Genomic DNA, 57671 nt, shown 5'->3' on the forward strand with positions numbered 1-57671 from the left:
CGGTTCACGCCTGATAAAAAAAACGCGCCTCGGCGCGTTTTTTTCGGTCGCGGTCGTCGGGCGCCGTCAATGCGTCGCGCGGCCCGTCAACCTGCGCAGCAGTTCCAGCACCCCGCTCATCTCCGCCTCGAATTCGATCATCGACACGTCGCCGCCGTCGAGAAAGCGCGGCAGCAGGTAGCGCGTGTCGGGCTTGTCCAGGCGGACCAGGCCAGGCAGGCAGGTAGTGGCGGTGGCCACGCCGGCCGCGCGCATCACTTGCGGCGCCTGGGCGTCGAAGGCGCCGCTGGGGTAGCAGTAATGGGTGGGACGCGGCAGGCCGGCGGCCTCGATCTTCTCGCGGCACTTCTCGATGTTGGCGCGGTTGCGTTCCGGTTCTCCCGGTACGTATTCGTGCAGGTGGCCGTGCAGTTCGATCGCGCAGCCGCCGGCGGCGGCGGCCCGCAATTCGTCGGCCGTCATATAGCTGAAGCGGCGCGAAGCCAGATCCAGGGCGGAAGCCGGCACGCCGAGCGCCGCGGCGAAGCGCTCCAGGCTCGGTGCCACCTCCTGCGCTGCCTGCGCCAGCAGCCAGCTTTCGGCCAGCGCGCACAGGCGGTGGCGCTGTTCGCGCTCGGCCAGGCGCCACTGGCCATCCATGCCGGCGCCGAAGCCGGCCAGCGTGGCCTCGACCGGACCGGCCTTCCACAGGATGTAGCGCACGCTCACCGGGATGATGGGCGCGCCCGCCTCATACGCTTCCGTATGCAGGTAGAGTACCGGGCGGTAGCCGTATTCGGCCATCGCCGGCAGCAGGTCGTGCCAGGACGAGTACCAGCCGTCGTCGAGCGTGATCGCGACCGGGATGCCGTTCTTTGGCGCGGCACCGGGCGTGACGACTTCGTCGAGCGTGGCCGGGACAAAACCGGTGCGGCGCAGCCAGTCGAGGCGTTCGGTCAGCTGCTCGCGGGTGCAGAACAGCTTCGGGTTGTAGCGGCGCTCGTCGCCCAGGTTGCCCCCGTGGTAACACAGGATGCGCGGCTGCCTCCGGGTGGCGGCGCGCACCGGGCGAAGATGCCGGCGAATTTCGCGGCACGCAGTACGGCTTGTTTGATCGTCATATCAGTCTTGATGGTCCTTGCCGTGGCGGCGCGCCCAGGCGATCTGCGCGGCGCGCGGCCAGACCAGCGCCCAGGACGCTGGACGGTATTGGCCGGCTGCGTGCAGCGCGCGCCGCTTTTCCGAGGTGGCGGTGGCATTCCTGGCCGCCTGCTCGTCGTGCGAGACGAATAGTGCGCGCGCCCCGCCCTCTTCGGGCACGGTGCGCAGGTAGGCCAGGTGCGGACTGATGATCTCGACCACGGGATCGTAGAACCAGCTGCCGGCGATCATGCCCAGGGCTTCGGGGTGCAGTTCGTAGAGGTCGGCGCAGCAGCGGTAGCACTCGTTGCGGCCCTCTTCGTTGAATTCGTCCTGATACAGGCGGTTCACGTGGATCTCGAAATACGGCTTGAAGCCGCCGGCACGGGCGAACAGCAAGGCGCGTCCGGGCAGTCCCAGCCAGCCGCCCTTCCACAGCATCGAGCGCCCCATGCCGGAGCGCGGGTCGATCACGCTCGAGGCGCCGGCATACAGGCGCAGCGTGGCCAGCCCGAACTCCTTCAGAAAGACGTCGCCGTCGAGCCGGCAGAACGGGAGAAAAGCTTCGTCATGGCTGGCGATGCGGCCCAGCTGGCGCAGCTGGTGCGCGCGTACCCGTGGCGGCAACTGCGCCAAGCGCGGGCCGGTCAGGGTGTCGCGTACGGCCAGCAGCATGGCGGCCAGCAGCAGGCGCGCGGCGGCCTGCTCGCCATGCTCGGCCAGCACCGCCCCGTACAGGGCGCGCGCCCGCGGCCGGAATCGCCTTGAAGCCGCCCGTGGCCGGTGGGTCGGCGAAGGGCGTGAGAAAAGCACGCACGCGCTGAGGCGCGTCAGGCAGGTGCACGGCGCACAGCGCGAGCGCGCGTTGCAGCTGGTCCGACAGGCGGGAGGCGAAAGAAGGATGTTGTTGCGCTAGCATGGTGTTTACATTGGGTGGCCGCAGCCGGTTGCGTTCCGGAGGGCGCAGGCGGGGCGCAAAATGCATCATCGCGCCGGCAACCGCCACGGGTGCAGTGTGTTCCTTTGTTTATTTTCCTGCAACATTTAATTTAACGCAAATTTCGCCGGCTCCCTCGCACGATTGGCGAGGATGCGCACACGCGCCTGCTCAGACGAGTACTTCGGGCGCGTCCGGGTGACTGAGAAAACCCTGCGGGCTGGCCGAACGGCCATAGGCACCGGATTGGAACACGACCACCAGGTCGCCCACCTGCGCCGGCGGCAAGTCCATGCGCTCGGCCAGCAGGTCGAGCGGGGTGCACAGGGGTCCCACCACCGACACCGTTTCCCGGTCGACGGGCGCGCGCATGCGGTTGCCGATCGCGACCGGGTAATTCTTGCGGATCACCTGGCCGAAGTTGCCGGAAGCGGCCAGGTGGTGGTGCAGGCCGCCGTCGGTGACGACGAGAAGACCTGGCCGCGCGAGACCTTGCGGTCGACCACGCGCGCGACATACACGCCGGCTTCGCCGACCAGGTAGCGACCGAGTTCGATCGACACCTGCGCCTGCGGCAGCGCGGCATGCACGCGCGGCAGCGCTTGCGCGAGCGCGTCGCCGATCGGCGCCAGGTCGAGCGCGCTCTCGCCCGGAAAATAGGGAATGCCGAAGCCGCCGCCGATGTTCAGGATGCGCACCGGATCGCGCGCCTCCCCCGCCAGGCGTTCGGCCAGCAGGAAGGTCTGGGCTTGCGCCTCGACGATGGCTTCGGCCTTTAAACTTTGCGAACCGCTGAAGATGTGGAAACCCAGCACGGTCAGTCCCAGGCTGGCGGCCAGCGCCAGCATGCGCGGGACTTCTTCGGCATCGATGCCGAACTGCTTGGCGCCGCCCCCCATGCGCATGCCCGACCCCTTCAGTTCAAAGTCGGGATTGATGCGCAGGACCAGCAGCGGCGCGATGCCCAGTTGCTCGCCGATGGCGGCCAGCGCGCGGATCTCGCGTTCCGATTCGGCGTGCACGACGGCGCCGGCGGCGACCGCGCGCGTGAGCTCCGCATCCGACTTGCCGGGGCCGGCAAAGCTGATGCGCACGGGGTCGATACCGGTGTCGAGCGCCACTTTCAGTTCGCCGCTTGATGCGACATCGATGCCGTCGACCAGGCCGGCCATGTGCTGCACCAGCGCCGGCATCGGATTGGCCTTCATCGAAAAATGCAGTTCGACGGCCGGCGGCAGGTGCGCGCGCACGTGGGCCACGCGCTCGCTCAGCAGGCGGCGATCATAGGCATAGAAGGGCGTGCTGCCGACGCGCTGCGCCAGCCGGGTCAAGGGCATGCCGCCCACCTGCAGGCAGTCGTCGACGACCGGGAACAGGGTCTGGGCGGCGTGGACCGGTTTGGCGTTCATGGCTTACTTTCCAACTTGTTCGAACAGGGTGATAAAGGGCTGGCGCAGCAGCTTGCGGTCGATCTTGCCGTTCGGGTTGCGCGGCAGGACGCCATCCTCTACGGCAATGTGGGCCGGCACCATCCAGGCCGGCAAGCGGCGCTGGCATTCCTTCAGCAGGGCCGGCGTGCCCAGGCCCGCTTCCTTCGGCACGGCCAGCAGCACGATGGCCTGGCCCAGCTGCGGATGCGGCACGCCAAAGGCCACCGCTTCGCTCACCAGCCCGGTCGCATGCACGACCTCTTCGACTTCGAGCGGGCTGACGCGATAGCCGGAAACCTTGATCATGTCGTCGTTGCGGCCGATGAAATACAGGTAGCCCTCTTCGTCCATGCGCACCGTGTCGCCGGACCAGACGGCCATCTCGGTCAGCGGCAGCGCCGGATCCTGGCCGGGGCTGGCTTGAAGCGCTCGGCCGTCTTGGCCGGGTCGTTCCAGTAGCCGAGGGCGACCAGCGCGCCGCGGTGCACGAGTTCTCCCGGTTCGTTCGGCGCGCAGGGCGTGCCGTCGGGACGCACGACCATCACTTGCGCGTTCGGGATGGCGCGGCCCATCGAATCCGGACGGCGGTCCAGTTCGGACGGCGGCAGGTAAGTGGAGCGGAAGGCCTCCGTTAAACCATACATCAGGAACAGCTCGGCGCGCGGCAACACAGCGCGCAGGGCGGCTACCGTACTGGTGGGCATCGCACCGCCGGAATTGGTCAGATAGCGCAGCGAGCAGTCGGCCGGCCAGGGCAGGCTTGCCAGCTGCAGCCACAGGGGCGGTACCGCGGCCAGGCCGGTGATGCGCTCGTCGGCCACCGCTTTGACGATGTCCTTCGCGAACAGGTGGTTGATCAGCACCGCGGTGGCGCCCGCCAGGAAGGCGCAGGTGAGCTGGCTCAGGCCGTAATCGAAACTGAGCGGCAGCACCGCCAGGATGCGCTCCCGCGCCGTGATGCCGAGGTAACTGGACACGCTGTTCGCGCCCGCCACCATGTTCCGGTGCGACAGCACCACGCCTTTCGGCTTGCCGGTGCTGCCCGAGGTGTACAAGATCGCGGCCATGTCGGCGTCGATCGGGCGCCGCGCGCGCAGCTCGCCATCCATCAGCGTGCGCTGGGCCGCTTCCCGGGCGCGCGCCCCGTTGATGTCCGCGCCGCCGGTGACGAATACGCTGCGCAGGTCCGGGCAGGCGTCCAGGGCGGCGCCCAGCTGCGCCAGGCGCTCCGGGGAAGTGAGCAGCACGCGCACATTGCAGTCGGCCAGGATATGGGCGACCTGCTCGGGTTTCAGCTGCGGATTGACGGGCACGAACACGGCGCCGGCGGCGGCCGCGCCGAACATGGCGGCGACATTCTCGACGCGCTTTTCCGGAACACGGCAACGCGCTCGCGCGGCTGCACACCGGCGTCGACCAGGGCCCCGGCGGCCTGCATCACCGCGCCGGCGAGCGCCGCATAGTCGAGGCGCTGGGCGCCATGCACCAGCGCCTCGGCGGCTGGCGTGCGGCGTGCGGAATCGAAGAGGAAGTCGTGGATCAGGTCAGCCATAGTCAAGTCGTTCACGGTAGCGGCGGAGCGTAGCCAGAATCGGCGCCACGCAGCCCGCAATCTTAACAGCTTGCAGCATCCTGGCGCGCTGCAGCACGGTCACGAACATTTGGTTTTCGACATGTCTCGTGGCAAATTATTCAACGCCGGGTTTATACTGGTTCCATGCTTGCGAATCCGCTTCCCGTACGGCCCGTCATTCCCCTGGCACCCATCCTCTCCGCGTCCTCGTTCCGGCGCGCTGGCGGTGCGCGGGCAGCGACCGTGCTCGATGCGGGAGAATACCGCCTGGTGACGAGCGGGCGGGTGGCGATCGGCCTGGCCCTGCGCGAAATCGGCGTCAAGGAAGGCGAGACCGTGCTGGTGCCCGCCTACCACAGCCCCTCGATGATCCCGCCCGTGCTCTGGCGCGGCGCCCAGCCCGTGTTCTACCGGGTGGGCGCGGACGGCGCAGCCGACCTGGCCGACCTGGCGGCGAAGATCACGGCGAATACGCGCGCGCTGATGGTCACCCATTACTTCGGGTTCCCCCGGAGATGGCGCCGATCCGCGCGCTCTGCGACGCGCGCGGCATCGCCCTGATCGAGGACTGCGCCCACTGCTTCATCGGCGAAGCGGGCGGCCGTCCGGTCGGCGCCTGGGGCGATTATGCGATTGCCAGCAGCATGAAATTCCTGCCGATCTATGAGGGCGGCGCCACGGTATCGGCGCACCATCGCCTCGACGGCGTCGCGCTGCGCTCGGCCGGTGCCGGCTTTGAAGCGAAAGTCGCGCTCACCTCGCTCGAAAAGGTTTTGCGTATGGCCGCCTGCCGGCCGTGCGCGCGACCTGTGGCTGCCGCTGCGCGCCAAAGGCGCTCTCTGGAGCCTCGTGAAACGCCGCCGCGGGACGGCAGCTGCGCCCGCGCTGGCGCCCGACTCGTCGGATAGCAGCTTCAATTTCGACCCGCGCTGGCTCGACAAGCGCTCCTCGCTGTTTGCGCGCGCCATGCTGCGGCTGGCGTCCCCCACGCGCATCCGCGCACTGCGCCGCCGCCATTACGCACAGCTCGACGACGCGGTGCGCGGCCTGCCTGGCGTGCGGCCCCTGCACCCGCGCCTGCCCGAGGGTGCCTGCCCTTGGGTGTTCCCGCTGCTGGTTGACGACCCGGAAGCCCTGTTCGCGCGCCTGAAGGCGCTGGGCGTGCCGCTGACCCGCTTTGGCCAGCCGCAGTGGGCCGGCGTGGACGCCACTACCTGCGCCAACAGCGCGATGCTGGCGCGCCCGGTGCTGGCGCTGCCCTGCCACCAGGAGCTGCGCCCCGGTGAAATCGACTGGCTGGCGGCGCGCCTGCGCGAGGCGGTCCTCGCATGAGCTGGACCCTGTACCCGGCGCGCGACTTCCCACGCCATATCGAGACCTGGACGGGTCTGCACGCCACCCTCGGCCCGCGCCACGCGACGGTGCTGCTGTCGGCGCCATTCGTCGCGCCCTTGGTCGCCCAGTTCGGGCGCGAAGGCGACCTGCTGGCCTGCTGGCGCCAGGGGCGGCACGGTTCGGGCGATGGCGATCGTGCGCCCTGGCCGGCGCGGCGCCTGGGCCACCTTCCAGCCGGCGCAGGCGCCCATCGGCCTGTGGCTGCAACAGGAGGGGCTCGATACCGAACGGCTGGCGCGCGCCCTGCTTGGCGCCCTGCCCGGCTTTCCGCTGATCCTGGCGCTGACGCAAATGGACCCGTATCTCGCGCCGCGGCCCGCCGATGGCCCCTGCACCCGCACGCTCGACTACATCGACACCGCGCGCGTGACTGTACGGGGCAGCTTCGACGATTACTGGAATGCGCGTGGCAAGAACCTGCGCGGCAACCTGAAGAAGCAGCGCGCACGGCTGGAACGCGAAGGCGTCGCCACCCGCATGGAGGTCGAGCGCCAGCCGGGCGCCATGGCGCAGATGGTAGCGGACTACGCGCGCCTGGAAAGCGCCGGCTGGAAAGGCGCCGAAGGCACGGCGGTGCGGGCCGACAATGCGCAGGGGCGCTACTATCACGCCATGCTGGAAAACCTGGCCGCCCAGGGCAAGGCCGGCGTCTACCGCTATTATTTCGACGAGCAGCTGGTGGCCATGGATTTGTGCGTCGAGGATGGCGAAAGCATCGTCGTGCTCAAGACGGCCTACGACGAGAGCGTGCCCTCGAACCTGTCGCCGACCCTGCTCATGCGCGAGGAAGCGACGCGCGCCCTGTTTAACGAAGGGCGCCTCGAGCGCATCGAGTTCTACGGCCGCGTGATGGAATGGCATACGCGCTGGACGGAGGAGGTACGTACTATGTACCATGTCAATTATTACCGCTGGCCGGGGCTGGGCCGTCTGCACACCCTGCTCGATGCGCGCAACCGCCCGGCCCAACAACCGACGACGAGCCTATGAAGTACCTTGAAGAAGTCAAGAATATCCTGATCGACGTGCTGAACCTGGGCGAATCAAGCCAGGCGCTCGACGCCGATTCGCCGCTGCTGGGCAGCCTGCCCGAACTCGATTCGATGGCCGTGGTCACCCTGATCGGCGCACTGGAAGAGCATTTCGGCATCGCCGTCGACGACGACGACATCAGCGCCAGCACCTTCGCCACCCTCGGCAGCCTGGCCGCGTTCGTTGCCGAGCGCGCCGACTAGGTGAACCAGCCCGTGAACGAGCCCGCCCGCGCGCCTGCCGACGCTTTTTTCCTCGACACGCAGGGCGGCCGGCGCTTCTGCCTGTACCACGCGCCCATCGGCGAATGCCGCGGCGCGCTGGTGTACGTGCATCCGTTCGCCGAGGAGATGAACCGGTCGCGGCGCATGGCGGCATTGCAGGCGCGCGCCCTGGCCGCACGCGGCATCGGCGTCCTGCAGCTCGACCTGCACGGCTGCGGCGACAGCGTTGGTGACTTCGGCGACGCCACCGGGATGGCTGGCTGCGCGACATCGCATTCGCGCGCGCCTGGATCGAAGAAAGCTGGGCCGCACGGCTGGCCTGTGGGGACTGCGCCTGGGCGCTCTGCTGGCGGTTTGCCACGCCCAGCGCGCGGCCGTTCCGCCGGAACGTTTGCTGCTGTGGCAACCGGTGACGAACGGCTCGGGCTACCTGAACCAGTTCCTGCGCCTGCGCCTGGCGGGCGAACTGCTGCAGGGCGGCAGCGACAGCGGCGGCACCGAAGCCCTGCGCGAAGCGCTGGCCGCCGGCGAGTCGATCGAGATCGCCGGCTACCTGCTCCATCCCGACCTGGCACGCGGCATCGACGCGGCCGATGCGCGCGCTCGGCCCACGCTGCCCCATCCAGTGGTTCGAAGTCGTGGCAAGCGAAGGCCGTGCGCTGCCGCCGGCGGTGCAGCGCGTGGCCGACACCTGGCGCCTGCAAGGCAGCCGGGTCGAGGTCGGCCAGGTGGCGGGGCCGCAGTTCTGGGCCGCGCCGGAAACCGTCGACTGCCCCGCCCTGCTGGCAGCGACCAGCCTCTGTTTCGAAAGCCGTGCCGATGCCTGACGAACGTGCCCTCGTTTTCCCCTGCCGCGGCGCCTGGTTGTACGGCGTCCTGAGCCTGCCCGCGCAGCCGGCGGCCGCGCCCGCGCGCGGCGTGCTGGTCGTCGTCGGCGGCCCGCAGTACCGCGCCGGCAGCCATCGCCAGTTCACCCTGCTCGCGCGCGACCTGGCCGATGCCGGCATTCCGGCGCTGCGCTTCGACTACCGCGGCATGGGCGACAGCGAGGGCGACTTGCAAACCTTCGAGCACGTCGAAGACGACCTGCGCGCGGCGATCGACCGCTTCTTCCTCGAAGTGCCCGGGATGCGCGAAGTGGTGCTGTGGGGCCTGTGCGATGGCGCCTCGGCGGCGGCCATGTACGCACCACAGGATGCGCGCGTGTCGGGCCTCGTGCTGCTGAACCCACGGGTACGCACCGAGGCGGGCGCCGCGCGCGCCACCATCAAGCATTACTACCGGGCGCGCCTGTTCGACGCGCGGCTGTGGAAAAGATCGCCAGCGGCGGCTTCGATGCGAAAGCCTCGCTGCGCGGGCTGTGGCAGGACGCGCGCAAGGCCTTGACGGCAAAGCCTGCCACCGATGCTGCGGCCCACGGGGCCGACGCACCGCTGCCGGCGCGCATGGAAGCGGCACTGACCCGCTTCGGCGGACGGGTACTCGTCGTGCTGAGCGGCGCCGACCTGACAGCGCAGGAATTCGCCGACCTCTCGAACCGTTTCGGGTCCTGGCAGCGCCTGATGGCGGCGCCGCGCATCACGCGCCAGAAGATCGACAAGGCCGACCACACCTTCTCGCGCCGGCCCTGGCAGGACCAGGTGTCTGGCTGGACGCGCGACTGGCTGCGCTCCTGGTAAGCCAGCTTCGTACGCCACCACATGATGTCCGACTGCCACGAAGAAGACGAGAGCGACTACCTGGACGACAAATTCGGCTACGTCTGCACCCAGGCTTGCGGCCGGGCCGGCGTGCCGCGCCGCCTCGATGCGTTCTACCCGTGCTGGCGGGCCGCCATTCACTGCACACCAACGGACTGGAGCACCACATGAAACGCGTCACCGGCATCGGCGGTATCTTCTTCCACGCGCAAGACCCGGCTGCCCTGCGCGCCTGGTATGCGCGCCACCTCGGCATCGAGGTCCTGGCCTGGGGCGGCGCCGCCCTTCCACCCAGCGCCGGCCATACGATCTGGTCGATCAATGCCGCCGAGGATGGCGGCTTCGCACCAGGCCGCGCGTCCTTCATGATCAACTACCGCGTCGACGACCTCGACGCGCTGCTGGCGGCGCTGCGCAGCGAAGGCTGCCAGGTGCTCGACGAGACCAGCGACTCGGAATACGGCAAGTTCGGCTGGGTCATCGATCCCGAAGGCAACAAGGTCGAACTCTGGGAGCCGCCGGCGGGGCAGTAAGCAGCGAAGGCCCCTTCACCGCGCTCGAATGAACCCGGTTCCTGCCAGTTGGCGGCCGCACGCCGCCAACTGGCGCAGACCACGCCAACCAGAACATCCGCCCCTTGGGGTGAGCCTTATTCGGCGCGCAGGCAGGCGCGGAAATCGTCGAAGGCGCCATGGCTTGCCTCTGCGCCGCGCAGGCCGCCGCACAGGTCGGTGCTGCCTGGCGCCGCCGCACGGCGCGGCGCACCGGCGTGCCAGCGCAGGTCGAGCCGGCCTGGCGCGAAGAACAGATCGCGCTGCGGGTGGCGCCCGACGTACAGCCAGGCGATCGCGCTAGCGAGGTTGTCGCCAGGGTGGACGCTGCCGCCGTCGTCGCTGCGGATCGGACCGTCGACCAGGTTGCCATCGACGGTGGCGCTGCTGGTCGGGAAGCGCACCTGCACCCCGGCCGTGTCGAGCAGGGTGTTGTCCACTATCCGCGTGTTCGCTGCGCTGTTGAGGTAGATGCCGACATCGGAACAGCCGGCCACCAGGTTGGCGCGCAGGGTGCCGCCGTCATGCTCGGTGATGCAGCGCCCGTCGCGGCAATAGCGCTTGCCGGTGCCGCCGCCGCCAAACGAGATGCCGACCCGCTGCCCCGGCTGGTCGGCCAGGCGCGCTTCGCACAGCACCACGTTGCGCTCGATGAGGGTGCGTTCGGCGCCGCCCTTGGCGAACACGCCATAGCTGATGCGGTCGCCGCCGGCCTTGACAAAGTCCTGGACCAGGTTGGCGCGGATGACCCAGTCGCTGGCCGCGACCAGGTCGATCGGCGTGACGGGACCACCGGTGCGCCGCGGTGCCGCATTGGTCAGCGTGTTCGCTTCGATCAGGCCGAAGTCGGGGAACTGGCCGCGCAGGCCGTTGATTTTAATGTGGGCGTGGAAGTCGCGCAGCGTGTTGTTGCGGGCGACAAAATGCTGGGCGGCGCCGACCACGTGGAAGGCATGCTGGCAGCTGTCGCGGCGGCAGGCGCCGCGGATGTCCAGGTTTTCGAATTGCCAGTGCGGTGCCGTGACGACAAACCCTTCGGCGGCATCGAACGCGATGCGTACCGTGCCCGGACTCTCCGCGCGCACCACGATCGGAGCGGCAGCGCTGCCGGCACGGCTGGCGTACAGGTTGCCGCGCACAGCATAGTCGCCGGGCAGGAAGGTGATGACGTCGCCCGGTGCGGCTGTGGCGAAAGCGCGCCGCGCTTCTTCGCTGGAAGCCACCTCGCGTATGGCACCTGCGGGAGCGGGGCTGCTTGCCGGCTGCGCGCCCAGCACCAGCGGCGGCGGCGTGAACGGCGCAATGTTGCCGCGGTCGAGCCGCAGCAGGGTTGCGGCGGCGGCGCGGCCCGCGCCTTCGATGAAAGGGTTGTGGCCACCAGTGCGCTTGAGAAGATAAGGGGCCAGCGCGCGCGGCGTGGCCCCTTCGGACTGCAGGTAGACCAGGGCACCACCGCCAGCCGCCGCCAGCAGCAGCGGCAGGGCCAGCAGGCGCGCCAGCTTCATGCAGCGGTCTTGATGTTGTGACGGCTCATCAGGTCGTACATGGTCGGGCGGCTGATGCCGAGGATTTCGGAGGCCTTGACGATGTTGCCGTCGACGCGAGCCAGCGCTTTCACGATGGCCTTGTACTCGGCCTCGTCGCGCACCTGCCGCAGGTTGATCGGCTCTTCTTCCAGGCCCTCGCCCGGCAGGCCGAGGTCGTCGGCGACGATGGTGTTCCCGTCGGCCATGATCACCGCGCGCTTGATGTAGTTTTCCATCTCGCGCACATTGCCCGGCCAGTTGTAGGCTTCGATGGCGGCGATCGCGTCCGGCGCGAAGTGCAGCGAACCGCGCGACTCCTGGGCGCAGAATTTATTCTTGAAGTGATGCGCCAGCAGGGCGGCGTCGCCTTCGCGCTCGCGCAGCGGCGGAATGGTCACCACGATTTCGGACAGGCGGTAATACAAGTCTTCGCGGAAGCGCCCTTGGGCGCACAGCTCCTTGAGTTTCTGGTGGGTCGCGCAGACGATGCGCACGTCCACCGGAATCTCTTCGTGGCCGCCGATGCGCTCAATCACGCGCTCCTGCAGGAAGCGCAGCAACTTGGCTTGCAGCGGCATCGGCAAATCTCCTACTTCGTCGAGGAAGAAGGTGCCGCCATGGGCCAGTTCGACCTTGCCCTTGGTCTGCTTGGCCGCGCCGGTAAAGGCGCCCTTCTCGTAGCCGAACAATTCGCTCTCGAGCAGGTTTTCCGGAATGGCCGCGCAGTTGATCGCCATGAAGCGCTCTTTCGCCCGCGGCGAGAGGGCGTGGACGGCGCGCGCCAGCACTTCTTTACCCGTACCCGATTCGCCCAGCAGCATGACGGAAGCGGAGGTCGGCGCGACCTTTTCCACGTTGCGGCAGATCTTCAGCATCGAGGGCGCGCGCGAGATCACGCCCGACATCGGCGAGTCGGCCTGCTGCTGTTGCATGCGGCGGTTTTCCTGCTGCAGTTCGTGCAGGAAGAAGGCGCGCTGGATCACCAGGTTCAGCACTTCCGGGTCGCAGGGCTTCTGGTGGAAGTCGTAGGCACCGAGGCCGATCGCCTTGACGGCGTTGGCATGGTCCTGGTTGCCGGTCAGGACGATCACGCGCGTGTCCGGCGCCAGGGCCAGGATCTGCTGCAGGGTCGCCAGGCCCTCGGTCGAGCCGTCCGGGTCGGGCGGCAGGCCCAGGTCCATCGTCACCACCGCCGGCTCATGGCGGCGGATCTGCGCCAGCGCCGCTTCGCGATCGCCGGCGACGACGACTTCATAGGCGTCCAGGCTCCACTTCAGCTGCTTTTGCAGGCCGGGGTCGTCTTCGATGATCAGGAGTTTCTGCTTGTTCTGTGTCACGGTAATCCTCGGGTCAAGCTGCCCGTTCGGCGAGCAGCGCATCCTGCTGGTACAGCGGCAGGATGACTTTGAAAGTGGTGCCGAGCGTCGGCTGGCTGGATACTTCCAGGCGGCCGCCCAGCTCATGAATGTATTCGCGGCTCTCGAAGACGCCGATGCCCATGCCGGCCGACTTGGTCGACTCGAAGGGCTTGAAGAGGCGCTCGCGGATGAATTCCTCGCTCATGCCTTCGCCGGTGTCGGTGATCTCGATCTGCACGGCTTCGCCCACGCGCGTGAGCGCAATGCGCACGCTGCCTTCCTTCGGCGTGGCCTCGATCGCGTTCTGGATCAGGTGGCCGACGACGCGCTCCAAACGCTCGCGGTCGGCCAGCACGCGCAGGCCCGTGTCGAGGACGTCGAGCGTCGGGCGCGGCTCGAAGGCCGCCTTTTGCGCCATCGCCTGGCGCACCACCTGGTCGACGTTCAGCGGCACGGGCTTTTCCTGGATATCGATGCGGGAGAGTTTCTGCAGCATCAGCCGCATCTTCTGCACCGACAGCGACACCGTTTCCAGCATGTCGGCCTGGAACTCGGGATTGTGCTTGTGCTTCTCGGCGTTGGCGTTCATCAGCGACAGCTGCGAGACCAGGTTCTTCAGGTCGTGGACGACGAAGGTCGACATGCGGTTGAAGGACTCGAACTGGCGTGCCACCATCAGTTCGTTGGCGGCATCCTGCTGCGCCAGGTAGCTGGCCGCCTGGCTGCCGGCGATGTCGAGCAGGTCGATCACTTCCCAGTTCAGTTTCACGGGGCTGCGCGCGGTCTGCAGCACGACAAAGCCGAACAGCCGGGTGCCCAGCATCAGCGGCACCACCAGCCAGCCGCGCGGATAGCTGCGCAGCCAGTCGGGCAAGGTCAGGCCCTCGTATTTTTCCGGCTCCTCGGCATACTCGTTCAGGTCGATCACCCACTGGGTCGATTCGAGGAAGCGGCACAGCGAGGAATCAAAAGGTTCGATGGCGTCGATGGCCGGCACCTGCCAGTGCGCCAGCGGCTCGCAGGCGCCCGACTCGCGCCGCTGCCACAGGCCGCCGCCCGGGCTTTCGACGAGCGCCGCCACGGCCTGCACGGCGCGCTCGCCCAGGTTCGGCCCCGCTTCCGACAGGGTGCGCGTAAAACGCATCCATTCTTCGCGGTAGTCGTAGCCGTAGCTGTAGAAATGCTTGGAAATGAAGACCTTCAGCCAGGCGCGGAAGGTACCCGAAAACAGGATCCCCGCCAGCAGCAGCAGCGCGCCGAACAGGAAAGTCACCTGCATGACGGTCCCCCAGCTGCCGCCGAAATAGCGCAGGTAGTAGCCGGCCGAACCCATCGCCAGCAGATAGATCGCGGAGCCGAACAGCGCCGCCGAGTGGAACATCACGCGGCGCGACACCGCCAGCGGCGAGCGCCAGGATTTGGCACGGCCCATCGAGATGGCCAGCAGCGGCACGGTGAGCGCGTTGATGACGCCACGCGCGGCCCAGATATCGGGATCGACCTCGCGGAACAGCATCGCGTGGCTGTACAAATAAAAATCGTAGGCGAACATGCCGCCGATGCCGAGACAGGCGAACTTGATGGCCCAGCGTTCCTGGACATTCTTGTTGCGGTAGGTCTGCTCCACCAGCAGCATGCCGCCGACCGCCTCCATCACGCGCGCCATCACCGGCAGCACGCTGTTGACCAGGGCCAGGTTCCAGTAGCCGAACACCGCCGCGACCAGCGCCAGCAGGTAGCACACCGCCGCCACGAACAGGGTCGGCCGCATCCCCAGCGGCAAGCGGCTCCCCGGCTTGCGCCAGTCTCCCAGCAGCACCACGAGGAACAGCGACCAGGCGGCATTCCTCGCCACCTCGAAGCCATCGGACAAGGCCGTCCACATCATGAGGTCCGTCGCCGCCCAGGCCAGCGACCCCGCCCAGAACGCCGACGCCAGCACCGCCGCCACCAGCACCGGCCCATACGCCCGCCCGCGCCACCCCGTCAGGAGCGGCACGCCCAGGCCAACGAAGCCAATGGCGGCAAGGCCATAGCTGTAGGCGGCGATACTGGTGAGGGAGACACTATCCATGGTACGGGCGGAAGGCGATTCGGTTTAAAGCGGTTTTCCGAGCGACCTGCGACGCCACGTAAGGCTTGAGAAACCGTAGCGAGCGGAAGCCGTGTTGGCCGAGAAGCGCAGCTGTACAAGCGTACAGCGAGCATCGCAGGCCGACACGGCGACGCGCAGTAGGTTTATCAAGCCTTACTTCAGCGGCCGCTGCGGAAGAGGACTACTTTCAGGGTGTTGATCAGGACCAGGAAGTCCAGGAACAGGCTGTTGTTCTTCACATAATACAGGTCGTACTGCAGCTTTTGCAGCGCGTCCTCGGCCGAGGAACCGTAGCCGTAACGCACCTGCGCCCAGCCGGTGATGCCTGGCTTGATGCTGTGACGCACGTTGTAGTATGGCACGACTTCGATCAGCTGTTCAACGAAGTAAGGACGCTCCGGGCGCGGGCCGACGAAGGACATCTCGCCCTTGAACACGTTCAAGATCTGCGGCAGTTCGTCGATGCGGGTCTTGCGCATGAAGTTGCCGACGCGGGTCACGCGCGGATCGTTCTTGGCCGCCCACTGCGGCGTGCCGCCGCGCTCGGCATCGGCGCGCATGCTGCGGAATTTATGGACGAAGAAGCTCTTGCCGTCGCGGCCGACGCGCTCCTGCGAATAGAACACCGGACCGCGGTCTTCCAGCCAGACGGCAAACGCCGCCGCCAGCATCAAGGGGAAGGTCAGGACCAGGATCAGGGTGCTGCAGACCAGGTCGAAGGTGCGCTTCATGAACAGGCGTACGAAGCTCTGGTCGAAGCCGCCGCCGAACACGAGCCAGCTCGGCTGGATCGAATCGACCCGGATCTGGCAGGTTTCGCGCTCAAAAAAGGTGGCGGCGTCGGTGACTTTCAGGCCAGCCAGTTTGCAGTCGAGCAGTTCCTTGATCGGGAAGCCGCCGCGGCGGTTCTGCACCGACACCACGATTTCCGACACGTTGTATTGGCGCGCCAGCTTCACCAGCGAATCGCCGTCGCGCACTTTCAGCAGGTTATTTTGCGGCACGCACAGTTCTTCCCCGGCGCCCGGGATGAAACCGGCGATGTCGTAGCGGTGGTAGCGGTTGGCGCGCTGGGCCAGGTCGCTGCATTCCCTGGCCAGCGGACCGCCACCCAGGAACATGATGCGCGACTGCAGGAAGCGTGCTTCCGAGGTCTTGAGGAAGATCATGCGCGCGGTGAAAATGCCGATGGCCGAGAGCGCGAATACCAGCAGCATGACGCTGCGGCCGAACGACAGCTCCGGCGCCACGTAAAACACCAGGGTCAGGATCAGGAAACCCATCGCGAACGAGGGCATCAGCTTCATCAGGAACGGGTGGCGCAAGCCTTCCTCGAAATCGAGCTGGTACATGCCCATGGCGCTCATGCTGAACACGACGGCCAGCGCGAAAGCGACGGCGGAGGTAAAGAAATGGTCGAGTGAGGGCACGCTCATCGGGCCGCCAATGTCCATGTAGCGCAATGCGGCACCCGCATAGGCGGCGCCAAGCAGCACCATCACTTCCACGACCAGCAGCACCGAAACGATCTTCGATACGTAGTGGTTTGAAATCCTGAACACGTGAGCCTCCTTCTTTCTTACTTCTTCTTACTTACTCGATAGTGCGGGCGAATCCTGCTTCTGCAGGTCGCGGACGTACCAATCCATGGCCTGTTGCAGGCCTTCGCCGATCCGGTGCGTGGGCGCATAGCCCAGCAGCGTCGCGGCCTTGCCGATATCGGCCTGCGAATGACGCACGTCGCCGCGGCGGAAATCGACATACTGCGGCTGGTGCGCGTCCACGTGCGGGAAGCGCGGGCGCAGCAGGTCGCGCATCATCGCGTACAGCTGGTTCAGGCTGGTGCGCTCGTTGAGCGCGACGTTGTAGACCTGGTTGACCGCCTCGGTGCCGGCAGTCGCCGCCAGCAGGTTCGCCTGGACGACGTTGTCGATGTAGCAAAAGTCACGACTGGTCTCGCCATCGCCGTTGATGCGCAGCGGCGTGTTGCGGATCAGCGCGGCCACCCATTGAGGAATCACGGCGGCGTAAGCGCCATGTGGGTCCTGGCGCGGGCCAAAAACGTTGAAATATCGCAAACCAATCGTTTCCATGCCGTAAGTTCGGCCGAACACGTTCGCATACAGTTCGTTCACATACTTTGTCACAGCGTAAGGCGAGAGCGGATTTCCGATCACGTCTTCCACTTTCGGCAGCCCCGGATGGTCGCCATAGGTCGAGCTCGAGGCGGCGTACACGAAACGGCGCACTTTCGCATCGCGGGCGGCGATCAGCATGTTCAGGAAACCGGTGACATTCGTCTCGTTCGTTGCCGCCGGATCGTCGATCGAGCGCGATACGGAGCCGAGCGCCGCCTGGTGCAGCACGAAGTCGACGCCGGTACAGGCACGGGCACAGTCGGCCGGTACGCGGATATCGCCTTCGATGAAATTAAATTTCTTCCACGCATCCTCTGTGACAGATTCTTTCACCTGCTCCAGGTTGTGGCGGTGCCCGGTGGCGAAATTGTCGAGTCCGACTACTTGCTGGCCGAGCTTGAGCAGCGCTTCCACCAGGTTCGAGCCGATGAAGCCGGCGGCGCCGGTCACCAGCCAGCGGTGGCTTTGCTGGCCCAGCTGCTGCCTAACGTCTTGAATCTTATTCACAGTATTCCGAACACTTTCTCGATAACGCGGGGTAAATCGTTCGCGCCCGGACAAGCCGGGGGCAGGCGGCAGGCACATGCGCCGCCGCCCGGAGGACTACCTGTTACAGGCGCCAGACGCAGAAACCTGCTTCGCGCAGCGCTTGCTCGTCGAATTGCGACTTGACGTCGATGAAGCAGCCGCCGGTATTGAGCTTGGCTTCGAAGTCGGTCAGCGACAGGGCCAGCACTTCCTTGTGCGGCACGGCGGCGATCAGGGCGTCGGCCTTCGGCAGGGCGTCCCAGCTCTTTTCGAGCGTGATGCCATACTCGTGATGGGCTTCGTCGGCTTCGGCCAGCGGATCCCAGACGTGGACGTCGACGCCGTAGCTTTCCAGTTCGTGGACGATGTCGGCCACTTTCGAGTTGCGCAGGTCAGGGCAGTTTTCCTTGAAAGTCAGGCCCATGACATTGACTTTCGCACCCTTGACCTGGAAGCCCGACGAGATCATCGATTTGACGGTCTTTTCGGCCACGAACTTGGCCATGCCGTCGTTGATGCGGCGGCCTGCCAGGATCACCTGCGGGTGGTAGCCGACCATCTCGGCCTTGTGGGTCAGGTAGTAGGGATCGACGCCGATGCAGTGGCCGCCGACCAGGCCCGGGCGGAACGGCAGGAAGTTCCACTTGGTACCGGCCGCCTTCAGCACTTCCAGCGTATCGATACCGATCTTGTCGAAAATGATCGCCAGTTCGTTCATCAGGGCGATGTTCAGGTCGCGCTGGGTGTTCTCGATGACTTTCGCCGCTTCGGCCACCTTGATGCTGGAAGCGCGGTGCACGCCGGCGGTAATCACCGATTCATACAGCTGGGCGATGCTTTCCAGCGATTCGGCGTCGTCGCCGGAAACGACCTTCAGGATCGTCGTCAGCGTGTGTTCCTTGTCGCCCGGATTGATGCGCTCCGGCGAGAAGCCGACGTGGAAATCCTGCATCCACTTCATGCCCGAATGCTTTTCCAGCAGCGGGATGCAGACTTCCTCGGTGGCACCCGGGTAGACGGTCGACTCGAAGATGACGATGGCGTCCTTCTTCATGTGCTTGCCGACGGTGGTGCTGGCGCCGATCAGCGGCGTGAAGTCGGGGTTGTGGGCGATGTCGACCGGGGTCGGCACGGCCACGATGACGTAATCGGCCTGGGCCAGCATGGCCGGGTCGGTCGTCACTTCCAGGAGGCGGGAAGCCTGCAGTTGTTCGGTCGAGACTTCGCCGGTGGGGTCAATGTGCTTCTTGTAGTTCTCGATTTTTGCGGTCGACAGGTCGAAACCAATCGTCCGTACTTTCTTGCCGAATTCCACTGCCAGCGGCAGCCCGACGTAACCGAGACCTACTACCGCGACGACCTGATCTGCTTTCATTATCAGCTTCCGTTATCGAATAAAGTTTTGCTATTATGCTAATTTAATATAGCATGGGAACAGGACGCGCCTCAACCTCGTCACCCGCTTTGTACAACGCCCGCAACAGCCTACGATCTGCTGCGTTGTATTTACAGCTTCTGCTTCCGTTGTGTCCGGTTTCATGCATGGTAACTAGGTTGCCCAGGGCGACCATCGTGTCTGACGTGCCATCTCCTGCGATCCGCCGAGAAATATCGGTGTCTCATCAGTAGCACCATGCAATATTAGCATTTTCTGTCTGACAAGTTCCGCAAGAAAATGAATCGTGCGCGGCCTACACATTTGCCAACCGGTGCGCGAACCGGTGTTGTCAATCATTTACAATACGGCGCAAATATTATTGCATTGGTGAAAACACCGATGTTGACCGCTGGAGCCGCGTGTGAACCACCTCGAATTTGCTTACCTGAGTAACGATGCCCCCGACAACACGGCGCTGGACGCCTTCGTCCGCGCCCGGCCGGACGGCAGCGCCTATCACCTGGCGGCATGGCGCCGCGCCGTCACCGGCGCCTATCGTTATCCCTCGCAAGTACTGGTGGCGCGGCGCGGCGGCGAGATCGTCGGCATGCTGCCGCTGTGTTCGATAGCGCGGCCGTTCGGCAAGGCGCGCTGGGTGTCGCTCCCCTTCTGCGACCTCGGCGGTCCGCTGGCAGTCGACGCCGAGGTCGCCGAGGTTCTGGCGGCGCGCGCGCGGCTCGGCCTGAAGGAAGCCGGTGCGGCCGGGCTTGCCCTGCGCTGTTCGCTGCCGGCGGGGAGCGACGAAGCCGGGCTGGAAGGCCGCAAGGTGCGCATGCTGCTGGGCCTGCCCGACAGCGCGGCGGCCCTGATGCAGTCGTATCCGCCGAAACTGCGCAGCCAGGTGCGCAAGGCGGAAAAGAATGGCCTGACGTCGGAAGTGGCGGACGGCGCGGCGGCGGTCGCCGATTTTTACGATGTGTATAGCCGCAACATGCGGCGCCTTGGCAGCCCGCCGCACAGCCGCGCCTGGTTCGACGCGATCTACCGCCACTACAGCGCCGCCGGCGACATGTTCATCGTGATCGTGCGCCATGAAGGCAAGGCCGTCGGTGCCGGCTGGGTATTGACCTGCGGCGACAAGGCCGTCATCCCCTGGGCCTCGACCCTGGCCGACTACAACCCGCTGGCGCCGAACATGCTGCTGTACTGGGCAATTCAATCGCGCCTGTGCGAGATTGGTGTACGCCAGTTCGACTTCGGCCGCTCGACCTTCGGCGAGGGGACCTATAAATTCAAGAAGCAATGGGGTGCAGTGCCGGCCGCGCTCGACTGGCGCGAATGGGATGCACAGGGCGTGGCGCACCCTGCGCCTCCGATTACGGCGCCTGGTGCCAAGGGTGGCGCGGTGTCGAACCTGCGTCCGCTGGTGGAAAGTACCTGGCAGAAGTTGCCGCTGGCGGTGACGAACAGCCTGGGGCCGAGGTTGCGGCGCTATATCACGCTGTGATGCGAACGCTGTAGTGCGCACGCTGTGCTGCGCACTTTATCGTGCCAGCTTGTCATGGCGACAAACGGCGTGACGCAATGCCAGGCCGGGTAGCACGCCGGCAGCATCTTGCATTACAAAGGGAAGGTGAAGCAGGAGGGGTGTCAGGTGGTGCGGCTGGCTGGGATCGAACCAGCGACCCTTGGCTTCGGAGGCCAATACTCTATCCACTGAGCTACAGCCGCACGGGAAACTCCTGAGCGATGCGAAGGATACGCGAGAGCAGTCTGAGAGCAGTGAGAGCAGTGAGAGCACCCGGTTTAACGACGGCGACTTAGGAGAAGTCGCATGGCTGGTATCTGGCAGTACAGGGGCAAATGGAAGTGCCAAGTTCGCAAAGAAGGCTTTCCTTCGCAAAGCAAGACCTTCGAGACCAAGGCCGAAGCCGTTGCATGGGGTATCGAGGTCGAGTCCAAGATGAACCGAGGTACTTTCGTCGGGAAGACCACGAAGCAATCGACATCCATCGGTCAGATGCTTGCCCGGTATCTTGCAGAAGAGTCACCAAACAAGGCGTACTCAGCTGCGGACCTTTCCCGGTCGAAGCCGTTGATTGCGGCACTCGGGGCGTATCACGTCCACAACCTCACGCATACGGACCTCGCAAAGTACAAGCGTGAACGGCTTGCCCTGAGGTCGCCACAGACAGTAACGCATGAGTTAAACCTCTTGCATCGCGCCTACGTGGTCGCCAGTACCGAATGGGGAATCATTCTTCCCAATGGCGTTCCGAAGACCTCACGGCCTACACTGCCCCGTGGTCGCGGCGCTCGCATTCGACCTAACCAGATTGATCTGATTGTGCAAGCTACGGAGTCCGAACAGTTGAAACACATTGTCCCGTTGGCGGTCGAGACAGCAATGCGCCGATCCGAGCTACTGAGCATCCAATGGGAACACATCGATTTTGACCGTTGTTCGATCTATCTGGAGAAGACCAAGAACGGATTATCGCGTACTGTGCCGCTGTCCCCTCGTGCCCTCCAGGTGCTTCAGTGCATGCAGCAGGGCAAAACAGGGCCAGTGTTCACGCTTGCCGCCTCATCTGTCAGCCAAGCGTTCCAGAGGGCCGTAGAACGCGCAGGATTGGACCATGTACGTTTCCATGATCTTAGACATGAGGCTACGTCCAGACTGTTTGAACGCGGTCTGAACGTGATCGAGGTTGCACGGATAACAGGCCATATAACTTTGGCCATGCTGGATCGCTACACCCATCTTGATGTGCAGGGATTGGTACAGAAGCTCAGTTAGACGCAACAAATCCGCTTCAATAGCCTTGAGTTACCTTGTAAAGGATTCAAGGCATACCGATCAGCAAGACCGTATACGCAGCCGTAGTAAGGTCAGTGAATGGGGATGGCTTATCAGTCCCCCTAAGGATACCCATAGATATCTTAGCTCACTAGCTTACCTGTATCGCATACTAAACAGAAAAGATAAGGGTACCTAGCATTCCTTAGGTCGATGTGAGCAAGGCTGTCCCGCTGGCTTTGTGTAATGTGATTCATACTCAACCTGAGACCTCCTCTAGCTTAACAACTCCGTCGATCCCCGTATTCTCCTTGAAGACCTCAAGCATTACCGCTGTAGCTTGCTCTTGGTGGTCCCTAGCTACGATAACAGCGTCATGAACCGGCAGCGCAATGATGCCTTGCTTTAATAGGCGGGTAAGCACTTCCACTAGAATCTTACTTTCATCGTACAGCAACCGCATACCGATCCCCTGATAAAAAAGATCAGCAATCGGCATATGACGGATTGTAATACTGGAGGTAATTTCCCTGATACTTAAGTGCATAGGAAACAACTCTGCCGCTCCCCTCGGCTTTTTCTTCATCGGTTTGGTTCTGTGCAGCATTGAATTGAACACGACCTTTACACCATCACGGTATTGCTCAAGCCTAGGGATTGTATAGGCGTCTTCTCCATCGTAGTCTTTGCCAGCGAGTCCATAAAGTATCCGCGGGTTCATTTGTCCGAAGTCTAATGTTACTGTTGAGTCGCCCTCGATAACGATGCCTCGGCGCTCACGCTTGGACATGCTCTGCCAAAACCCTCCGAACAAACGTCCTCCCTGTTCAAACGACCCGTTATTGAAATACCGACGCAAGCGACGATCAGTCGCGTCTACCATCTGCTCGTATTTGGCGCACGGCATGTAATTCATATCGGCATCTGCAAGAGACTCATTGATGAAGCCCATATCAGCCCTATATGTGTTCGTCTGGGCAGTATCAGTGTATTGAAGCCATGCGCCGGAATCATTGTGGTCTTCCTTGGCACCCTTAAGGATGATTGTTTCCTGAATCTTGTCTAACTTGAAATCGTCGCAAGTCAGGCGGTACTCGATGATGCGATCCCTAAGCCGTTCGCCTGCGCGGATCGTCGATAACATACAATGGCTACGGTCAGAAGGCATCCATATCCCTTTGCGTTGTTCTGCGTATCCCATTTCAGGAGCGGTCATGTAGTCCAGCACGTTCTTGATAGTCTTGCTGATTGCTTTTGATTTGTATCGGTCATGTGACCCTAAAGCGGTGTTCGCCAACGAGATGGCAAGCCAGCCGCCAGGACACGTTAATTCCCTGTGGATCAAGTCGCAGATTAACGCTTGCACTTGATTGGTAAAGGTCTCGGAATCATCCGCCTTGCGCTTACGCTTGCGTGGGGCACGGTAATCTTCGTATGAAAGCAGCAGATGCGCCGCTTCGGAAACAACTAATGCAGCCTTTTCGGTTGCTGTGATTCTGAACCCGTTAAATGGACGATCAATTGGCTCAACCGGCTCTACATAGAGGGGTATTGCGAGGAAAGAGGATGCGAGGTTAGGTGTGGCATTCATTTTGAAATGCTTATTCGGAATTGGAGCGTCGCGACCCACCTGTGGCAACAGGCAGGTCTCAAGCCGCTCAGAAAGAAGTTGTGGCGTCAGCCGCATTGGCAGTATCAACAGCAGTCTTCGTGATCGCATCGAGTCGGGCGCAGACGTCTTGCACGCTCTTGTACGTCCAGTAGTGCCTCCTCGGCGTCCGATAGCCCCTCTCGTTGAGTTCGTGTGCCATTTGATGCGGCGTGAGTTCGGAAGCCTTAAGTTCCTCGATCTGCGCTTGCAAGGACAGCGCAAACTTGTCAGCCCTAGCGATCTTGATTGCGTTCATCGCTGCAAAGTGTGCGAGTTTTGGTGTAATTTCTTTGGTCATTTGTGGGTCTTGTCGTTTGAAAGTGGGGTTGGTTCACAGCGAGTTCGCCAAGCGCCCTCAGGACGGCTTGGTATAGCTTAGGTGTGGGTTTTAGGAATTCCCCTCAGAGCCACCCTAATCCCTTCTCAAAACGAATCGAACAAGACCCTGTATGGGGAGTCAGACAAGACGAAAAAAGGCCCCTATGAGGCTATACGTCAGCCGTAGGGGCATTGTAATTCTGTCAATGATCGTAGTTCCAGTTGTGTTCGGGCGCTCCCCTTCTCTTAAAGAAAGAGCGTTTTTGTCCACCCTATATTTGCATATTTTTTAAGCAGGGAAATGTAGGGGCATAGGGCTAGGTGCGCTGGAGCGCCTGAATCATGCCTTTAACATCCGGTACACACTCGCTACACCGATACCCAGCTTATCCGCTACAGCATCCTTGGTAAGCCCCTGAGCGACCAGCGACAACACCTCCGCCTTCTTAGCCTGTGCAGTAGGTTTCCGACCCTTGTACTTTCCCTCGGCCTTTGCTTTGGCTACGCCTTCCTTTTGACGTTCCAGCATGATTTCCCGTTCAAACTGACCAACGGCACCGAGCATGGTGAGCATAAGTTTCCCTGTGGGCGTAGAGGTATCCAGTCCGAGGTTCAAGACCTTGAGAGAGACACCCTTGGCTTCCAGACGCTGAACAATCTCCAACAGGTGCTGGGTATTACGAGCAAGGCGATCGAGCTTGGTGACAACGAACACATCACCTGACCGAGCAAAGCCAATGGCTTCCTCAAGCTCCCTCCGTTCGGCCACCGAAGAAACCTGTTCCTGGAAGACCCGTTCACACCCCTCAGCTTTCAGCGCCGACAACTGAGCATCGAACCCTGCTACCTGTTCCACAGTGGAAGTACGCGCATAGCCAATCAACATGGTGTTTCCCTATCAATGAACCCTTAGATGCAGTGATAATACCCTATCGAAAGCAAAAACACAATCCTATTGATAGACTTTTGGGATAGGTTCTCAGACTCTCACTAGGGCAGGGTTCATTGGTAGATCAACATGACGGCTAATGCCATTGAAGGATGCCCAGGATTTCCCATGGCGAAAGCGGGTAGATGGATAGGGCAGGGAACACCACCAAATAGAACAGCATCAGCAACGATGACCCTTGGTCGCCCCTTTGAAAAAACAGATCAGGCCAGAACAACGCCCCCCAGGGTCACCTTTTCGGGCAACTTCAAAAAGTCGGGTTTAGGCGAACATTGGTTGTTGATGTTGAGAAATCAACGAGTGAGGGGGTTTTTCCATACCCAAATACGGCCCCCCGGCCCTATGTCTCTTAGGTAGCTACAGGACCGCCCCGGCCTTGTGTCCCAGGAAAGCCCCTTAGTATGGGCTGGCGCTAAAACATATCTTATGAACCCTCAGGAAACATTCTATGGCACGTATAACTGGCCGGAACCTAAGATATAACGACTGTCACAGATACCTAGCCTTGCTTCGTCCATCGTGCGACGGCGAGCAATCGACAACCTCAATTGATAGTTTACTAACAGGTTACCGTTGATACATACTATGCTGATTGCTGCGCTAAAATTAATAGGAAACTCATGAATGACCGAACTGTAGAGACTGATTCATCCGAAGATGCTTGGGGTAACAGAACGAAGGCCGGGATGAAGCGAATCAAAAAGGCTTGGAAGCGCCTACAGCCGCAGACCCGCAGGCTTTTCATTGAAGATGGTTTTGACGATCATGGGGGCCGTCTAGTCCCCCCGGAAAGCTGGGATGAGACAGGCCATCTTGTCTATGCAATCGGTTTGTTTGAGGAAGCTGCAAGGGCAACCATACCAGCGAAGAGTGGCGACCCCATCCCCGGATGTTACAACGGGGACGAACTTCTCCATGAAGCTGCAAACTTGGTCTTGAATCGACAATACTGCGATCCAGAATTTACCGGCGTTGCACTACATGCATGCATGAAACAACAAGCTAGTAGTGCCGTCGTTAGCTTCTATTACAACGGCGGTGATCGCACGAAGACGAAGAGTGTTCTAGGCAAAGCGATAGCAGGTATAACCCTAAGTGTTGTGGTCGCGGCTTCCATTGGCAATGGGCTAGTAGAAGCCTTCAACCATGACGTAGGGTCCGCATCTATATGGGCATTCATTGCCATGTTCTGCTATGGAACCCTTAAGAACATGAACAAGGCGGACGAAGCGTCAAAGTGGGAAGTATCGTACACAAATTGGTCAGCGTTGATCTTTAGAGACTTCCATATCGGTACGGGCCAAGGTGTCGAACAGCAGCTACAACAATTTTTACGGCAAGGAATCCATGTGCATTCGGTACTGTTCGACCTTTGCGCTACACTTCAACAGGGTACAGACTTGAGCCGACGAGTTCACATAACGACTACAAGGGATCGACTTGAAGATCACTGACTATCTTGCAATCTACGCAGCAGCTTTGTCAACACTCGTCTTTCTTTGGAATTTGCGTCAAGCTCGACCGCGAATCAAGGTCACTATTCTTCCCGGACTAACGGACAAAGGGGAGACGCCACGCTTTGGCGCGTTTATCATCGTTAAAAACATGTCTCCCCTTGAGGTCCATCTTTCGGCGTCCCGCTTGCTTTACAGGCACAAGAAGCCAAGCCTTAAGGAAAAGCTAATGCACATATTGAAGTATCGGCAGATACCTAGGAACATCGGATGGGTCCAGTCTAGGTTTTCATACTACGATGTTGATGATGAATTTCCATTAAGCCTCGGGGCACGAAAGGCGCATAGGATTTTCATTCCCGAGTCAGCATTAGAAAAAATAGCCATTGAAAGCGGTGACCGAACAATAAGATGTAATATTCAAGACGAACTAGGGAACAATGTTCTGTCCAAAAAATTCACTTGGAACAAGCCGCGTTGAATTTTGTTTTTGCTGCCCCAAGCATAGGTACAACGGCAAGAAACGGCATACCCTCGTTTTTAGTGTCAGGGACATACCAGCAGCGCATTCAGGGGGGGGCAAAAGTCGATTCCTGATGGTGTTGCTAGACTTTCAACGGGTGCGTGCGTTCTTCTTTCAACAATGCACATATACCCTATGGTAGGGTAGATTTAGCATGTGCTGCTGGGAGACATACCCTAGATTTGGGGTATGTTTTGACTGCTGAGGGGGCGACTTATACCCTATATCTGGGGTAGTTCCTGAGCTAGGTGCTAGGCAACACAAGTAAGACAGGAGCGACGAAGAAACGAAAGTGTCCCTTCGCTGAGACAGTTCAGGCTTAGATACGGACCCGAGAGCAGCTTGAGAGCAGTGATCCGATATAATTACAAGTCGTCAAGGTGCAAGCCGTCCACCGACGACCCGGTAACTCATTGATTTCTCTAAGAAGGTGGTGCGGCTGGCTGGGATCGAACCAGCGACCCTTGGCTTCGGAGGCCAATACTCTATCCACTGAGCTACAGCCGCACGGGAAACTCCTGAGCGATGCGAAGGATACAGTCTTTCACGGCTGCCGTCCATGGAAAGTCTCCGGGAACGCCGCACGCCACCGCGGCCGTCCCCTCTCCCACCCTGCCGCACGCATCGAAGACGCACCCCGCCGCGACAGTTTTGTCGGCACCGCCACGTTCGCTCGCACGGCATGTGCCATAGGCAATCTTTTGAGACTATAATCGCCTGTTGGCGGCCTTTGCAAAAAGTCATGCAGGAAGCACAAGCCGGGTAGCAGGTTTTTTTAATCGTATTAAGGAAATCATGAGCGACGCACACAATGAACAATCGTTTATCCGGACGCCAAAGCAGCTGATCGCCGTCGTCGCAGGATTTTTCCTGGTAATCGTCATCGGCATCATTCTGCTCGTTGCGTTCGTCACGAACGACAAGCTCGAAGGCGCAGGCACGAACAGCCTGGGCCCGGAAGCCGTCGCTGCACGCCTGCGTCCGGTGGCCGAACAGGGTTTCACACTGGTCGACGCCAATGCACCGAAAGTCCTGCAATCGGGTAATGCCGTGTACACCGCCGTCTGCGCGGCCTGCCACGGCACCGGTGCCGCCGGCGCGCCGAAGATCGGCGTGGTCGCCGACTGGGGCCCGCGCCTGGCGCAGGGCTACGACACGCTGATCAAGCACGCCATCGAAGGCATCCGCACGATGCCGGCCAAGGGCGGTAACCCGGACCTGGACAATGTCGAAGTAGAACGCGCAGTGGTCTACATGGCCAACCAGAGCGGCGCCAAGTTCAAGGAACCGGCCGCTCCTGCCGTCCAGGCTGCCGCACCGGCTGCGACCAGGACGGAAGTGGCCGCCGCGCCAGCCGCGCAGAATGCAGCGACCGCCTCGCCGATCGCCGGTACCCCGGCCACGGCCCAGGTCGCCGCCGCGGCTGCCGCACCAGCGGCCGCACCAGCCGCCGCACCCGCCGTCGCCAGCGCCAACGGCAAAACCCTTTATAACAGCGCCTGCGTCGCCTGCCATGGCGCCGGCATTGCCGGCGCACCGAAGGTTGCCGACAAGGCCGCCTGGGCGCCGCGTATCCAGCAAGGCACTGCCGTGCTGTATGAACACGCACTAAAAGGTTTTCAGGGCAAGGCCGGCGTGATGCCAGCAAAAGGCGGCTCGAGCGCGCCGGATGCCGATGTCAAGGCTGCCGTAGACTTCATGGTGGCTTCTTCGCGTTGAGCGATATCAGGAATAAAGGCAATCGTTGCTGAAAGACCGCCTGAGGGCGGTCTTTTTTTATTGCGTCTCTTTCGAAAAAGACACGATAAATACAGCAAAATTCGCTTTCAAAGCGAATAATATTCGTAAAATAATCGACAACGTTATGTTGTATTTGGGCGAAATACGGAACAGAGGTAGTGATTTTACTGTTCCTTAGTTTTGCTTTGGCGTAATCTTTGGAAATTCCTTGGAGCAATAATTTATGCTCCTCAGTAACTCCTCGATGACGTCATGACACTCCCACTCCAACACTTTGCAATACGAATTGCCGCAATCGCGGTATTCGGAACCACGCTCGTGGCCTGCGGCGGCGGCGGCGGCGGTTCGACTTCCACCCCGGCGGCGACGGCTTCCTCGCCTACGGTCCCAGCGACCGTGACGACCTCCAACCCGGTTACCCTGCCGACCGGCGCGATCATCGCACCCGGCGCCTCCGGTACGCCTGGCGCAACCGCCGGCGACCCGCTCGCAGCCGGAGCACCGAACGGTACGGCCGCCACGGCGGTGGTAGCGCCCTCAAACACGACCGCGGCACTGACGACCTACAGCATCCTTGGCACCGTCACCGACGTGCGCTTCCAGAATACCGCTGGCGTGGCCCAGGAAAACGTACCGGTGACCTTCGGCCAGGTGTTTGCCGTCGGCCATATGCAGCCGACCGACTCGCTCGTCGGCCAGTTCGAGAACGGCCAGAGCGTCGCGTTGCAGCTCGACGTCAAGGCGACGCACCCGGATGGTTCGGTGCGTCACGCGGTTGTCTCGGGCATCGTCCCGAGCCTGGCCACCGGCGAAACCCGCACCATGTCGCTGATGCGATCGAACGCCCCGCAAGCGGCCGGCCTCGGCCCGAAGACCCTCCTGCTGAACGGCTTCAGCGCCTCCGTGCACGCCAGCATCGGCGGTACGGCCTACAGCGTCTCGGCCGACGACCTGATCAAGAGCGGCGCGGCTGTCCAGACCTGGCTGTCCGGCACCGTCGCCAACGAATGGCAAGTCTCGGCGCCCTTGAAGACCGCCGACGGCGTCGCGCATCCGCACCTGTCGGCACGCTTCGCCATCCGCTGGTACGACGCAATCAAGAAGGCGCGCGTCGACGTCACCATCGAGAACGACTGGGCCTACGAGCCGAGCCCGCAGAATTTTACCTATGATGCCGAGATCATGGTGCGCGGCGCCGTCGTGTATTCGAAGCCGGCGCTCACCCACCTGCACCACAGCCGCTGGCGCAAGGTGTTCTGGTGGGGCGGCGACGCTTCGCAGGTGCATGTCAAGCACAACACGGCCTACCTGATCGACAGCCGCGCGCTGCCGAACTTCGACCGCAGCGTCGTCACCCCGGAATCGACCTATACCGCCCTGATGGCGAAATGGACCGGCACCGCCATCGAACCGATGGGCGTGGGCCTGGCCAATCCCTACATGCCGAGCACCGGCGGACGCAACGACATCGGCCTGCTGCCGGGTTGGGCTGCGACCTACCTGCTGAGCATGGATGCACGCGCCAAGCAGGTCACCCTCGGCACCGCCGACCTGGCCGGCAGCTGGTCGGCGCACTACCGCGACAAGAACACGGGTCGTCCGGTCAGCCTGATGGATTATCCGTACATGACGATCCTGGGTACCCCGACCGACACCAAGAATCCGGCGACCAAGCTGCAGGAAGCGTTCCCGAAATGCGTGACCAGCGCGGCCTGCGAGACGCCGAACAAGCATGACGCCTCGCACCAGCCGGCGTTTGCCTACCTGCCTTACCTGGTGACGGGCGACTACTATTACCTGGAAGAGCTGCAGTTCTGGACGATGTACAACGTGTTCCAGTCGAACCCGGGCTACCGCAAGAACATCCAGGGCCTGCTGTTCAACGACCAGGTGCGCGGACAGGCATGGAGCCTGCGTTCGCTGGCCGAAGCGGCCTACATCACGCCGGACGACGACCGCCTGAAATCGCATTTCGCCCGCATCCTGCAGAGCAACCTGGACTGGTATAACAATCAGTACACGAACAACGCGTATGCCAACATCTTCGGTGTCATCGATACCGCCAGCGCCGTGATCTACGAGAGCAAGCGTGGCATTGCGCCGTGGCAGGACGACTTCTTTACCTCGGCCGTCGGCCACGCGGCGGAACTCGGCTTCGACGGCGCCCGCACCCTGCTGGGCTGGAAAGCCAAGGCACCGGTGCTGCGCATGACCGAGCTGTGCTGGATCGACGCCTCGCTGTATTCGATGAACATCCGCGATACGGCCACCAGCCCGTACTACAAGACGGTGGCCGAGGCGGCAGCGGCGACGCAGACGCCGGAGTTCCTGGCACTGGCCTGCAACAGCCCGGCAATGGCGGCCTACCTGAAGCTGAAGGTCGGCGAGATGACCGGCTATGCATCGTCGGTGCAGGGCTACCCGGCCAACATGCAGCCGGCCCTGGCTTATGCCACCGATGCCCGCCTGCCGAACAGTGCCCAGGCCTGGACCACCTTTGCGGCCCGCCCCGTCAAGCCGAACTACGGCAGCAGCCCGCAGTTCGCGATCGTGCCGCGTTAAACCGTCGACGTCGACGTAAAAAAGCCCCGGCCGCCGCAAGGTGGCCGGGGCTTTTCTTTGCTGCCAGCCCTTTACTCGGCCTTGGCCAGCACCGCGCCAGGCGGCACGCGGGCCGCGGTGGGCGGCGCCTTGGCACCGATCACGAAGCTGAAGAGACGCGGCATCAATCGCATCGCCAGCAGGTACACCAGCACCAGCGATGCCGTCGTCAGCACCGGCGCCAGCACCCAGTAGACCGGATACGGCACGTGGGCCGCGAACGGTTTATAGACGATCGTCGTCGCCAGCAGCACCGGGGCGTGGGCGACGAAAATGAAGAAGCTGTACTTGCTCATGCGTCCCAGCCAGCGGCCGAAGGCGGTCGGCTGCAGCAGCGCGGCGGCGGGCCAGATCAAGAGCGGCGCCACCAGCCGCAGGTTGTTGGTGTTGGCGACGCGGAACCAGATCACGTAAGCGCACAGCCCCAGGAACAAGGCCAGGCACAGGGGCGCGTAGCGGTCGAGCGCACGCAGGTTCCAGCCGCGCACGGCCACGAGGCCGCCGACATAAAACACGGGCCACATCACGTTGCGCAGCACGAACGGGCCGTCCAGGTTGAACTGGTAGACCAGGGCGACGATCGCCAGGCCGACCCAGGGCAGCTTGCGCAGGAACCAGCCCAGCAGCGGCGCCACGATCATCAGCGCCACCAGGTCGCGCAGGAAGTTCAAGGGGTAATTGATGGGCGAGCCCGTCAGGCCGAAGGCGGCGTTCAGCCAGCCCTTCCCGTCCTTTGGAATCATGTCGTTCGACAGCGTGATGCCCAGGCCATGGTAGAGCCCGAGGGCCGCGGCCAGCAAGCCGAGGTTGAAGACGAGGAAAGGCAGGACGATGGTGCGGAATTTTTTGCTGGCCAGCTTGCCCGGTGTCTGGTCGAGCCCTGACTTGAACAGCAAATAGCCGGAGATGCAGGTCAGCACCGGCACCGTCGTGCGGAACACGGCGTGCTGGAAGAAAGCCTTGAACAGGTCGAACGGGTTGTTCGCCACTTCCGCGATCGGCACATACGGCGGCGCGTGCAGCAGCACGATACCGAAAATCATCAGGAAGCGCAGCAGGGCAATGCGCTGGCTTACGGAAGCGTCGTCATTCATGAACATCCTTAAATTATGCACAGCGGGCACGGCTGTATTTCCAGAATGATAACGCATCGACGCCTGCCGGACGCTTGCATGCATGCTGGGCTGTCTTGTCGCCACCACAAGGCAGCCATCGCTGGCATAAAAAAACACCGCCGGGCACGGGGCCGGGCGGTGTTCTCGCGAAGTCCGGGCGGACTTCAGCGGGTACTTACCAGATGATCACGCGATCCTTCGGCGCCAGGTACATCTTGTCGCCTTGCTTGACCTTAAAGGCTTCATAGAAGCCTGGCTGGTTCTTCAGGGTGCCGTTGGCGCGGAACTGGCCCGGCGAGTGCGGGTCGGTTTTCACCTGGGCGATCTGCGCCGGCTCGCGCATCTTGCTGCGCCAGACTTGCGCCCAGCCCATGTACAGGCGCTGTTCGCCGGTCAGGCCGTTGATCACCGGTGCCTTCTTGCCTTTCAGCGAGATCTTGTAGGCTTTCGCCGCGATCGCCAGGCCCGAGTTGTCGGCGATGTTCTCGCCCAGGGTCAGTTCGCCGTTGACGTTGTAGCCAGGCAGCGGGCTGTAGCCGTTGTACTGCTCGACCAGCATCTTGGTCTTGGCCTTGAAGTTCTTGTGGTCCGACGGGGACCACCAGTCGCGCAGGTTGCCGTCGCCGTCGTACTGGGCGCCCTGGTCGTCGAAGCCGTGGCTGATCTCGTGGCCGATCACGGCGCCGATGCCGCCGTAGTTCACGGCATCGTCCGCATTCGCGTCGAAGAACGGCGGCTGCAGGATCGAGGCCGGGAACACGATCTCGTTCAGCTCCGGGTTGTAGTAGGCGTTCACGGTCTGCGGCGACATGCCCCACTCTTCGCGGTCGATCGGTTTGCCCAGCTTGTTGATCTCGCGGTCCGCTTCGACGATGCGCGAACGCATCACGTTGCCGACCAGGTCGTCACGCTTGACGACCAGCGCCGAGTAATCCTTCCACTTGTTCGGGTAGCCGATCTTCGGGGTGAACTTGGCCAGCTTGGCTTGCGCTTCCTTCTTGGTTGCCGGGCTCATCCACGTGAGGGTGTTGATCGATTCCTTGTAGGCGGCCAGCAGGTTCTTCACCAGTGCTTCCATGCGCGCCTTGCGCTCGGCCGGGAAGTACTCGGCAACATACAGCTTGCCCAGTGCTTCGCCCTGCGAACGCTCGACCGCGCCGACGCCACGCTTCCAGCGCGGTTCGTTTTCCTTGGCGCCCGACAGGGTCTTGCCGTAGAAGTCGAAACGCTCGTCGACGAAATTCTTCGACAGCATGCTGCCGTAGGATTCGATCAGGTGCAGCGACAGGTAGGCCTTCCAGGTGTCGAGCGAGGTCTTGTTCGACACGTCCATGAACGACTTCAGGTAAGTCGGCTGGCTGACGATGACGTAGCTGGCCTTGCCGGACAGGCCGGTGGCATCGAGCCAGGCTTTCCAGTCGAAGCCCGGTGCGACCTTGTCCAGGTCGGCCAGGTTGACCTTGTTGTAGGCCTTGATCGGATCGCGCAGTTCGACCTTGGTCCACTGCACCCTGGCGATCTCGGTCTCGAAATCGACGATGGCTTTCGCGTTGGCGGCGGCGTTCTTGTCGCCCGCCATGGCCAGCATCTTCTCGACGTGCTGCTGGTACTTGGCGCGGGTCTCCGCCAGTTTGGCGTCGTCCATTTTCAGGTAGTAGTCGCGGTCAGGCATGCCCAGGCCACCCTGGTAGATGTCGGCGACGTACTTGGTCGAATCCTTGTTGTCCTGGTGGATGCCGAAGTCGAACGGCACGCCGACGCCGATCTTGCCCAGGCGCGCCAGCAGCGCCGGCAGCTCGGACTTGTCCTTCAGGGCGGCGATCTTCGCCAGTTCGCCCTGCAGAGGCGTGATGCCCAGGGTTTCCAGGCGGGCTTCGTCCATGAAGCTGGCGTAGAAGTCGCCGATGCGCTGGGCGTCGGTGCCGGCGGCCGGGTTGCTCGCGGCAGCCTTCTCGATGATGCCGCGCAGCTGCGGCAGGGTGTCGTCGCGCAGCTTGGCGAACGAGCCCCAGCTCGATTTGTCGGCCGGGATCTCGGTGTTTTTCAGCCACTTGCCGTTCAGGTATTCGAAGAAGTCGTCCTGCGGGCGCACGCTCTCTTCGATGTATTCGGTGGCGATGCCGGCCGACAGGACCGGTGCCTTGGCGCTCTTGGCGGTGGCGCCGGCGCCGGCGGCGGCCGGTGCCGATGCGTTTTCAGCGTTGACCACGCTGGCGACCAGCGCCAGGGTCAAGGCGCTCAGAAGATGTTTTTTCATGTGTCTCTCTTTTTTATCTCGGTGATGGATGGATACCAGATCAGGTGAACCGGCGCTCGTGACGGCGGTCCCGGTACTGCACTGGCCGGGCATATGCATGGCATGCATATATACCAGTGCATGCGCTGCACAACCCGGCCAACAGGTGACTTTACCAGATCGACACGCGATCCTTCGGTGCCAGGTACATCTTGTCGCCTTCCTTGACACCGAAAGCTTCATAGAAGGCGGGGTGGTTCATCACGGTGCCGTTGGCGCGGAACTGGCCGGGCGAGTGCGGGTCGGTCTTCACTTGCACGATCTGCTGCGCTTCGCGCATCTTCGCGCGCCATACCTGGCCGAAGCCCATGAAGAAGCGCTGGTCGCCGGTGAGGCCGTCGATGACCGGCGCCGGTTTGCCGCCCAGCGAAATCTTGTAGGCTTTATAGGCAATCGCGAGACCGGAGTTGTCGCCGATGTTTTCGCCCAGGGTCAGTTCGCCGTTGACGTTGTAGCCGGGGATCGGGCTGTAGCCGTTGTACTGTTTCACGAGCATGTCGGCGCGTGCCTGGAAGGCGGCGCGGTCTTCCCTGGTCCACCAGTCGCGCAGGTTGCCGTCGCCGTCGGACTGGCTGCCCTTGTCGTCGAAGCCGTGGCCGATCTCGTGGCCGATCACGGCGCCGATGGCACCGTAGTTGACGGCGTCGTCGGCGCGCATGTCGAAGAACGGCGGCTGCAGGATCGCGGCCGGGAACACGATCTCGTTCATCGAGCTGCTGTAGTAGGCGTTCACCGTCTGCGGCGTCATGCCCCACTCTTCGCGGTCGATCGGCTGGCCGAGTTTACTGATGTTGCGGTTATAGGCGAATTCGGAAGCGCGCTTGACGTTGCCCACCAGGTCATCCTTGCGGATGCTGAGCTTGGCGTAGTCGCGCCACTTGTTCGGGTAGCCGATCTTCGGGACGAACTTGGCCAGTTTCGCCTGCGCTTCGACCTTGGTGGCGGGGGTCATCCAGTCGAGGCCGTCGATGCTGTCCTTGTAGGCGGCCAGCAGGTTCTTCACCAGCTCTTCCATGCGCGCCTTGCGCTCGGCCGGGAAGTACCTGGCCACATACTGGCGGCCGGCCGCTTCGCCCAGCGCGCCTTCGACGACCGACACGCCGATCTTCCAGCGCGGACGGTTTTCGCTCACGCCGGTCAGCGTGGTGCCGTAGAAGGCGAAGTTGGCGTCAACAAAAGCTTTCGACAGGAAAGGCGAATATTCGCGCAGCAGCTGCCATTCGAAATAGGACTTCAGCGTGGCCAGGTCGGTCTTTTCCAGCACCTGGTTAAAGCCCGTCAGGTAGCTCGGCTGGGCGACGATCACGTATTCCAGCTTGTTGCCGACGCCGGCTGCGGCGAGCGCCGCATTCCAGTCGTAGCCCGGGGTCAGCGCGCCCAGCTCGGCCACGCTCATCTTGTTGTAGCGCTTGACCGGGTCGCGGTTCTCGACCTTGGTCCACTGTACCTTGGCCAGTTCGGTCTCGAACTCGACGATGGCTTTCGCCTGGGCACCGGCGTCCTTCACGCCAGCCAGGCCCAGGATCTGCGCCACGTGCGCCTCATACTTGGCGCGGGTCTCCGCCATGCGCTTGTCGTCGAGCTTCAGGTAATAATCGCGGTCGGGCATGCCCAGGCCGCCCTGGCCGATGTAGGTGGCGTATTTGGTGGAAGCGCGCGCATCCTGGCCGACGCGGATGCCATAGGGCGCCGACACGCCGATCTTCGACAGGTGCGCTACCAGGTCGGGCACGCCCTTCTTGTCCTTCAGGGTGCGGATGCGCTGCAGTTCGCTGGCCAGGGGCTTGACGCCCAGGGTCTCGAGGCGCGCTTCGTCCATGAAGCTGGCGTACAGGTCGCCGATCTTCTGGACGTCGGTACCGGCTTTCTTGTGCGGATCCTTCTGGGCGGCCTCGATGATGCCGCGCAGGTGCGCCTGGGCGTCGTCGCGCAGCAGCATGAAGGTACCCAGGCTGGACTTGTCGGCCGGGATCTCGGTGTTTTTCAGCCACTTGCCGTTCAGGTAGGTGAAGAAGTCATCCTGCGGGCGCACCGAGGTGTCGATGTACTGGGTGTCGATCCCCGAAATGGGGGCGGCTGCCACCGCGGCCGCCGGCTTGGCGGCATGAGGCGCGGTGTCGGCCGCATGGGCAAGGGTCGCCAGCACGGACAGGGTCAGGGTGCTCAGAAGGGTACGTTTCAAGGGAAGTCCTCGTTTTGCCGATAAAAAACGCGCAGGGGGCGATGCGGCCGCCCGGATGCGCCAACAGGTTGTCATGCCTCCCTGGAAGCAGGTAAACACATGTCTTTACAAGTACTTAGGTGTTTCCCCGACGAGCAGGCATCTTGCAAGAATGCCCGATCCAGACCCATCCGTCGAGAGGGGATGTTGCATATTTTGATCGGTAGTTGTCGTGCAAGCACGTATGCATATGTCCTGTCAGTACAGGGCATACGGGTGCCGGCGAAGCTGCTGGCGGGACAAAAAAATGCCCACGGGGAGGGGGGTCCGTGGGCGAAATCCACTGTGTGAGAAGTGGAAAGAGAGAAAACCTGGAATCGACTATAGGGCGCGTCGATTCGGCCTGCGCCGACTCTTACAAATATTTACTGGAATCACAATTGCCTTTACACATTTCGCTGTAGCCTGGCGGCGCCCGCGTGCATCGGCCACAGGTTTGCGCCAGCACCCCGGCAGCATGAGCGCATTCAGGTTTATACTGGCCGTACGCTACCTCATGCGTGCCAGGGCAAGCCCATCGCCCTTATCCGCCGCCCACGACCTATGCGCTCCACTCTCAAGAATACCGGCCTGCTCGCCGTCGGCCTCGTTGCCGGTGCCGCCGCCACGATGCAGTTTTCCGCGCTCGCCTACAAACCGGTCGAGCCGAGCATGCCGCTCGACCAGCTGCAGCAGCTCTCGCGCGTGGTCGACCTCATCCGGTCGGACTATGTCGAACCGGTCGACAGTGGCAAGCTGCTCACCGACGCCATCAGCGGCATGGTCGACTCGCTCGATCCGCACTCGGCCTACCTCGACGCCTCGGCCTACCGCGAACTGCGCGAAGGCACCGAAGGTAAATTCGTCGGCCTGGGTATCGAGATCAGCCAGAGCGACGGCGGCTATATCGAAATCGTCACGCCGATGGAGGATTCGCCCGCCGAGCGTGCCGGCATCCGCGCCGGCGACCTGATCACCCGCATCGAAGGCGTCGACGTACGTAGCCTGGCGCTGGACGAGGCGGTCAAGCGCATGCGCGGCACGCCCGGCACCCGCGTCAGGCTCACGATCGCGCGCGCCACGGCCCCGCAGCCGCTGGTGCTGACCGTCGAGCGCCAGGAAATCGTCCAGAAAAGCGTCAAGGCAAAAATCGTCGAGCCCGGCTACGGCTGGCTGCGCATCGCCCAGTTCCAGGAACCGACGGTCGACGACATGGCCGCCAAACTGGCCGAGCTGGCGCGCAAGGAACCGCAGCTGAAAGGCCTCGTGCTCGACCTGCGCAACGATCCGGGCGGCCTGCTGCAGGGTGCGATCGGCGTGGCTGCCGCCTTCCTGCCCGAAGGCGCCGAGATCGTCTCGACGAATGGCCAGCTGGTGGAAATGCGCCAGCGTTACTATGGCCGGCCGCAGGACTACATGCTGCGCAGCGGACGCGATCCGCTCTCCGCGGTGCCGGCCAGCTTCAAGTCGCTGCCGCTGGTGGTGCTGGTCAATACCGGATCGGCCTCGGCCTCCGAAATCGTCGCCGGCGCACTGCAGGACCACAAGCGCGCCACCATCGTCGGCACCCCGACCTTCGGCAAGGGCTCGGTGCAGACCATTCGTCCGGTCGGGCGCGAGGCCGCCGTCAAACTGACCACGGCGCGCTATTTCACGCCGAACGGGCGCTCGATCCAGGCACGCGGCATCGTGCCCGACCTTGCCGTCGACGAGAACGCCGACAACGACGGCCTGAATGCGCTGCGCCTGCGCGAAGCCGACCTGCAGCACCATCTGTCGGGCGACGGCGCCGAGCAAAAGACCCGCCCCGACGACATCGAGGAGCAGATGGCGCTGCTCGACGCGGCGCGCGACCGCAAGCCGCTCGCTTATGGCGGCAGCGACGATTTCCAGCTGGCGCAGGCGGTGAAGCACCTGAAGGGGCAGCCGATGCAGTTGTCGAAGCGGCAGGCGCAGACCAAGCTGGCGGGGCACAAGCCCTAGGGCGGGCACCCTGTGCCCACGCCGAAAGACGCGTCAAGTTAGCCTGCTCCGTGCCAATGTTGGCATAGACACCGTCTCCCGCCGGCTCCGCCCATCCCGACGCGTGGTCGCCCAGACAATTCCCAGCGCTACCCTGATTGTGTAGAATCGCCGTCATTCCCTGCGGAATCCCGCATATCTCCTTTGAAAGTCCCGATCATGAAATCTGTCGTCATCAGCGGCACCGGCCTGTTTACGCCTCCGTATTCCATCTCGAACGACGAGCTGGTGACGGCCTTCAATGCCTATGTCGAGCTCCATAACGCCGAACACGCCGACGCCATCGCCGCAGGCACTGTGACCGCCCTCGAGCCCTCCTCCAGCGGCTTCATCGAAAAAGCTTCCGGCATCAAGTCGCGCTACGTGATGGAAAAGGAAGGCATCCTCGACCCGGCGCACATGACCTCGCGCATTCCCGAGCGCGCCGACGAGGAGCTGTCGCTGCAGGCGGAGATGTGCGTCGCCGCGGCGAAGGACGCGCTGGCACGTGCCGGCCGCACCGCTGCCGACATCGACATGGTGCTGGTGGCCGCATCGAACATGCAGCGCGCCTACCCGGCGATGGCGGTCGAGGTGCAGGACGCGCTGGGCATCGAGGGCTTCGGTTTCGACATGAACGTGGCCTGCTCCTCGGCCACCTTCGGCATCCAGACCGCGATGGGCGCGGTCCAGACCGGCCAGGCGCGCGCGGTCCTCGTGCTGAATCCGGAAATCACCAGCGGCCACCTGAACTTCCGCGACCGCGACAGCCACTTCATTTTCGGTGATGCCTGCACCGCCATGATCATCGAAGCCGCCGACACGGCCGTGAGCGAACACCAGTTCGAGATCCTCGAATCGAAACTGAAGACGAAATTCTCGAACAACATCCGCAACAACTTCGGCTTCATGAACCGTTTCGACGTGTCGACCGTCGCCAAGGAAGACAAGCTGTTCCGCCAGCAGGGCCGCAAGGTGTTCAAGGAAGTGTGCCCGATGGCCGCCGAGATGATCAAGGACACCGTGGAAGCGGCCGGCCTCTCGATCCCGCAGGTGTCGCGCTACTGGCTGCACCAGGCCAACCTGAACATGAATTTGCTGATCGCCCGCACCCTGTTAGGGCGCGACGCCGAGCCGAGCGAGGCGCCGGTCATCCTCGACACCTACGCCAACACCTCGTCGGCCGGTTCGATCATCGCCTTCCACAAGCACCAGGACGACCTGCCACAGGGCGCGCATGGCGTGATCTGCTCGTTCGGCGCCGGCTACTCGATCGGCTGCGTGGTCGTGCGCAAGAAGTAATCCCCGCAGTCTCCGGGCACGCCAGCCGCGTGCCCGGCTCCTCCTCCTTCCCCGCCTTTTTCTTCCCCCGCTTTTCGCGCTGCAGCGCAGCATCGAAACCTGCGCACGGTTGAGCTGAACATTAAAATAATATAAATAGTTTCTGATAATATTTGCCGATCCGCACTTCCTTCTGCAGTCCAACAACAATCATTGGGAGAAGTCGTCATGGGCAAGATCATCGAAACACCGGTACTGCAAACGGAGTCGCGTCAGCTCATCGTCGGCACGGCGGACCTGCACGGCCTCCACCGCAAGCTGGTCGGGCTGGCGCTGCTGCTGTTATTGGCCCATTGCGGCGCCATGGCACTGAAATACTACGGCGGCAATGACATGGCCTTTGGCCTGGTGCCGCTGTTCGACTTCTACGAAGAGCACAACGCGCCCACCTATTTCTCGTCGCTGAACCTGCTCATTACCTCGGCCCTGCTGTTCGCGATCTCGCGCCTGACCGATGGCGGCGGCGCGGCGCAGGCCAAAAAGCACGGACACGCCTGGCGCATTCTGGCGGCCGGTTTCCTGTTCATGTCGGTGGACGAATTCGCCGACCTGCGCATGATCCTGTCGAAGGCGACGAAGGCGGTGGCAGGCATCAATGTCGAGGCGGTGCCGCTGCTGTCGGTGGCGTGGACGGTGCCGGTGGCGGCCGTGGTGGCGCTGCTGGCCGTGTATTTCATTCCCTTCCTGCTGCGCCTGAAGAAGGTTTATACGATCAATTTCGCCCTGGCCGGCGCCGCCTTCGTGTTCGCGGCGATCGGCTTCGAAACCATCGAGGGCTACCACGTCGCCCAGACCCATGGCGTGCGCGACGTGACCTTCATGCTGATGGTGACGTTAGAAGAGACGATGGAAATCTTCTCGATCCTCTACTTCCAGTACTTCCTGCTCCGCTACATCAACGAATACCACCGCAGTGTCTATCTGCGCCTGAATTATTGAGGCGGCAGGAGACCACCGCCACGGTAAGTAGGGTGGAGGTGGCCGGCGAGGCTCCTGACTCCACGCGGTACGGTGTCCGCCTCGCCGCACGGCATGCGCGATACCTGCCGCCGGCATCGCCTACAAGCGCGCTCCCAGCTCCGCCCCCTCGCGAATGGCGCGCTTGGCATCGAGTTCGGCCGCCAGCACGGCGCCGCCGATCTTGTGGAAGGCCGTGGCGGGCGTGACCTCGCCCGCCGTCAGCTCGTCCAGGCTTTCCTGGCCGGCGCAAATGACGACATTGTCCACTTCCAGCAGGCGCTGCTCGCCGCCCACCGTGATGTGCAGGCCGGCGTCGTCGATGCGGTCGTACTGCACCCCCGCCAGCATCTGCACGCCGCCGCGTACCAGCGTGGCACGGTGCACCCAGCCCGAGGTTTTACCGAGACCGGCACCCGGACGCGTGGTCTTCCTCTGCAACAGGTGGATCTGGCGGTAGGGCTGGGCCGGCGCCGGCTTCACCAGGCCGCCTTCGACTGTCGCGTCCAGGTCGACGCCCCACTCCGCCGTCCAGGTCGACACCGGCAACGGCAGCGCGTGCGCCGGGTCGTGCAGCAGGAATTCGCCGGTATCGAAGCCGATGCCGCCGGCACCGATGATCGCCACCCGCTTGCCGACCGGTTTTTTATCGCGCAGGACGTCCAGGTAGGACAGCACTTTCGGGTGGTCGATGCCGGGAATCGCGGGCATGCGCATGCGCACGCCGGTAGCGACGATGACGTCGTCGAAGCCGGCCGCCAGCAACTCCTCGCGCGTGACGCGCCGGTTCAACTGGACGTCGACGCCCGTCAATTCCAGCTTACGGCCGAAATAGCGGATGGTTTCGGCAAATTCCTCCTTGCCGGGGATCTGCATGGCGACCTTGAACTGGCCGCCGATGCTGTTCGACGCGTCGAACAGGGTCACGGCGTGGCCACGCTCGGCCGCCACCGTCGCCGCCGACAAGCCGGCCGGTCCCGCGCCGACCACGGCGATCTTGCGTGGCTTACCCGTTTTCGCGTACACGAGTTCCGTTTCGTGGCAGGCGCGCGGATTGACCAGGCAGCTGGCGCGCTTGTTCGAGAAGGTGTGGTCCAGGCAGGCCTGGTTGCAGCCGATGCAGGTGTTGATTTCGTCGGTACGGCCGCTGGCGGCCTTGATGACGAAGGCCGGATCGGCCAGGAAGGGACGCGCCATCGACACCATGTCGGCGTCGCCGCGCGCGATGATGTCTTCCGCCTCGCCCGGCATGTTGATGCGGTTCGAAGCCACCACCGGGATGCCGACCTCGCGCTTCAGGCGCCCGGCCACGCTGGCAAAGGCGGCGCGCGGCACCGAGGTGACGATGGTCGGCACGCGTGCTTCGTGCCAGCCGTAACCCGTGTTCAGGATCGTGACGCCAGCCGCTTCCAGCGCCCGCGCCACCGTCGCTACTTCTTCCCAGGTATTGCCGCCTTCGACCAAGTCGAGCACCGAGTGGCGGTACATGATGATGAAGTCGCGCCCGACGGCGGCGCGGATGCGGCGCACGACCTCGACGGCCAGGCGCATGCGGTTCTCGATCGGCCCGCCCCAGCGGTCCTGGCGTTGATTGACGCGCGCGCACAGGAACTGGTTCAACAGGTAGCCTTCACTGCCCATCACCTCGATGCCGTCGTAGCCGGCCGTTTTCGCCAGTTTCGCGCAGCGCACATAGGCACGGATGGTGGCCTCGATGCCGCGCTCGTCGAGTTCGCGCGGCTTGAATTTCGAGATCGGCGACTTCACCGGCGAGGCCGAGACCACGAAAGGCTGGTAGCCATAACGGCCGGCGTGCAGGATCTGCATCAGGATCTTGCCGCCCTCTTCGTGCACGGCGCGGGTGACGCGGCGGTGGTTCGGCACGTCGCCCAGCATGTTCAGGGTGCCGCCGAAGGGCAACAGCCAGCCTTGCCGGTTCGGAGAAATGCCGCCGGTGACGATCAGGCCGACGCCGCCGGCCGCGCGCTCGCGGTAAAAGGCGGCCAGCTTGCCGTAGTTATAAAACCGGTCTTCGAGGCCGGTGTGCATCGAACCCATGATGACGCGGTTCTTCAGCGTCGTGAAACCGAGGTCGAGGGGCTGGAGCAGGTGGGGGTAGGCAGTGTTTTTCATCACGGCATTAAACCGTGAATCTGTGGAGTCGGGGTTCTAAACGTAGAGTGGGGCCACGGTATGTGCGGGTGAATATGCGCTATCACCGCGTGGGCTCGAGAGCCTCGCCGGCCGCGCCCACCCTACGAAAAGCGCATCGCATGGGTGTTGTAGGGTGGGCTCTTGAGCCCACGCGGTCGTGCCTCTACAGATCCGCGAAGCAGGTCGACAAAGGCGTCAGACGAGATGACTCTCCGGCGCCCGCAGTTCCGCATACTGCTCGATGCTGCCGATCCGTACCGTGACCGGATTCAGGCTGGCGTTCGGCGACATCGAGCGCCAGGCGAACTGCCATTCCTGCTCGCGCGCCTGCGCCGCGCTCTTGGTGAACGCCGCGCCCAGCGGCGAGCGCCTGCCGTATTCGATGGCACCGTCGATGCCGGCCCAGTTGGGCAGCGTGCGCTGCACCGCGCGGTGCAGGCGTTCGCCGAATTCCTCGGTGTTGTGGATCACCAGGCAGCAGTCGGCCGGCGCCAGAACGTCGAACAGGGTCTTGTTCCAGGCGCTCGAAAACGACAGGGTCAGGAAACCGCCGGCGGGCACCAGGCGGAACTGGCCGGCCTTGAGGGCTTCTTCCAGTTCGTCGCGCATGCCGTAGCGGTGCAGGGTGGGTGGGCGCTGGTAGTCGTGCATGTGGTACTCGATTCTGTGGTTAGGTGCGGCGCGAGCCGGGCGCAAGGCTGGCGTCGTGCATGATGCGCATGAAGCGCGAGGCGATGAAAATCTCGCGCAGGAAGAACATGAAGCTGCTGATCAGGGCGATCATCGCCAGCACGAACGAGGCCGCGATGTATTTATCGAGACTGATGTTGGTCGAGTCGCCCAGGAACAGCATCGCAATCACGACGCAGACCAGGAAGCCGCAACTGGTGCTGGAGGTGATCGCGTAGTTGATCAGGTGCGAGCGGGTGTACAGCACTTCGAGTTCGTCGGTGTACTCGTCGTTGGCGGCAATGCGCAGGCGGTCTTCCAGCACCCGGGTGCGGTCGATGATGCGCGCCAGGCGGTTGGTCAGCACCGTCAGCTTGGTCGCCACCCCGGTCAGCAGGAACACGGGCGCGATCGCCAGCTGGATCATGTGGCCGATGTCGCTAATCTGGATATTCATGGGAACACGTGGCGTTGTTGTGTATGTGTCAGGGCTAGTGTAACAGCCGCCTGTGGGTGCGAACAGGCACCCCGGGATTATTCGAAGCGGCCCTGGCGCTTGAACTGCTCGGTCGCCGCCACCAGGGCGCGCGCGATGCCCATCTCGAGCGCGCCATGGCCCGCGTCCGGCACCATGCGCAGTTTCGCCCCCGCCCAGGCCTTGTGCAAACGGTGTGCCGACAGCGGCGGGCAGATCACGTCGTAGCGGCCCTGGACGATCACGGCCGGCAGGTGGGCGATACGGCCGATATCGCGAATCAGCTGGTCTTCCTCGAGGAAGGCGCCATGCGCCATGTAGTGCGACTCGAGCCGGCCGACACCAAGGTCGAGCGTGTCGGACGGCTGCTCTTCCTCTTGCGGCAGCAGGAACACGCGGCGCCCCTCGAAGCGGCTCCAGGCGCGCGCCGCCGGCCAGTACTCGGCCGGGTCGTCGGACAGCAAGCGGCGCGTATAGGCCTGCAGCAGGTCGCCACGCTCGGCGGGTGGGATCGGCGCAATGAAATCCTCGTACAGCTCGGGATAGAACCACTCGATGCCATGCAGGAACCAGTCGACCTCGGCGCGGGTGCACAGGAAAATCCCGCGCAGCACGAAACCAAGGCAGCGCTGGGGATGGGCCTGGCCATACGCCAGCGCCAGCGTCGAGCCCCAGGAGCCGCCGAACACCAGCCAGCGGTCGATGCCGAACATGACGCGCAGGCGTTCGATGTCCTCGATCAGCAATTGGGTCGTGTTGTTGCGCCACTCGCCCAGCGGCGTCGACTTGCCGGCGCCACGCTGGTCGAACAGGATGATGCGGTAAGCGTGCGGATCGAAGAAGCGGCGATGCTGGGGCGACAGCCCGGCGCCCGGGCCGCCGTGCAGGAACACCACCGGAATGCCGTTCGGGTTGCCCACCTCTTCCCAGTAGATCGTATGCAGTTCGTCGACGGCCAGCATGCCGTGGCGCAGGGGTTGGATCGGCGGGAACAGCGAGGGCGGGGTGGCGGGCATGGCGGCTCTCTTGAAGGTCGAACAACGATTGTAGCCTACCGCCCCGCCCTTTCAGAAGAAGGTATTGAACGCCGCGCGCACCCCGTAATCGTCGTCCACGCCCAGCAGCAGCGGCCACTTGTCGAAGGTGGTGCAGGGGTGGGAGATGCCACAACCGACCAGGTCGCCGACCGCCAGTTCGCTGCACAGCGGATGGCCCTCAGGCAGGCGCAGGTAGGCGTGCTGGTCGTTCAGCTTGACGATGGCACAGCCGGGCGGCAGCGCGTGGGGCGTGCCGGGACCGGGGCGGTGGTGCACCAGCGGGCGCGGCAGATCGGCGTCGTAGGACGCGTCGCGCTTGCCCATGGTCAGAATCGCAAGCGTGGGCTCGGGGCGCGACTGCACCATGGACCACACTTCCAAGGCCGGACGCAGGCCGTCGCCCTCTTCTTCGCGCACGTTGAGTTCCTCCAGCATGTGTTCATAGGTGCCGTGGTCGCTGGTCAGATAGCAGCCGCTGCGCAGCACGATGCGTAGCGGCCGCGACAGGGCCGGGGCACGGGCCAGGCCGCGCGCGACCAGGTCGAAATACGCGGAACCACCGGCCGACAGCAGGATTTCCCCGCCCATGAACAGGCCCTCATCATCGGCAGTGGCGACCAGCGCCACCAGCTGCGCCAGAACGCGTCCACCGCGCGCAGGTCGGCGGTGCGGTCGTCGGTGACGAGTAAACCTTCGTAGCCCTCGAAGCCGGCGAGCAGCAGGCCGGGCGCACCGGCGATCGCGCGCGCCACCGTCAGCGCCGCGTCAAGCGTGCGGCAGCCGGCGCGCTTGCCTGATAAACCGAGTTCGACCAGCACCGGCAATGGACTTGCCAGCCCGGCAGCGGCCACCGCCTCGGCCAGGCGGGTCACGCCCGCCAGCGAATCGGACAGCACGATGCATTCGAAGTGCGGATCGCGCTTCAATAGTGCGAGTACCGCCTTGATGTCGGCGGGCGCGACCAGCTGGTTCGCCAGCAGCACCCGGCGCACGCCGAAGCGCTGCGCGACCTGCACCTGCGGGACGGTCGCGAGGGTGATGCCCCAGGCGCCGTTGCCAAGCTGGGCGGCGAACAGCTGCGGGCTCATGGTGGTCTTGCCGTGCGGCGCGAGCGTCACGCCGTGGCGCTCGCAGAAGCGCCGCATCCAGTCGAGGTTATGGCGCAGGCTCGACATTTTCAGCAGCGCCACCGGGAAGCTGGTGTCGGCGTTCAGCACATTCCAGCCCTGCACGCCAATTGCGCCCTGGCGCAGCGGTTCAAGGATCGGCAAGCCCTTGGTGCCGGGCTGCAGCAAGTGTTCTTCGAGGGAGGCCAGGGCCAGGCCATCGTGCGGGAGGGTGTGCATGGCGTGTGCGTCAGGTGAAAGGATCGGGTCGGTGGGCCAGGCGGGCCTGCAGTTCGGCGCGCAGCTGCGCATGCGAGGGCGTGAGGCCGTATTCGTCGGGCGTATAGGTAATGCCCGGCAGCACGCCATCGCTTTCCAGCTGGGGCAGCAGTTCATCGAGCAGTTCGCTCAGGGCAAAGGCTTGCGGCACATACCCCGTCCATTCGAGCACGGCGCACTGCTGGGCCAGCTCGTTCGAGGGCCACAGGGGGAACACGAGGGCGCCATCGTCGGTCTTGCCGATGGCCCAGCCGTCGCGATACAGGCCCCAGACTTCGCCGGTGGCGGCGACCCGGCGCACGAAATGCTCGTAGCGCAGCTGCTTGGGAAGCGTGATGACGGAAGAGGTGTCGCTGGCATCCATGGTCGTCGGCGGGAAGTGGGTTCCCGTTCAGGATACAAAAATTGCGGCCGGGTGGCCGCGCTCTTGGACCCTGGCCGGCGCCGCGGGCAAAAAAAAGCACCGCCAGGCAAGCTGCCGGAGCGGTGCTGGTGTGCGGCAGCCCTGCGATCAGGACATGTGCTGGCCGCCGTTGATGGCGATGTTCGCGCCGGTGACGAATGCCGCTTCATCCGACGACAGGTAAGCGACCAAGCCGGCTACTTCTTCCGGTTTGCCCAGGCGGCCCATCGGAATTTGCGGAATGATCTTGCTTTCCAGGACTTCGCTCGGGATGTCCATCACCATCTTGGTGCCGATGTAGCCTGGCGAAATGGTGTTGACGGTCACGCCCTTGCGCGCCACTTCCAGCGCCAGCGCCTTGGTGAAACCGTGCATGCCGGCTTTCGCGGCCGAGTAGTTGGTCTGGCCGAAGGCGCCCTTCTGGCCGTTCACCGACGAGATGTTGATGATGCGGCCCCAGCCGCGTTCCACCATGCCGTCGCAGACGGGTTTCGTCATGTTGAACACGGAATCGAGGTTGGTCTTGATAACCGCGTCCCAGTTCACCTTGTCCATTTTCTTGAACGTCATGTCGCGCGTGATACCGGCGTTATTCACCAGCACGTCGACCGGGCCGACTTCGCTCTGCACCCGGGCCACGCAGGCCTGGGCCGAATCGTAGTCGGCGACATCGCAAGGGTAGGCCTTGAAATTGAAGCCTTGTTCGCGCATCGATGCCAGCCAGCTTTCTGCCTTGTTGTTGCCCGGCGAGTGGGTGGTGACGACGGTATAGCCCAGCGCGGCCAGCTTGATGCACACTGCTTCGCCCAGACCACCCATGCCGCCCGTTACTAATGCTACTCGTGCCATTGTCTTCTCCTTGTGGTGGGGGCTTGATAAACCTACTGCGCGTCGGACTGTCGGCCTGCGCCGCCAAGGCGATAGCTCGCTATACGTGAGTACAGCGAGCATCATCGCCTTGGCGGCTCGGCCAACATTCCTTCCGCTCGCTACGGTTTCTCAAGCCCCCCTTTACGCACTAAACAGTGCTCTTTTTTTGAGATCGCTACGTTTAACAATAAATCTTGTCGCGCTTAATCGCGTTCGACCGCCAGCGCCACGCCCATGCCGCCGCCGATGCACAGGCTTGCCAGGCCGCGCTTGGCGTCGCGGCGGACCATTTCGTGCAGCAGGGTCACCAGCACGCGGGCGCCGGAGGCGCCGATCGGGTGACCCAGCGCGATGGCGCCGCCGTTGACGTTGATCTTCGACGTGTCCCAGCCCATCTCCTTGTTGACGGCGACGGCCTGGGCGGCGAAGGCTTCGTTGATCTCCATCAGGTCGAGCTGGTCGTGGGTCCAGCCGGCCTTTTGCAGGCACAGGCGCGAGGCCGAGACCGGGCCCATGCCCATGATGGTGGGGTCCAGGCCCGAGGACGAATAGGCCTTGATGCGTGCCAGCGGGGTCAGGCCCAGCTCGCGCGCCTTGGCACCGCTCATCATGATGACGGCGGCGGCGCCATCGTTCAGGCCGGACGCGTTGCCGGCCGTGACACTACCTTCTTTGTTGAATGCGGGGCGCAGGCTAGACAGGGCCTCGATCGTGCTGCCGTGCTTCGGGTACTCGTCGCTGTCGAAGACGACCGCACCCTTTTTCGACGGAATCTCGATCGGGATGATTTCGTCCTTGAATTTGCCGGCCTTTTGCGCCGCCTCGGCTTTCAATTGCGAGTTCAGGGCGAACTCGTCCTGCTCGGCGCGCGAAATGTCGTACTTGCGCGCGACATTCTCGGCGGTGACGCCCATGTGGTACTGGTTGTAGACGTCCCACAGGCCGTCGACGATCATGGTGTCGACCAGTTTGGTATCGCCCATGCGGAAGCCGTCGCGCGAATTCGGCAGCACGTGCGGCGAGGCGCTCATGTTTTCCTGGCCGCCGGCGATGACGATGTTCGCGTCGCCGCAGCGGATTGCCTGGGTGGCGAGGTGGGTGGCCTTCAGGCCGCTGCCGCAGACCTTGTTGATGGTGTAGGCGGGCACCATGTCGGGCAGGCCGCTCTTGATGGCCGCCTGGCGTGCCGGATTCTGGCCGGCACCGGCCGTCAGCACCTGGCCCATGATCACTTCGCTGACCGTGGCCGGATCGATCCCGGTCTGCGCCAGCAGCTGGCGGATCACCTGCGCGCCCAGCTCGGCGGCGGGGATCTTGGCGAGCGACCCGCCGAATTTGCCGACCGCGGTGCGGCCTGCGGCTACGATGACGACGTCTTCCATTGTTCTCTCCGGTATGTGGCTGGGGCGGGACAAGAGGGCACAAAGCCGCCGTGGACCCCGGCAGAAACCACGGATGTTAAATTCGGGCCCGCGTTCGCGTTTGAGCGAAGTCAATCTTATCAGCTTATCCACGGAAGACAACCAGTAAAACCACTAGGGAGACAGGCGGTAGTCGAGGCCGACTATCCTCCAAAATACGGAACGTTTCGGTACGTCCAATTGCCTATGGGAATGATGGGGAAATGCTGTCCTTTTCAGCAAATTTCACAGTAGAATGCACGGGCTAATCCAACCTGAACCGTTTATGTCGAAAAGCCCGTCCCCTCTTCCCATCGAAATCAAGATCTCCACGGTCGTCGCCATCTCGGCGATCCTGCACGCGAGCGACCCGATTGCGATCGATGCGGCACTGAAGCAGATGACCGGCGGCGTGTCGGATTTTTTCGAGGACGAGTTCGCGGTGATCGACGTCGGCGCCATCGCTGCCGGCAACCCGTACATTGACTGGCGCGCGCTGGTCGACCTGCTCAAGCAATACCGCCTGAACGCGGTGGCCGTGCGCGGCGCCACGCCGGAGATGGCCGACGCGATCCGCGCGCGCGGCCTGGCGCTGGACGACGGCGCGGGCGCAGAGCGGGCGCGCGAGGATGTGGCGGCGGCGGCCGCCGCGGTGACGATCGCGCCGGTAGCCCCGGCACCCGCGCCTGCGCCGGCACCGGCTGCCCCCGCACCGGCACCGGTCCGCTGCCGGCCATGATCGTCGACACCCCGGTGCGCGCCGGCCAGCGTGTGTATGCGCGCGGCTGCGACCTGATCATCACGGCGGTCGTGAACAATGGCGCCGAGATCATTGCCGACGGCAGCATCCACGTGTACGCGCCGATGCACGGCCGCGCGCTGGCGGGCGCTTCCGGTAACGCCCAGTCACGCATCTTCGGGCTGTCGCTGCAACCGGAACTGGTGTCGATCGCCGGCGTGTACCGCACTTTCGACGAGGGATTCCCGGCCGAGCTGGCACGCCAGCCGGCACAAATTCGCCTGGTGGGCGACCGGATCGATATATCATCTCTGACTTCGCATCGCTGACTCCGGTGTCAAACCGCGCGTAATCAGATACTGACCAGATACTGTAAAGGACATTTTTGTGGCACGAATTATTGTTGTGACGTCCGGCAAGGGCGGCGTGGGCAAAACCACTTCCAGCGCGAGTTTTTCGACCGGCCTGGCCCTGCGCGGCCACAAGACCGCCGTGCTCGACTTCGACGTCGGCCTGCGTAACCTCGACCTGATCATGGGCTGCGAACGCCGCGTGGTCTACGACCTGGTCAACGTGGTCAATGGCGAAGCGACGCTGAACCAGGCCCTGATCAAGGACAAGCACTGCGAGAACCTGTTCATCCTGCCGGCCTCGCAGACCCGCGACAAGGACGCGCTGACCGAAGACGGCATCGAGCGCGTACTCAACGAGCTGATCCAGATGGGCTTCGAGTTCATCATCTGCGATTCGCCGGCCGGCATCGAACACGGCGCCCTGATGGCGCTGACCTTCGCCGACGAGGCCCTGATCGTCACCAACCCGGAAGTATCCTCGGTGCGCGATTCCGACCGCATCCTCGGCATCATCCAGGCCAAGTCGCGCCGCGCCCAGACCGGCGGCGAACCGGTGAAGGAGCACCTGCTCATCACCCGTTACTCGCCGAAGCGCGTCGAAAACGACGAAATGCTGTCGTACCAGGACGTGCAGGAAATCCTGCGCATCCCGCTGATCGGCATCATTCCGGAATCGGAATCGGTGCTGCACGCCTCGAACCAGGGCAATCCGGCGATTCACTTCAAGGGTACCGACGTGGCCGACGCCTATGAGGACGTGGTCGCCCGCTTCCTCGGCGAAGAGCGCCCGCTGCGTTTCACGACCTACGAAAAGCCCGGCCTGCTGCAACGCATCTTCGGGACCAAGTGACATGGCACTGCTCTCATTCCTGTTCCCTGAAAAGAAGAAGAGCGCGAACGCGGCCAAGGAACGGCTGCAGATCATCATCGCGCGCGAGCGCACCAACCGCACCGGTCCGGACTTCCTGCCGGCGCTGCACCGCGAACTGATCGAAGTAATCTCGAAGTACACCAAGGTCAACGCGGACGACATCAAGATCTCGCTCGACCGCCAGGGCAACCTGGAAGTGCTCGACGTCAACGTGGTGCTGCCGGACGCCTGATCCGGCAATCGCCACCCGCCCATCGCCCTATGGCGACAAATGGCAGCGCTGATGCGCTGCCATTTTATTTTGTGCCCTTCTCCTCCTCCCGCCGCGCTGTCCTGGCGCAAGCATGCCGAGGGCCACAGCATCACCTTTGGCGCATGCCTGTTCACCAATCGACCAAAATTTCACACTTAACCGAACGGTAACTGCAACTTTGTGAAAATCTGTTGTATATTTGCCGCTCCTGTTGCGTTTCCGCTGCAATCGCATGAGGCAATGTCCTACTTCGTAAACTATCGAAATTGAGCATTGCCAGAGGGTGGAACAGGGGGTACATGCCTGGCATGCGCTTTTATCCAGCCAGTCGATCAAAAATGGATATTTACAAGTAGCATTATTTTGTCAAAGTCTGCTATAGTCGGTTTAACGTTGTAGGAGTGATCCTACAGTTTGATTTTGACAACAGTGTGCCAACATGAAGATAGCCGTCCTCGATAACGACCGTAGTCAGGCAGAACTCGTCTGCCAGGTGCTCAGTGCGGCTGGGCATACTTGCCAATTCTTTGATAATGGCAAGGAGCTGTTGTCGCAACTGCGCAAGGACAACACCGACTTGCTGCTGATGGACTGGCCTGCCGGCGACCCCGAAGCGGCCGACATCGTGCGCCGCGCCAAGGAAAAAATGTCGCCGGATGCGCCGGTGCTGTTCCTGGTCGGCAGCAGTGCCGAGGACGACATCGTGGCCGGCATGGCCGCCGGTGCCGACGACTACGTCGTCAAGCCGCTGCGCCGCGGCGAACTGGTGGCGCGCGTGTCGGCCCTGCTGCGCCGTGCCTACCCGTCGCAGACCGGCACCGAGCAGCTGCAATTCGGTCCCTATGTCTTCGAGACGCGTCCGGGCCGCCTGTTGAAGGACGGCAGCGTCATCGACGTCACCCAGAAAGAGTTTTATCTGGCCCTGCTGTTCTTCCGCAATATCGGCCGCCCGCTGTCGCGCGCCTATATCCACGAAGCGGTGTGGGTACGCGAAACGGCCGTGCCTTCGCGCACCATGGACACCCACGTCTCGCGCGTGCGCAACAAGCTCAGCCTGCGCCCGGAGAACGGTTTCCGCCTGGTGCCGGTGTACAGCTACGGTTATCGGCTGGAAAAGCTCGGCGCGCAGGCGTAAGCCGGGCAGCTACGCTGCTCGGTGGCGATTGTTGCCCGCTGCAGGATGCACAGGCGATCTGGCCCGGGTGAACAGCCGCGGGGCGTGGCCCCTGCCGCCATGAAACCCTGCGCGCATGAGGGTATAATGGCCGCTACCGTCCCCCTCCTTTTTGCCCCAAGAATGCAACTGCTTGCCGTCGGCCTGAACCACAACACCGCGCCGCTCGCGCTGCGCGAGCAGCTGGCGCTCGGCCCCGAGCAGCTCGGCCGCGCGGTGCAGTCGGCGCGCGAATGGTTCGGCCGCTTCGGCGGCGCCGGCGACCAGCGCGGGGGCGACGAGGCGGCCATCCTCTCCACCTGCAACCGCACCGAACTGTATGCCGCCAGCGGCGTGCCGCAGCCGCTCGACGCCTCGGCCCAGTTCCTCGCCCACTACCACGCCCTGAATTTCGCCGAACTGCGCCCGCACCTGTACATGCTGCCGCAGCACGACGCCGTGCGCCACGCCTTCCGCGTCGCCTCCGGGCTCGATTCGATGGTGCTGGGCGAGCCGCAGATCCTTGGCCAGATGAAGGACGCGGTGCGCACCGCCGAAGAAGCGGGCGGCCTCGGCACCTACCTGCACCAGCTGTTCCAGCGCAGTTTTGCGGTCGCCAAGGAAGTGCGCACCAGCACGGAAATCGGCGCGCACAGCGTGTCGATGGCGGCGGCCTGCGTGCGCCTGTCGCAGCGCATTTTTGACCGTATCTCCGACCAGCACGTGCTCTTCATCGGCGCCGGCGAAATGATCGAACTGTGCGCGGCCCACTTCGCGGCGCAGAACCCGAAATCGATCACGATCGCGAACCGCAGCATGGAGCGCGGCGAATCGCTCGCCACGCGCCTGAACGGCCGCGCGATCCGCCTGGCCGACCTGCCGCAGCAGTTGCACCAGTTCGACATCGTCGTCTCCTGCACCGCCTCGACCCTGCCGCTGATCGGCCTCGGCCTGGTCGAGCGCGCCATCAAGGCACGCCGCCACCGCCCGATCTTCATGGCCGATCTCGCCGTGCCGCGCGATATCGAAGCGGAAGTCGCGCGCCTCGACGACGTCTTCCTCTACACCGTCGACGACCTGGCGCAGGTGGTGCAAACCGGCATGGAAAGCCGGCAAGCCGCCGTGGCCCAGGCCGAAGCCATCATCGAAACCCGTGTCGAATCCTTCATGCACTGGATCGGCGACCGCGCCGTGGTACCCGTCATCCAGGAACTGCACGAGTCGAGCGAGGCGCTGCGCCTGGCCGAACTCGAGCGCGCCCGCCGGCTGCTGGCCAGGGGAGAAGACGTCGATGCCGTGCTCGAGGCCCTGTCGAAGGGCCTGACGGCGAAATTCCTGCACGGCCCGCAGCAGGCGCTGCATCGCGCCCAGGGCGATGAACGCGCACGCCTGGCGAACCTGCTGCCCCAGCTGTTTCGCGGCCGCCGTTAGCGCTTTTATTCTCTTCCCGTTGCGTCCGCGGTGCCGCCACCCGGGCGCGTCCAGGTATCCGTTCACCACTCCGTTACCGAATCTGCCCAGAATAAAACTATGAAACCATCGATGCTGGCCAAGCTGGACCAACTTGCCAACCGCCTGGTCGAACTCGACGAATTGCTGACCCATGAAGGCGCCACCGCCAACATGGACAATTATCGGAAGATGACGAAGGAGCATGCCGAGATCGGCCCGCTGGTCGCCCTCTACCGGCAATACCAGGAAGCCAACGGCGACATCGCCGCCGCCCAGGAGATGCTGGCCGACCCGGAGATGAAGGAATTCGCCCAGGAAGAAATCGAAGCGGCGAAGGCCCGCCTGGCCGCGCTCGACCTTGACCTTCAAAAAATGCTGCTGCCGAAGGATGCGAACGACGAGCGCAATATTTTCCTGGAGATCCGCGCCGGCACCGGCGGCGACGAATCGGCCCTGTTCGCGGGCGACCTGCTGCGCATGTACACCCGCTTTGCCGAACGCAACCGCTGGCAGGTGGAAATGGTGTCGGAGTCGCCCTCGGACCTGGGCGGTTACCGCGAAGTCATCGTGCGCGTAATCGGCAATGGCGTGTATTCGAAACTGAAATTCGAGTCGGGCGGCCACCGCGTGCAGCGGGTGCCGGCTACCGAAACCCAGGGCCGCATCCATACCTCGGCCTGCACGGTGGCGGTGATGCCGGAGGCGGACGAGGTCGAGGACGTCAACATCAACCCGGCCGACCTGCGCATCGACACCTACCGCGCTTCCGGCGCCGGCGGGCAGCACATCAATAAAACCGATTCGGCCGTGCGCCTGACCCACTTGCCGACCGGGATCGTGGTCGAATGCCAGGACGACCGCAGCCAGCACAAGAACAAGGCGCAGGCAATGAAAGTGCTGGCCGCGCGCATCAAGGACGTGCAGCTGCGCGAACAGCAATCGAAAGAGGCGGCCACCCGCAAGAGCCTGATCGGTTCGGGCGACCGCAGCGAACGCATCCGCACTTATAACTTCCCGCAGGGGCGCCTGACGGACCACCGCATCAACCTGACCTTATATAAACTCGACTTCATCATGGATGGCGACCTGGCGGAGCTGACCAATGCCCTGTCGGCAGAGCACCAGGCGGAGTTGCTGGCGGCACTGGGCGATTAAGAACATACTAAGTTGCCAATGTGAAAATGGGACCCGGCGCTTCGCGCTTCATGCGAGAATCGCCCGTCCCTTTTTCTTGTCTGCCCTACGAGAGCCGCACGCATGCCATCTTCCCGCACCGTCCTCCTGATCATTGCCGCGATCAGCTTCGCCCTGATCGGCGCCGCCCTGTACCTGCAGCATGCGCATGACATGCTGCCCTGCCCGCTGTGCGTGCTCCAGCGCTACGCCTTCCTCGGGATCGGCATCGCCGCCCTGGTGGGCGCGCTGAGCAATAAAATCCGCGCGGGCGCCGTGGTGGCGCTGCTGGCGGCGGCCGGCGGGTTCTGGGCAGTCGGCAAGCACCTGTACGTGCTGGCCAATCCCGGCTTCTCCTGCGGCATCGATCCGATGGAAACGATGCTGAACAAGATTCCGACGGCGACCCTGCTGCCCTGGCTGTTCCAGGCGGACGGCCTGTGCGAAAACGCCACCGACGGCGTGCTCGGCCTGTCGATCCCGCAATGGTCGGCCCTCTGGTTCGTACTGCTGACGCTGGCGCTGGTCTGGGTGCTGGTGAAGCAGCGGCGCGCGCGATGAACATCCGTGCTGGCGTCACGGTCGGTGCGCTGCAGGCCGGCCTGCCGCTCGATCCGCTGGAAAACCGCATCCTGCTGTGCCACGCGTTGAACCTGACGCGCATCGGGCTGATCACCCAGTCCGAACGCCAGCTCGACGCGCTCGAGGCGGCTCGGCTGGCCGAGCTGGTGCGGCGCCGCCTGGACGGCGAGCCGATTGCCTACATCGTCGGCCAGCGCGAATTCTTCGGCCTGCCCTTCCAGGTCACGCCCGCGGTACTGATTCCCCGTCCCGACACCGAACTGATCGTTGAACTCGCACTGGATCGCCTGTCGCCGCGCGCGCGCCTGCTCGACATGGGCACCGGCAGTGGCGCCATCGCGGTGGCCGTCGCCCATACCCGGCCGGATGTGCAGGTGACGGCGCTCGACGTCAGCGACGGGGCTCTCGAGGTAGCGCGTGCGAACGCCGCCGCGAATGGCGCCGCCGTGCGTTTCCTGCGCAGCGACTGGTTCACAGCACTCGGCGAGGAGCAGTTCGATGTCGTGGCATCGAATCCGCCCTATATCGCCTCCGGCGACGCCCACCGGCACAAGGCGACCTGCGCTTCGAGCCGGTCGATGCGCTGACCGACCACGCCGATGGCCTGTCCGACCTGCGCACCATCGTCGCCGGCGCCGGCGCGCACCGTGGCAGGCGGCTGGCTGCTGCTCGAGCATGGCTACGACCAGGCCGAGGCCGTGCGCGCCCTGCTGGCCGCGGCAGGCTATGCCGAAGTGCAGAGCTGGCGCGACCTGGGTGGCATCGAGCGCGTGAGTGGTGGCCGGCGCGCCTAGGATCCGGGGTTGGTAGGGTGGGCGCGGCCGGCGAGGCTCTCGAGCCCACGCGGTATAGGACCGTCGAACATCACAGTCCTGTGCATAGGCGCAGCCCGAAACTCGCCTGATCCCGTAACATCCCCAAGGCCTCCTGGTCGGATAGCCGTACCGCGTGGGCTCAAGAGCCCACCCTACGAACTGCACAGAAAACCCGGTGCGCGGTACGCGGGAGCGCATTGCTACAATGCTTCCTCCCCCACCTCCTCTCGCCCATGCGCCGCTTATTCTCCCTCCTCGTCCTGCTCACCGCCCTGTTCCACGGCCTCGCCCAGGGTGCGCCGGGACAGGCGGCGGCCTTGTTCGAGCGCGACTGGGAATGGCGCCTGCAAACCTTCCCTGAATACGCCACCAGCATCGGCGAGCGGCGCTACAACGACCGCCTGTTTGATACCTCGCCCGCCGCGGCCCGTGCCCGCCGCGAACACATCAAGGCGATGCTCGACGAAGCGCGTGCCATCGAGCGCACCGGCCTGTCGGCGCAGGAACGGCTGTCGCTCGACCTGTTCGTGTTCGACAAGGAGCGCCAGCTGGGCCGCCTGGCCTTCTATCCCTACGACCCGCAGCCGATCACCGCCTGGGACGGCCTGCACGTGCGCCTGCCGCGGCTGGTGGCGCAGATGCCGTTCACAAGCGAAGAGGACTACCGCAACTACATCGCGCGCCTGAACGCGCTGCCGGCGCACGTCGATGACCTGATCGAGCAGCTGCGCGAAGGGATGCGTAGCGGCTGGACCGCGCCGCAGGCGAGCCTGCAGGCCCTGCCCGAGCTGCTGCGCACGCTGCGCGAGGAGCTGGCCGAGGGTCCCGTGGGCGCGCCGCTGCGGCGCATGCCGGCCGCGATCGACGCCGGCGTGCGCGCCGAACTGCTCGCCGCCGGCAACGCCGCCCTGCGTGACGCTGCCGCGCCGGCGCTGCGCAAACTCGAAGACTTTGTTC

The 57671-nt window shown here is 63.6% G+C and carries 49 protein-coding genes, 2 tRNA genes and 4 pseudogenes (1 of these 55 running past the window's edge); 28 read left to right on the plus strand and 27 right to left on the minus strand.

Going from position 1 to position 57671, the window contains the following annotated elements; translation table 11 throughout:
- Nucleotides 1–66: 66 nt before the first annotated feature.
- From G4G28_RS24140 to G4G28_RS24155, 4 genes and pseudogenes are all read right to left on the minus strand, one after another.
- The gene (locus G4G28_RS24140) at nt 67–1044 is read right to left on the minus strand and encodes a polysaccharide deacetylase family protein (protein ID WP_183107900.1); all 978 of its coding nucleotides are present in this window, start codon (nt 1042–1044) and stop codon (nt 67–69) included.
- Nucleotides 1045–1101: 57 nt separating this feature from the next.
- On the minus strand, nt 1102–1932 hold the full coding sequence (locus tag G4G28_RS24145; RefSeq protein WP_210283273.1) for a hypothetical protein: 831 nt from the start codon (nt 1930–1932) through the stop codon (nt 1102–1104).
- A gap of 295 nt (nt 1933–2227) precedes the next feature.
- Nucleotides 2228–3465 (minus strand): annotated as a pseudogene (locus G4G28_RS24150) (pyridoxal-dependent decarboxylase, exosortase A system-associated).
- Nucleotides 3466–3468: 3 nt separating this feature from the next.
- A pseudogene (locus tag G4G28_RS24155) lies at nt 3469–5038 on the minus strand (acyl-CoA ligase (AMP-forming), exosortase A system-associated).
- Between the two features lie 165 nt (nt 5039–5203).
- Between G4G28_RS24155 and G4G28_RS27700 the strand changes: the two are divergent.
- The 10 genes from G4G28_RS27700 (at nt 5204) to G4G28_RS24190 (ending at nt 9943) form a co-directional block, all read left to right on the plus strand.
- Nucleotides 5204–5620, plus strand: coding sequence for a DegT/DnrJ/EryC1/StrS family aminotransferase (locus G4G28_RS27700; protein ID WP_267873647.1), 417 nt, complete (start codon nt 5204–5206; stop codon nt 5618–5620).
- Complete coding sequence (locus tag G4G28_RS27705) at nt 5575–5967, plus strand: DegT/DnrJ/EryC1/StrS family aminotransferase (protein ID WP_267875263.1); 393 nt, start codon at nt 5575–5577, stop codon at nt 5965–5967. The genes G4G28_RS27700 and G4G28_RS27705 overlap by 46 nt, the downstream gene beginning before the upstream one ends.
- Nucleotides 5909–6391, plus strand: coding sequence for a hypothetical protein (locus G4G28_RS27270; RefSeq protein ID WP_229507806.1), 483 nt, complete (start codon nt 5909–5911; stop codon nt 6389–6391). The genes G4G28_RS27705 and G4G28_RS27270 overlap by 59 nt, the downstream gene beginning before the upstream one ends.
- Before the next feature lie 189 nt (nt 6392–6580).
- Nucleotides 6581–7444: a GNAT family N-acetyltransferase gene (locus G4G28_RS24165; RefSeq protein ID WP_229507807.1), complete on the plus strand. Its 864-nt coding sequence runs from the start codon at nt 6581–6583 to the stop codon at nt 7442–7444.
- Nucleotides 7441–7689 (plus strand): acyl carrier protein, encoded by a 249-nt coding sequence (locus G4G28_RS24170; RefSeq protein WP_182990272.1) that lies wholly within the window; start codon nt 7441–7443, stop codon nt 7687–7689. The genes G4G28_RS24165 and G4G28_RS24170 overlap by 4 nt, the downstream gene beginning before the upstream one ends.
- Before the next feature lie 614 nt (nt 7690–8303).
- On the plus strand, nt 8304–8537 hold the full coding sequence (locus G4G28_RS27275; protein ID WP_229507808.1) for a hypothetical protein: 234 nt from the start codon (nt 8304–8306) through the stop codon (nt 8535–8537).
- Nucleotides 8530–9096 carry a hydrolase 1, exosortase A system-associated gene (locus G4G28_RS24180; protein ID WP_229507809.1) on the plus strand — a complete coding sequence of 189 codons (567 nt, stop codon included), beginning with the start codon at nt 8530–8532 and terminating at the stop codon, nt 9094–9096. The genes G4G28_RS27275 and G4G28_RS24180 overlap by 8 nt, the downstream gene beginning before the upstream one ends.
- Nucleotides 9093–9389: a hypothetical protein gene (locus G4G28_RS27280; protein WP_229507810.1), complete on the plus strand. Its 297-nt coding sequence runs from the start codon at nt 9093–9095 to the stop codon at nt 9387–9389. Before G4G28_RS24180 ends, G4G28_RS27280 begins: the two co-directional genes overlap by 4 nt.
- A gap of 24 nt (nt 9390–9413) precedes the next feature.
- Nucleotides 9414–9581: a hypothetical protein gene (locus G4G28_RS24185; protein ID WP_182990274.1), complete on the plus strand. Its 168-nt coding sequence runs from the start codon at nt 9414–9416 to the stop codon at nt 9579–9581.
- On the plus strand, nt 9578–9943 hold the full coding sequence (locus tag G4G28_RS24190) for a VOC family protein (protein WP_183107902.1): 366 nt from the start codon (nt 9578–9580) through the stop codon (nt 9941–9943). Before G4G28_RS24185 ends, G4G28_RS24190 begins: the two co-directional genes overlap by 4 nt.
- 116 nt (nt 9944–10059) lie before the next feature.
- Here G4G28_RS24190 and G4G28_RS24195 read toward each other — a convergent pair whose 3' ends face one another.
- The 6 genes from G4G28_RS24195 to G4G28_RS24220 form a co-directional block, all read right to left on the minus strand.
- Complete coding sequence (locus tag G4G28_RS24195) at nt 10060–11466, minus strand: right-handed parallel beta-helix repeat-containing protein (protein WP_183107903.1); 1407 nt, start codon at nt 11464–11466, stop codon at nt 10060–10062.
- Nucleotides 11463–12824 carry a PEP-CTERM-box response regulator transcription factor gene (prsR, locus tag G4G28_RS24200; protein ID WP_182990276.1) on the minus strand — a complete coding sequence of 454 codons (1362 nt, stop codon included), beginning with the start codon at nt 12822–12824 and terminating at the stop codon, nt 11463–11465. The genes G4G28_RS24195 and prsR overlap by 4 nt, the downstream gene beginning before the upstream one ends.
- A gap of 13 nt (nt 12825–12837) precedes the next feature.
- Entirely contained in the window at nt 12838–14919 is a 2082-nt protein-coding gene (gene prsK, locus G4G28_RS24205) for an XrtA/PEP-CTERM system histidine kinase PrsK (RefSeq protein WP_182990277.1), read from the minus strand.
- A 179-nt stretch (nt 14920–15098) separates the two neighbouring features.
- Nucleotides 15099–16502, minus strand: a complete 1404-nt coding sequence (locus tag G4G28_RS24210; protein ID WP_182990278.1) for a TIGR03013 family XrtA/PEP-CTERM system glycosyltransferase — start codon at nt 16500–16502, stop codon at nt 15099–15101.
- Between the two features lie 27 nt (nt 16503–16529).
- Nucleotides 16530–17585, minus strand: coding sequence for an SDR family oxidoreductase (locus tag G4G28_RS24215; protein ID WP_182991664.1), 1056 nt, complete (start codon nt 17583–17585; stop codon nt 16530–16532).
- A 103-nt stretch (nt 17586–17688) separates the two neighbouring features.
- Nucleotides 17689–18981, minus strand: coding sequence for a nucleotide sugar dehydrogenase (locus G4G28_RS24220; protein WP_182990279.1), 1293 nt, complete (start codon nt 18979–18981; stop codon nt 17689–17691).
- A 424-nt stretch (nt 18982–19405) separates the two neighbouring features.
- Between G4G28_RS24220 and G4G28_RS24225 the strand changes: the two genes are divergently transcribed.
- Nucleotides 19406–20491, plus strand: a complete 1086-nt coding sequence (locus G4G28_RS24225; protein WP_183107904.1) for a GNAT family N-acetyltransferase — start codon at nt 19406–19408, stop codon at nt 20489–20491.
- A 148-nt stretch (nt 20492–20639) separates the two neighbouring features.
- Here G4G28_RS24225 and G4G28_RS24230 read toward each other — a convergent pair.
- Nucleotides 20640–20715 (minus strand) — tRNA-Arg (locus G4G28_RS24230).
- Between the two features lie 103 nt (nt 20716–20818).
- Here G4G28_RS24230 and G4G28_RS24235 point away from each other — a divergent pair.
- Nucleotides 20819–21784 (plus strand): site-specific integrase, encoded by a 966-nt coding sequence (locus G4G28_RS24235; RefSeq protein ID WP_182990281.1) that lies wholly within the window; start codon nt 20819–20821, stop codon nt 21782–21784.
- 259 nt (nt 21785–22043) lie between these two features.
- On the opposite strand, the gene G4G28_RS24240 is transcribed toward G4G28_RS24235, so the two are convergent.
- From G4G28_RS24240 to G4G28_RS24250, 3 genes are all read right to left on the minus strand, one after another.
- On the minus strand, nt 22044–23375 hold the full coding sequence (locus G4G28_RS24240; protein WP_182990282.1) for a hypothetical protein: 1332 nt from the start codon (nt 23373–23375) through the stop codon (nt 22044–22046).
- Nucleotides 23376–23442: 67 nt separating this feature from the next.
- Complete coding sequence (locus G4G28_RS24245) at nt 23443–23733, minus strand: hypothetical protein (RefSeq protein ID WP_182990283.1); 291 nt, start codon at nt 23731–23733, stop codon at nt 23443–23445.
- Nucleotides 23734–24093: 360 nt separating this feature from the next.
- Nucleotides 24094–24639, minus strand: a complete 546-nt coding sequence (locus G4G28_RS24250) for a recombinase family protein (protein ID WP_182990284.1) — start codon at nt 24637–24639, stop codon at nt 24094–24096.
- A gap of 683 nt (nt 24640–25322) precedes the next feature.
- Here G4G28_RS24250 and G4G28_RS24255 point away from each other — a divergent pair.
- Both G4G28_RS24255 and G4G28_RS24260 read left to right on the plus strand, forming a co-directional pair.
- A complete protein-coding gene (locus G4G28_RS24255) occupies nt 25323–26156 on the plus strand; it encodes a hypothetical protein (RefSeq protein ID WP_183107905.1) in 834 nt (277 codons plus the stop codon).
- On the plus strand, nt 26143–26637 hold the full coding sequence (locus G4G28_RS24260; protein WP_182990286.1) for a hypothetical protein: 495 nt from the start codon (nt 26143–26145) through the stop codon (nt 26635–26637). The genes G4G28_RS24255 and G4G28_RS24260 overlap by 14 nt, the downstream gene beginning before the upstream one ends.
- A 473-nt stretch (nt 26638–27110) precedes the next feature.
- Here the strand turns inward: G4G28_RS24260 and G4G28_RS24265 are convergent.
- Nucleotides 27111–27186: transfer RNA gene (locus G4G28_RS24265), tRNA-Arg, on the minus strand.
- Between the two features lie 288 nt (nt 27187–27474).
- Here G4G28_RS24265 and G4G28_RS24270 point away from each other — a divergent pair.
- Both G4G28_RS24270 and G4G28_RS24275 read left to right on the plus strand, forming a co-directional pair.
- Nucleotides 27475–28398 (plus strand): cytochrome c5 family protein, encoded by a 924-nt coding sequence (locus tag G4G28_RS24270; protein WP_183107906.1) that lies wholly within the window; start codon nt 27475–27477, stop codon nt 28396–28398.
- 417 nt (nt 28399–28815) lie between these two features.
- Nucleotides 28816–30981 carry a hypothetical protein gene (locus G4G28_RS24275; protein ID WP_229425326.1) on the plus strand — a complete coding sequence of 722 codons (2166 nt, stop codon included), beginning with the start codon at nt 28816–28818 and terminating at the stop codon, nt 30979–30981.
- A 71-nt stretch (nt 30982–31052) separates the two neighbouring features.
- Here the strand turns inward: G4G28_RS24275 and G4G28_RS24280 are convergent, their stop codons facing one another.
- The 3 genes from G4G28_RS24280 to G4G28_RS24290 form a co-directional block, all read right to left on the minus strand.
- Complete coding sequence (locus G4G28_RS24280; RefSeq protein ID WP_182990288.1) at nt 31053–32114, minus strand: acyltransferase; 1062 nt, start codon at nt 32112–32114, stop codon at nt 31053–31055.
- A gap of 196 nt (nt 32115–32310) precedes the next feature.
- Complete coding sequence (locus tag G4G28_RS24285; protein WP_183107907.1) at nt 32311–34392, minus strand: M13 family metallopeptidase; 2082 nt, start codon at nt 34390–34392, stop codon at nt 32311–32313.
- 151 nt (nt 34393–34543) lie between these two features.
- Entirely contained in the window at nt 34544–36613 is a 2070-nt protein-coding gene (locus G4G28_RS24290; protein WP_229425327.1) for a M13 family metallopeptidase, read from the minus strand.
- A 582-nt stretch (nt 36614–37195) separates the two neighbouring features.
- Between G4G28_RS24290 and G4G28_RS24295 the strand changes: the two genes are divergently transcribed.
- The 3 genes from G4G28_RS24295 to G4G28_RS24305 all read left to right on the plus strand — a co-directional run bounded on the left by G4G28_RS24295 (nt 37196) and on the right by G4G28_RS24305 (nt 40912).
- Nucleotides 37196–38614 (plus strand): S41 family peptidase, encoded by a 1419-nt coding sequence (locus G4G28_RS24295; protein WP_182990290.1) that lies wholly within the window; start codon nt 37196–37198, stop codon nt 38612–38614.
- Between the two features lie 198 nt (nt 38615–38812).
- Nucleotides 38813–39934, plus strand: a complete 1122-nt coding sequence (locus tag G4G28_RS24300; protein WP_182990291.1) for a beta-ketoacyl-ACP synthase III — start codon at nt 38813–38815, stop codon at nt 39932–39934.
- A 207-nt stretch (nt 39935–40141) separates the two neighbouring features.
- A complete protein-coding gene (locus G4G28_RS24305; RefSeq protein ID WP_182990292.1) occupies nt 40142–40912 on the plus strand; it encodes a hypothetical protein in 771 nt (256 codons plus the stop codon).
- A gap of 120 nt (nt 40913–41032) precedes the next feature.
- On the opposite strand, the gene G4G28_RS24310 is transcribed toward G4G28_RS24305, so the two are convergent.
- The 9 genes from G4G28_RS24310 to G4G28_RS24345 all read right to left on the minus strand — a co-directional run bounded on the left by G4G28_RS24310 (nt 41033) and on the right by G4G28_RS24345 (nt 49305).
- Entirely contained in the window at nt 41033–43063 is a 2031-nt protein-coding gene (locus tag G4G28_RS24310) for an NADPH-dependent 2,4-dienoyl-CoA reductase (protein WP_183107908.1), read from the minus strand.
- 216 nt (nt 43064–43279) lie between these two features.
- Complete coding sequence (locus tag G4G28_RS24315; protein ID WP_182990293.1) at nt 43280–43735, minus strand: hypothetical protein; 456 nt, start codon at nt 43733–43735, stop codon at nt 43280–43282.
- Nucleotides 43736–43754: 19 nt separating this feature from the next.
- Nucleotides 43755–44210 (minus strand): DUF2721 domain-containing protein, encoded by a 456-nt coding sequence (locus G4G28_RS24320; RefSeq protein WP_182990294.1) that lies wholly within the window; start codon nt 44208–44210, stop codon nt 43755–43757.
- A gap of 77 nt (nt 44211–44287) precedes the next feature.
- Nucleotides 44288–45244, minus strand: a complete 957-nt coding sequence (pip, locus tag G4G28_RS24325; RefSeq protein ID WP_182990295.1) for a prolyl aminopeptidase — start codon at nt 45242–45244, stop codon at nt 44288–44290.
- Between the two features lie 51 nt (nt 45245–45295).
- Nucleotides 45296–45751 carry a hypothetical protein gene (locus G4G28_RS27285; RefSeq protein WP_229507811.1) on the minus strand — a complete coding sequence of 152 codons (456 nt, stop codon included), beginning with the start codon at nt 45749–45751 and terminating at the stop codon, nt 45296–45298.
- Nucleotides 45727–46611, minus strand: coding sequence for an alanine racemase (locus G4G28_RS24330; RefSeq protein WP_229507812.1), 885 nt, complete (start codon nt 46609–46611; stop codon nt 45727–45729). The genes G4G28_RS27285 and G4G28_RS24330 overlap by 25 nt, the downstream gene beginning before the upstream one ends.
- Before the next feature lie 10 nt (nt 46612–46621).
- Nucleotides 46622–47014 (minus strand): DUF2750 domain-containing protein, encoded by a 393-nt coding sequence (locus G4G28_RS24335; protein WP_182990296.1) that lies wholly within the window; start codon nt 47012–47014, stop codon nt 46622–46624.
- Between the two features lie 147 nt (nt 47015–47161).
- Entirely contained in the window at nt 47162–47902 is a 741-nt protein-coding gene (phbB, locus tag G4G28_RS24340) for an acetoacetyl-CoA reductase (protein WP_182990297.1), read from the minus strand.
- 224 nt (nt 47903–48126) lie between these two features.
- Entirely contained in the window at nt 48127–49305 is a 1179-nt protein-coding gene (locus G4G28_RS24345) for an acetyl-CoA C-acetyltransferase (protein WP_182990298.1), read from the minus strand.
- A gap of 304 nt (nt 49306–49609) precedes the next feature.
- Here G4G28_RS24345 and minC point away from each other — a divergent pair.
- From minC to G4G28_RS24390, 9 genes and pseudogenes are all read left to right on the plus strand, one after another.
- Nucleotides 49610–50391, plus strand: a pseudogene (minC, locus tag G4G28_RS24350) (septum site-determining protein MinC).
- Nucleotides 50392–50449: 58 nt separating this feature from the next.
- Complete coding sequence (minD, locus tag G4G28_RS24355) at nt 50450–51265, plus strand: septum site-determining protein MinD (RefSeq protein WP_182990300.1); 816 nt, start codon at nt 50450–50452, stop codon at nt 51263–51265.
- A gap of 1 nt (nt 51266) precedes the next feature.
- Entirely contained in the window at nt 51267–51518 is a 252-nt protein-coding gene (minE, locus tag G4G28_RS24360; protein ID WP_056340553.1) for a cell division topological specificity factor MinE, read from the plus strand.
- 460 nt (nt 51519–51978) lie between these two features.
- Nucleotides 51979–52674, plus strand: coding sequence for a response regulator transcription factor (locus tag G4G28_RS24365; RefSeq protein ID WP_182990301.1), 696 nt, complete (start codon nt 51979–51981; stop codon nt 52672–52674).
- A 162-nt stretch (nt 52675–52836) separates the two neighbouring features.
- Nucleotides 52837–54123, plus strand: a complete 1287-nt coding sequence (gene hemA / locus G4G28_RS24370; RefSeq protein WP_182990302.1) for a glutamyl-tRNA reductase — start codon at nt 52837–52839, stop codon at nt 54121–54123.
- A gap of 99 nt (nt 54124–54222) precedes the next feature.
- A complete protein-coding gene (prfA, locus tag G4G28_RS24375) occupies nt 54223–55299 on the plus strand; it encodes a peptide chain release factor 1 (RefSeq protein WP_182990303.1) in 1077 nt (358 codons plus the stop codon).
- 102 nt (nt 55300–55401) lie between these two features.
- Nucleotides 55402–55878 carry a disulfide bond formation protein B gene (locus tag G4G28_RS24380; RefSeq protein ID WP_182990304.1) on the plus strand — a complete coding sequence of 159 codons (477 nt, stop codon included), beginning with the start codon at nt 55402–55404 and terminating at the stop codon, nt 55876–55878.
- Nucleotides 55875–56693, plus strand: a pseudogene (gene prmC, locus G4G28_RS24385) (peptide chain release factor N(5)-glutamine methyltransferase). The gene G4G28_RS24380 and the pseudogene prmC overlap by 4 nt, the downstream one beginning before the upstream one ends.
- Nucleotides 56694–56947: 254 nt before the next feature.
- On the plus strand, nt 56948–57671 hold the 5' end (the start) of the coding sequence (locus tag G4G28_RS24390; protein WP_183107909.1) for a DUF885 family protein. Its footprint extends 1187 nt past the window's final position; only the first 724 of its 1911 coding nucleotides appear in the window; the start codon lies at nt 56948–56950; its stop codon lies off the right edge, out of view.

The sequence above is a fragment of the Massilia sp. Dwa41.01b genome, assembly GCF_014171775.1.
Taxonomy (GTDB): domain Bacteria; phylum Pseudomonadota; class Gammaproteobacteria; order Burkholderiales; family Burkholderiaceae_D; genus Telluria.

Bases quoted from the DNA above. Each gene is read 5' to 3' on its own strand.
- G4G28_RS24295 (WP_182990290.1), top strand. From the start codon at position 37,196: ATGCGCTCCACTCTCAAGAATACCGGCCTGCTCGCCGTCGGCCTCGTT.
- G4G28_RS24270 (WP_183107906.1), top strand. From the start codon at position 27,475: ATGAGCGACGCACACAATGAACAATCGTTTATCCGGACGCCAAAGCAG.
- pip (WP_182990295.1), bottom strand. From the start codon at position 45,244: ATGCCCGCCACCCCGCCCTCGCTGTTCCCGCCGATCCAACCCCTGCGC.
- G4G28_RS24320 (WP_182990294.1), bottom strand. From the start codon at position 44,210: ATGAATATCCAGATTAGCGACATCGGCCACATGATCCAGCTGGCGATC.
- G4G28_RS27705 (WP_267875263.1), top strand. From the start codon at position 5,575: ATGGCGCCGATCCGCGCGCTCTGCGACGCGCGCGGCATCGCCCTGATC.
- G4G28_RS24335 (WP_182990296.1), bottom strand. From the start codon at position 47,014: ATGGATGCCAGCGACACCTCTTCCGTCATCACGCTTCCCAAGCAGCTG.
- G4G28_RS24345 (WP_182990298.1), bottom strand. From the start codon at position 49,305: ATGGAAGACGTCGTCATCGTAGCCGCAGGCCGCACCGCGGTCGGCAAA.
- G4G28_RS24165 (WP_229507807.1), top strand. From the start codon at position 6,581: ATGGCGATCGTGCGCCCTGGCCGGCGCGGCGCCTGGGCCACCTTCCAG.
- G4G28_RS24190 (WP_183107902.1), top strand. From the start codon at position 9,578: ATGAAACGCGTCACCGGCATCGGCGGTATCTTCTTCCACGCGCAAGAC.
- G4G28_RS24280 (WP_182990288.1), bottom strand. From the start codon at position 32,114: ATGAATGACGACGCTTCCGTAAGCCAGCGCATTGCCCTGCTGCGCTTC.
- prsK (WP_182990277.1), bottom strand. From the start codon at position 14,919: ATGGATAGTGTCTCCCTCACCAGTATCGCCGCCTACAGCTATGGCCTT.
- phbB (WP_182990297.1), bottom strand. From the start codon at position 47,902: ATGGCACGAGTAGCATTAGTAACGGGCGGCATGGGTGGTCTGGGCGAA.
- G4G28_RS24315 (WP_182990293.1), bottom strand. From the start codon at position 43,735: ATGCACGACTACCAGCGCCCACCCACCCTGCACCGCTACGGCATGCGC.
- G4G28_RS24330 (WP_229507812.1), bottom strand. From the start codon at position 46,611: ATGCACACCCTCCCGCACGATGGCCTGGCCCTGGCCTCCCTCGAAGAA.
- G4G28_RS24220 (WP_182990279.1), bottom strand. From the start codon at position 18,981: ATGAAAGCAGATCAGGTCGTCGCGGTAGTAGGTCTCGGTTACGTCGGG.
- G4G28_RS24365 (WP_182990301.1), top strand. From the start codon at position 51,979: ATGAAGATAGCCGTCCTCGATAACGACCGTAGTCAGGCAGAACTCGTC.
- G4G28_RS24240 (WP_182990282.1), bottom strand. From the start codon at position 23,375: ATGAATGCCACACCTAACCTCGCATCCTCTTTCCTCGCAATACCCCTC.
- G4G28_RS27700 (WP_267873647.1), top strand. From the start codon at position 5,204: ATGCTTGCGAATCCGCTTCCCGTACGGCCCGTCATTCCCCTGGCACCC.
- G4G28_RS24235 (WP_182990281.1), top strand. From the start codon at position 20,819: ATGGCTGGTATCTGGCAGTACAGGGGCAAATGGAAGTGCCAAGTTCGC.
- hemA (WP_182990302.1), top strand. From the start codon at position 52,837: ATGCAACTGCTTGCCGTCGGCCTGAACCACAACACCGCGCCGCTCGCG.
- G4G28_RS24285 (WP_183107907.1), bottom strand. From the start codon at position 34,392: ATGAAAAAACATCTTCTGAGCGCCTTGACCCTGGCGCTGGTCGCCAGC.
- G4G28_RS24300 (WP_182990291.1), top strand. From the start codon at position 38,813: ATGAAATCTGTCGTCATCAGCGGCACCGGCCTGTTTACGCCTCCGTAT.
- G4G28_RS24255 (WP_183107905.1), top strand. From the start codon at position 25,323: ATGAATGACCGAACTGTAGAGACTGATTCATCCGAAGATGCTTGGGGT.
- G4G28_RS24170 (WP_182990272.1), top strand. From the start codon at position 7,441: ATGAAGTACCTTGAAGAAGTCAAGAATATCCTGATCGACGTGCTGAAC.
- G4G28_RS24185 (WP_182990274.1), top strand. From the start codon at position 9,414: ATGTCCGACTGCCACGAAGAAGACGAGAGCGACTACCTGGACGACAAA.
- G4G28_RS24195 (WP_183107903.1), bottom strand. From the start codon at position 11,466: ATGAAGCTGGCGCGCCTGCTGGCCCTGCCGCTGCTGCTGGCGGCGGCT.
- minE (WP_056340553.1), top strand. From the start codon at position 51,267: ATGGCACTGCTCTCATTCCTGTTCCCTGAAAAGAAGAAGAGCGCGAAC.
- G4G28_RS24180 (WP_229507809.1), top strand. From the start codon at position 8,530: ATGCCTGACGAACGTGCCCTCGTTTTCCCCTGCCGCGGCGCCTGGTTG.
- G4G28_RS24380 (WP_182990304.1), top strand. From the start codon at position 55,402: ATGCCATCTTCCCGCACCGTCCTCCTGATCATTGCCGCGATCAGCTTC.
- G4G28_RS24245 (WP_182990283.1), bottom strand. From the start codon at position 23,733: ATGACCAAAGAAATTACACCAAAACTCGCACACTTTGCAGCGATGAAC.
- G4G28_RS24305 (WP_182990292.1), top strand. From the start codon at position 40,142: ATGGGCAAGATCATCGAAACACCGGTACTGCAAACGGAGTCGCGTCAG.
- G4G28_RS24310 (WP_183107908.1), bottom strand. From the start codon at position 43,063: ATGAAAAACACTGCCTACCCCCACCTGCTCCAGCCCCTCGACCTCGGT.
- G4G28_RS24250 (WP_182990284.1), bottom strand. From the start codon at position 24,639: ATGTTGATTGGCTATGCGCGTACTTCCACTGTGGAACAGGTAGCAGGG.
- G4G28_RS27275 (WP_229507808.1), top strand. From the start codon at position 8,304: ATGCGCGCGCTCGGCCCACGCTGCCCCATCCAGTGGTTCGAAGTCGTG.
- prfA (WP_182990303.1), top strand. From the start codon at position 54,223: ATGAAACCATCGATGCTGGCCAAGCTGGACCAACTTGCCAACCGCCTG.